The 56162-nt window shown below is 58.3% G+C and carries 44 protein-coding genes and 10 pseudogenes (1 of these 54 only partly in view); 18 read left to right on the top strand and 36 right to left on the bottom strand.

All coding sequences use genetic code 11. The features are described 5' to 3' along the window. From DPM33_RS30630 to DPM33_RS30575, 11 genes and pseudogenes are all read right to left on the bottom strand, one after another. Positions 1-539: pseudogene (locus DPM33_RS30630) on the bottom strand (IS66 family transposase); the annotation flags it as partial. Between the two features lie 607 nt (positions 540-1146). After that, a complete protein-coding gene (locus DPM33_RS30620; protein WP_112101091.1) occupies positions 1147-1878 on the bottom strand; it encodes an ABC transporter ATP-binding protein in 732 nt (243 codons plus the stop codon). Continuing rightward, positions 1875-2642, bottom strand: a complete 768-nt coding sequence (locus DPM33_RS30615) for an ABC transporter ATP-binding protein (RefSeq protein WP_112101090.1) — start codon at positions 2640-2642, stop codon at positions 1875-1877. Before DPM33_RS30615 ends, DPM33_RS30620 begins: the two co-directional genes overlap by 4 nt. Further along, positions 2639-3508, bottom strand: coding sequence for a branched-chain amino acid ABC transporter permease (locus DPM33_RS30610; protein WP_112101089.1), 870 nt, complete (start codon positions 3506-3508; stop codon positions 2639-2641). Before DPM33_RS30610 ends, DPM33_RS30615 begins: the two co-directional genes overlap by 4 nt. 3 nt (positions 3509-3511) lie before the next feature. Continuing rightward, positions 3512-4366, bottom strand: a complete 855-nt coding sequence (locus DPM33_RS30605) for a branched-chain amino acid ABC transporter permease (protein WP_112101088.1) — start codon at positions 4364-4366, stop codon at positions 3512-3514. Between the two features lie 58 nt (positions 4367-4424). Further along, a complete protein-coding gene (locus tag DPM33_RS30600) occupies positions 4425-5669 on the bottom strand; it encodes an ABC transporter substrate-binding protein (RefSeq protein WP_112101087.1) in 1245 nt (414 codons plus the stop codon). Between the two features lie 122 nt (positions 5670-5791). After that, positions 5792-6946 carry a M24 family metallopeptidase gene (locus DPM33_RS30595; RefSeq protein WP_112101086.1) on the bottom strand — a complete coding sequence of 385 codons (1155 nt, stop codon included), beginning with the start codon at positions 6944-6946 and terminating at the stop codon, positions 5792-5794. A gap of 47 nt (positions 6947-6993) precedes the next feature. Next, the gene (locus DPM33_RS30590; protein ID WP_146770348.1) at positions 6994-7806 is read right to left on the bottom strand and encodes a 2-keto-4-pentenoate hydratase; all 813 of its coding nucleotides are present in this window, start codon (positions 7804-7806) and stop codon (positions 6994-6996) included. Between the two features lie 91 nt (positions 7807-7897). Continuing rightward, positions 7898-9376, bottom strand: a complete 1479-nt coding sequence (locus DPM33_RS30585) for an NAD-dependent succinate-semialdehyde dehydrogenase (protein ID WP_112101084.1) — start codon at positions 9374-9376, stop codon at positions 7898-7900. Continuing rightward, entirely contained in the window at positions 9373-10629 is a 1257-nt protein-coding gene (locus tag DPM33_RS30580; protein ID WP_112101083.1) for an iron-containing alcohol dehydrogenase, read from the bottom strand. Before DPM33_RS30580 ends, DPM33_RS30585 begins: the two co-directional genes overlap by 4 nt. An 18-nt stretch (positions 10630-10647) precedes the next feature. Then, entirely contained in the window at positions 10648-11655 is a 1008-nt protein-coding gene (locus tag DPM33_RS30575; RefSeq protein ID WP_245442518.1) for an Ldh family oxidoreductase, read from the bottom strand. A gap of 84 nt (positions 11656-11739) precedes the next feature. Between DPM33_RS30575 and DPM33_RS30570 the strand changes: the two genes are divergently transcribed. Beyond that, on the top strand, positions 11740-12444 hold the full coding sequence (locus tag DPM33_RS30570; protein WP_208648473.1) for a GntR family transcriptional regulator: 705 nt from the start codon (positions 11740-11742) through the stop codon (positions 12442-12444). Between the two features lie 225 nt (positions 12445-12669). On the opposite strand, the gene DPM33_RS30565 is transcribed toward DPM33_RS30570, so the two are convergent. The 3 genes from DPM33_RS30565 to DPM33_RS30555 all read right to left on the bottom strand — a co-directional run bounded on the left by DPM33_RS30565 (position 12670) and on the right by DPM33_RS30555 (position 15484). Beyond that, on the bottom strand, positions 12670-13830 hold the full coding sequence (locus tag DPM33_RS30565; protein WP_112101082.1) for a M24 family metallopeptidase: 1161 nt from the start codon (positions 13828-13830) through the stop codon (positions 12670-12672). 1 nt (position 13831) lies between these two features. Continuing rightward, the gene (locus DPM33_RS30560; RefSeq protein ID WP_112101081.1) at positions 13832-14338 is read right to left on the bottom strand and encodes an Lrp/AsnC family transcriptional regulator; all 507 of its coding nucleotides are present in this window, start codon (positions 14336-14338) and stop codon (positions 13832-13834) included. Positions 14339-14860: 522 nt separating this feature from the next. Continuing rightward, complete coding sequence (locus tag DPM33_RS30555) at positions 14861-15484, bottom strand: helix-turn-helix domain-containing protein (protein WP_112101080.1); 624 nt, start codon at positions 15482-15484, stop codon at positions 14861-14863. A 44-nt stretch (positions 15485-15528) separates the two neighbouring features. Between DPM33_RS30555 and DPM33_RS30550 the strand changes: the two genes are divergently transcribed. Together DPM33_RS30550 and DPM33_RS30545 are read left to right on the top strand one after the other, a co-directional pair. Then, entirely contained in the window at positions 15529-16239 is a 711-nt protein-coding gene (locus tag DPM33_RS30550) for a B3/B4 domain-containing protein (protein WP_112101105.1), read from the top strand. Positions 16240-16505: 266 nt separating this feature from the next. Then, positions 16506-17135, top strand: a pseudogene (locus tag DPM33_RS30545) (adenosine kinase); the annotation flags it as partial. A gap of 54 nt (positions 17136-17189) precedes the next feature. Here the strand turns inward: DPM33_RS30545 and DPM33_RS30540 are convergent. The 13 genes and pseudogenes from DPM33_RS30540 to DPM33_RS30475 all read right to left on the bottom strand — a co-directional run. Next, positions 17190-17528: pseudogene (locus DPM33_RS30540) on the bottom strand (hypothetical protein); the annotation flags it as partial. 1 nt (position 17529) lies between these two features. After that, positions 17530-17997 (bottom strand): annotated as a pseudogene (locus DPM33_RS37665) (transposase); the annotation flags it as partial. Continuing rightward, on the bottom strand, positions 17964-18512 hold the full coding sequence (locus DPM33_RS37660; RefSeq protein WP_342634386.1) for an IS5 family transposase: 549 nt from the start codon (positions 18510-18512) through the stop codon (positions 17964-17966). The gene DPM33_RS37660 and the pseudogene DPM33_RS37665, both read right to left, overlap by 34 nt. A gap of 714 nt (positions 18513-19226) precedes the next feature. Then, entirely contained in the window at positions 19227-21050 is a 1824-nt protein-coding gene (glmS, locus tag DPM33_RS30525) for a glutamine--fructose-6-phosphate transaminase (isomerizing) (protein ID WP_112101078.1), read from the bottom strand. A gap of 616 nt (positions 21051-21666) precedes the next feature. After that, entirely contained in the window at positions 21667-22392 is a 726-nt protein-coding gene (locus tag DPM33_RS30515) for a LuxR family transcriptional regulator (RefSeq protein WP_112101077.1), read from the bottom strand. A gap of 633 nt (positions 22393-23025) precedes the next feature. Continuing rightward, a complete protein-coding gene (locus DPM33_RS30510) occupies positions 23026-24432 on the bottom strand; it encodes an aminotransferase (protein WP_112101076.1) in 1407 nt (468 codons plus the stop codon). Between the two features lie 157 nt (positions 24433-24589). Beyond that, positions 24590-25087: an Lrp/AsnC family transcriptional regulator gene (locus DPM33_RS30505; protein WP_112101075.1), complete on the bottom strand. Its 498-nt coding sequence runs from the start codon at positions 25085-25087 to the stop codon at positions 24590-24592. 66 nt (positions 25088-25153) lie between these two features. Beyond that, entirely contained in the window at positions 25154-26698 is a 1545-nt protein-coding gene (locus DPM33_RS30500; RefSeq protein WP_112101074.1) for a fumarate hydratase, read from the bottom strand. 6 nt (positions 26699-26704) lie between these two features. After that, entirely contained in the window at positions 26705-28138 is a 1434-nt protein-coding gene (locus DPM33_RS30495) for an NAD-dependent succinate-semialdehyde dehydrogenase (RefSeq protein WP_112101073.1), read from the bottom strand. Between the two features lie 189 nt (positions 28139-28327). Beyond that, complete coding sequence (locus DPM33_RS30490; RefSeq protein WP_112101104.1) at positions 28328-29254, bottom strand: LysR family transcriptional regulator; 927 nt, start codon at positions 29252-29254, stop codon at positions 28328-28330. Between the two features lie 120 nt (positions 29255-29374). Continuing rightward, on the bottom strand, positions 29375-30301 hold the full coding sequence (locus DPM33_RS30485) for an HpcH/HpaI aldolase/citrate lyase family protein (protein ID WP_245442514.1): 927 nt from the start codon (positions 30299-30301) through the stop codon (positions 29375-29377). Between the two features lie 124 nt (positions 30302-30425). After that, a complete protein-coding gene (locus DPM33_RS30480; protein WP_167449271.1) occupies positions 30426-31577 on the bottom strand; it encodes a CaiB/BaiF CoA transferase family protein in 1152 nt (383 codons plus the stop codon). Positions 31578-31591: 14 nt separating this feature from the next. Then, entirely contained in the window at positions 31592-32845 is a 1254-nt protein-coding gene (locus DPM33_RS30475) for a methylaspartate ammonia-lyase (RefSeq protein ID WP_112101071.1), read from the bottom strand. A 445-nt stretch (positions 32846-33290) separates the two neighbouring features. Here DPM33_RS30475 and DPM33_RS30470 point away from each other — a divergent pair, with 445 nt between their 5' ends. After that, entirely contained in the window at positions 33291-33554 is a 264-nt protein-coding gene (locus DPM33_RS30470) for a hypothetical protein (RefSeq protein ID WP_146770347.1), read from the top strand. 73 nt (positions 33555-33627) lie between these two features. On the opposite strand, the gene DPM33_RS30465 is transcribed toward DPM33_RS30470, so the two are convergent. Next, positions 33628-34800, bottom strand: a complete 1173-nt coding sequence (locus tag DPM33_RS30465; protein ID WP_112101069.1) for a M20 aminoacylase family protein — start codon at positions 34798-34800, stop codon at positions 33628-33630. Between the two features lie 193 nt (positions 34801-34993). On the opposite strand from DPM33_RS30465, the pseudogene DPM33_RS37655 reads away from it, so the two are divergent. The 3 genes and pseudogenes from DPM33_RS37655 to DPM33_RS30445 form a co-directional block, all read left to right on the top strand. Then, positions 34994-35164, top strand: a pseudogene (locus tag DPM33_RS37655) (IS66 family transposase); the annotation flags it as partial. Between the two features lie 76 nt (positions 35165-35240). Continuing rightward, on the top strand, positions 35241-36110 hold the full coding sequence (locus tag DPM33_RS30455; protein ID WP_208648472.1) for an IS66 family transposase: 870 nt from the start codon (positions 35241-35243) through the stop codon (positions 36108-36110). Between the two features lie 511 nt (positions 36111-36621). Continuing rightward, positions 36622-37501, top strand: a pseudogene (locus tag DPM33_RS30445) (IS1595 family transposase). Positions 37502-37545: 44 nt separating this feature from the next. Here DPM33_RS30445 and DPM33_RS30440 read toward each other — a convergent pair. Continuing rightward, positions 37546-38562 (bottom strand): LAPAL motif-containing putative phage structural protein, encoded by a 1017-nt coding sequence (locus DPM33_RS30440; protein WP_112101067.1) that lies wholly within the window; start codon positions 38560-38562, stop codon positions 37546-37548. 149 nt (positions 38563-38711) lie between these two features. Here DPM33_RS30440 and DPM33_RS30435 point away from each other — a divergent pair, with 149 nt between their 5' ends. Both DPM33_RS30435 and DPM33_RS30430 read left to right on the top strand, forming a co-directional pair. Beyond that, positions 38712-39860 (top strand): IS91 family transposase, encoded by a 1149-nt coding sequence (locus DPM33_RS30435; protein WP_245442524.1) that lies wholly within the window; start codon positions 38712-38714, stop codon positions 39858-39860. A 376-nt stretch (positions 39861-40236) separates the two neighbouring features. Continuing rightward, positions 40237-40950: pseudogene (locus DPM33_RS30430) on the top strand (IS630 family transposase); the annotation flags it as partial. Positions 40951-41195: 245 nt separating this feature from the next. Here DPM33_RS30430 and DPM33_RS30425 read toward each other — a convergent pair. Beyond that, a pseudogene (locus DPM33_RS30425) lies at positions 41196-41972 on the bottom strand (IS110 family RNA-guided transposase); the annotation flags it as partial. A 131-nt stretch (positions 41973-42103) separates the two neighbouring features. On the opposite strand from DPM33_RS30425, the gene DPM33_RS36455 reads away from it, so the two are divergent. Genes DPM33_RS36455 through DPM33_RS30410 form a run of 4 tightly spaced genes read left to right on the top strand, consistent with a single transcriptional unit; the run spans position 42104 to position 44926 of the window. Then, positions 42104-43033 (top strand): tyrosine-type recombinase/integrase, encoded by a 930-nt coding sequence (locus DPM33_RS36455; RefSeq protein ID WP_281004837.1) that lies wholly within the window; start codon positions 42104-42106, stop codon positions 43031-43033. Then, complete coding sequence (locus DPM33_RS37535) at positions 42979-43332, top strand: tyrosine-type recombinase/integrase (protein WP_342634385.1); 354 nt, start codon at positions 42979-42981, stop codon at positions 43330-43332. Before DPM33_RS36455 ends, DPM33_RS37535 begins: the two co-directional genes overlap by 55 nt. Next, on the top strand, positions 43329-43925 hold the full coding sequence (locus tag DPM33_RS30415) for a tyrosine-type recombinase/integrase (protein ID WP_167449270.1): 597 nt from the start codon (positions 43329-43331) through the stop codon (positions 43923-43925). The genes DPM33_RS37535 and DPM33_RS30415 overlap by 4 nt, the downstream gene beginning before the upstream one ends. Continuing rightward, the gene (locus DPM33_RS30410; protein WP_112101065.1) at positions 43922-44926 is read left to right on the top strand and encodes a site-specific integrase; all 1005 of its coding nucleotides are present in this window, start codon (positions 43922-43924) and stop codon (positions 44924-44926) included. The genes DPM33_RS30415 and DPM33_RS30410 overlap by 4 nt, the downstream gene beginning before the upstream one ends. A 110-nt stretch (positions 44927-45036) precedes the next feature. Here DPM33_RS30410 and DPM33_RS30405 read toward each other — a convergent pair. Further along, positions 45037-45291, bottom strand: a pseudogene (locus DPM33_RS30405) (IS110 family transposase); the annotation flags it as partial. A gap of 195 nt (positions 45292-45486) precedes the next feature. On the opposite strand from DPM33_RS30405, the gene DPM33_RS30400 reads away from it, so the two are divergent. Both DPM33_RS30400 and DPM33_RS30395 read left to right on the top strand, forming a co-directional pair. Beyond that, positions 45487-46509, top strand: coding sequence for an IS110 family RNA-guided transposase (locus DPM33_RS30400; RefSeq protein ID WP_112101064.1), 1023 nt, complete (start codon positions 45487-45489; stop codon positions 46507-46509). A gap of 238 nt (positions 46510-46747) precedes the next feature. Further along, positions 46748-46894: pseudogene (locus tag DPM33_RS30395) on the top strand (transposase); the annotation flags it as partial. 102 nt (positions 46895-46996) lie between these two features. On the opposite strand, the gene DPM33_RS30390 reads toward DPM33_RS30395, so the two are convergent. Next, positions 46997-47464 carry a GNAT family N-acetyltransferase gene (locus DPM33_RS30390; RefSeq protein WP_245442511.1) on the bottom strand — a complete coding sequence of 156 codons (468 nt, stop codon included), beginning with the start codon at positions 47462-47464 and terminating at the stop codon, positions 46997-46999. A 10-nt stretch (positions 47465-47474) separates the two neighbouring features. On the opposite strand from DPM33_RS30390, the gene DPM33_RS36450 reads away from it, so the two are divergent. Both DPM33_RS36450 and DPM33_RS30385 read left to right on the top strand, forming a co-directional pair. Continuing rightward, a complete protein-coding gene (locus tag DPM33_RS36450; RefSeq protein ID WP_167449265.1) occupies positions 47475-47732 on the top strand; it encodes a hypothetical protein in 258 nt (85 codons plus the stop codon). 681 nt (positions 47733-48413) lie between these two features. After that, on the top strand, positions 48414-49709 hold the full coding sequence (locus DPM33_RS30385) for an ATP-grasp domain-containing protein (protein ID WP_112101062.1): 1296 nt from the start codon (positions 48414-48416) through the stop codon (positions 49707-49709). 193 nt (positions 49710-49902) lie between these two features. Here the strand turns inward: DPM33_RS30385 and DPM33_RS30380 are convergent, their stop codons facing one another. Then, positions 49903-51666 (bottom strand): CocE/NonD family hydrolase, encoded by a 1764-nt coding sequence (locus DPM33_RS30380; RefSeq protein WP_245442508.1) that lies wholly within the window; start codon positions 51664-51666, stop codon positions 49903-49905. Positions 51667-52132: 466 nt separating this feature from the next. After that, positions 52133-53722: an ABC transporter substrate-binding protein gene (locus DPM33_RS30375; protein ID WP_112101061.1), complete on the bottom strand. Its 1590-nt coding sequence runs from the start codon at positions 53720-53722 to the stop codon at positions 52133-52135. A gap of 397 nt (positions 53723-54119) precedes the next feature. On the opposite strand from DPM33_RS30375, the gene DPM33_RS36445 reads away from it, so the two are divergent. Continuing rightward, positions 54120-54407 (top strand): hypothetical protein, encoded by a 288-nt coding sequence (locus DPM33_RS36445; RefSeq protein ID WP_167449269.1) that lies wholly within the window; start codon positions 54120-54122, stop codon positions 54405-54407. 68 nt (positions 54408-54475) lie between these two features. Here the strand turns inward: DPM33_RS36445 and DPM33_RS30365 are convergent, their stop codons facing one another. Together DPM33_RS30365 and DPM33_RS30360 are read right to left on the bottom strand one after the other, a co-directional pair. Next, complete coding sequence (locus DPM33_RS30365; protein ID WP_112101059.1) at positions 54476-56143, bottom strand: ABC transporter ATP-binding protein; 1668 nt, start codon at positions 56141-56143, stop codon at positions 54476-54478. Then, a protein-coding gene (locus DPM33_RS30360) for an ABC transporter permease (RefSeq protein ID WP_112101058.1) crosses the window boundary here: on the bottom strand, positions 56143-56162 show its 3' portion. It continues 805 nt past the right edge of the window; the window shows 20 of its 825 coding nt (coding positions 806-825); the start codon falls outside the window, past its right edge; the stop codon is at positions 56143-56145. The genes DPM33_RS30365 and DPM33_RS30360 overlap by 1 nt, the downstream gene beginning before the upstream one ends.

Below are 56162 nucleotides of genomic sequence, written 5' to 3'. Positions count from 1 at the left end.
AGGGCATCGATGCGCTTCACGGCTTCAACCGCGAGCGGATAGACCAGGTTGGGCTTCTCGCCGCGCGCCTTCTTGCGCGCCGCCGCTTCGATATCGGCCAGCTCGAACACTTTGCGCCGGCTGTGGGCCCAGCAGCTGGCTTCCAGAACAGGCGCCGGCTGACGATCCGTCGCATAGAGATCGCCATGACCGCCAAAGGCATCGGCCTGCAGAATGCCACTCCAGCCGGCGAGATGCGCCGCGGGATGTTCTCCTCGGCGATCGCGGGAATAGTAGAACACTGCCGCCGGCGGATCGGTGCCGCCGAACGGTCGGTCATCGCGCACATAGGTCCATAATCGGCCGATATCGGTCTTGCCCTTGGCCAGGACCGGCACCGTCGTATCGTCGCCATGCAGACGTGAAGCGGCCAAGACATGGGCTTCGAGCCGCTTGAACAGCGGCATCAGCGCCGCGGCGCCGGCGCCGACCTGGTCGGCGAGCGTCGACAGGCTGAGCGGCACGCCTTGGCGGAAACCGCGCGGATCAGCCTTCCGCAGACGGTTCCGGGCGCATGCGAGCAACTCGAAAAAACCTTTTTAGGTGTGGCGTCGACCTCGCAGCCGCCCAACGGACGATGTGAGTCATCATACCCTGTACTGGAACGAGAGGTGATGTTCTGGCTGGCCGACCGGTATCCTCATCTACTGCATACAGCATCCACAACGGTTCCAATGTTACTCCTCCAAAGTGTTCAAGCCTTCGCTGGTCGCCTCATTCGCTCAATCTTCAGCAAGAGCCGCGACTCTCACGAGACCGCCCTTCTTGACAGTGTGAAGGATCACCAAAGAGTTCGCACCCTTGATACCTTCGACCGCCGCTAGCTCGACCAAGAGAAAGTAATCCAGTTGGCCTAGCGTTTCACAGTGGGCCCCTATGACCGGGTCGTCTGCTTCTGCACTGTTGCACCTTGTGGCCATGTGGATAGCGTACCGCATCCACAGATGTCGGGGCCACCGCCCTGGGTCTAAAGCTCGCCGCAAAGCGGCACCGCACAGCGGTGCCAAAGCCGTTGTTCCAGTTCGCGCGGCTCGAAGCCGGTTCACTGGCTATCCCAGGCCCGCTCCAGAGCCCGCCCCATCATTGTCTAGCCAGATATTCTAGTGCTTATTCAACCTCTCCATAAGCCCCAAGATAGATCTTTCCGACCACAGGGTTGTTGAGAATGCTCCGAGCGGTTCCGTCTATTTGGTTGCGCCCTTCGGCAAGTATGTAGCAGCGATCAGAAATTTCGAGCGCCTTATGTGCATTCTGTTCAACCAACAGGACAGCAACGCCCTGGCGATTACTGATCTCCCGGATATGATGAAAGACCTCGCTCGTTGCCTTTGGAGAGAGTCCGGCGCTTGGCTCGTCCAAAAGCAAGACGGTCGGGGAGGCCATGAGTGCTCGCCCGAGTGCTACAACCTGCTGCTGCCCCCCACTTAATTTTCCAGCGGTTGCTGTCCAATATTCGGCTAAAGTAGGCAAAATCTCTCGCACCGAATTTTGCCGGTCTTTGATGGAACCCGGCACCGCGAATAAACCCATCCGAAGGTTTTCTTCTACACTCATCGTGCCAAACACATTGCGGACCTGCGGGACGTAGCCCAGACCAGCACGCAGCCGGTCACGTGTGGTGGCGTTCGTAATATCGAGCCCATTGAGCTCGATTCTCCCACCTTGCGGCCGGAGCAGGCCCGCAAGCGTCTTCAGCAGAGTAGACTTGCCACACCCGTTAGGACCGATGACGGTAACAATCTCACCCGCGGCCAACTCAAGGCTTACTCCGTGCAGGATTTGCATCTCGCCATATCCCGCCACAAGTGCGTCTGCAGTTAGGATCGCTGTACCGCTCATGCGCTCACACCTCCCAAGTAGGCTTCCAGCACCTGTTTGTTTGACTGAATTGCGGACGGCGAACCCGCGGCAATCACCTGGCCGCGGTCCATGACGATTACACGCTCACACAATTCCATGATCACGGTCATATTATGCTCAATGATCAGCAACGTTACACCGGACTCGTTGACGCGCCGCAGAACGGACATGAGGTGTCGAATTAGGGTCGGATTCACCCCTGCTGTTGGTTCATCGAGCAACAGCAACTTGGGCTTTGCCATCAAGCAGCGCGCGAGCTCGAGGAGCTTCTTCTGCCCCCCAGAGAGAAGGGCAGCCTGATGAGTTGCTTTTTCGCTGAGCCCGACCATCTCTAGAACGCCACGAGCGATCTGCAGATTTTTGCCCTCCTCCTCACGCACCCTCTTCCCCTGCGATAGTACAGAGACGATTCTATCCCCGAACTGATTCTCAGGTACGAGCAATAGGTTTTCCAGTACTGTCATTTGTTTCAGCTCACGGGGGATCTGAAACGTCCGGCGAAGGCCAAGACGCGCAACGCTATGGGCACTTAAGGTGTCGATGCGTTCACCCGCAAACCTGATCTCGCCGCTGTCTGGCCGTACAAATCCGCTGACCAAATTGAAGAGCGTGGACTTCCCGGCTCCGTTCGGCCCGACCAACCCAGTGATGCTGTGAGCACGCACGGAAAATTCGCACTTGTTTACCGCTTGCAGCCCACCAAAGCGTCGACTGAGGCACTTGATTTCGAGAATCTCTTTCATACGGCCCTCCGCGGTCCATACCGAACGGCTACGATGGCAATCAATGCGATACCAAGAAGCATCAGGCGCAAGGCTGCAAGCTCGACTCCGTCCACGAAGGTGACGTAGTCTTTCAGAATTCTCGTGCCTTCGAGGAGCAGAGCCACAAGCGCAGTGCTGGCCAAAGTAGCGACGCTGGATCCTTGCCTGCCGATAAGCACCGCCGCAAGGACATAAATGCTTACGTTGGGGCCAAACATGTCGGGCGAGATGTAGCTGAGGTAACTGGCAAAGAAGGCGCCCCCTAATCCAGCTAATGCGGCACCGAGCATGAAGGCGCGGGTTTTGTAGGCCAGGGTGACCTTTCCGACCGAGCTGACAACGGTCTCGTCTTCGCGGATCGCCCTCAGTGTACGCCCGATCGGAAACCCTTCGATACGCCGCGTGAACGCGAAGGCGATCGCCAACGTCACCACGACGATTATCAGGAACGACACCTCCGAGCCGAAACCGGCGATCGTCATGGGCCGTTGAATCCCGGCTATTCCATCTGGCCCACCGGCGAGCCACTTTTCGTTGAGCAGGATCAGCCTCACAAACTCGCTAAAGCCCAGCGTGACAATCGCCAAATAGTCCTCCCGGAGTCGAGGCGTGAACATCGCAACGGCCGCGCCAAAGCCACCACCAGTCAGTGTGGCCACCAGCACCCCGACGGGGAACGGCATTCCGATTTTCGAAAGCAGCGCGAAAGTATAGGCGCCAACAGCAAAGAAAGCGACTTGACCAAGGTTGATTAGTCCGGTGAGACCCCACTGGATGTTCAAGCCAAGAGCAACCAAACCGTATATACAGGCGAATATTAAGATTGAAACAGCATAATCAATCATGACTTAGCTCCCGGACTTGATCAGTCCGCTTGGGCGCACAAGCAGAACCAGGGTCAATACGAGAAAGGCCAACGCGGTCTTGTAGCTGGAGGGCAGGATCAGGAGACTGAACTCGGAAGCCAATCCCACCAGTAGCGCCGCCAGAGCCGCGCCAACCACACTACCGAGGCCTCCCAGGATTGCGACCGCAAAAAGTGGAATGAGTACTCGCCAGCCCAGAAGTGGATTGAGCGAGGTCTCTGTCGCTAACACGGTACCACCAACAGCTGAAAGAAAACCAGCTACAAACAGGACAGCGGCATACACGCGCTCCGGCTGAACGCCTGTAACAACTGCCAGTTCCGGATTGGTTGAAGTTGCCCTGATTGCACGCCCAAATTCTGTAAACCGCAAGCTCAGGAATATCGCCCCCAGAATTGCGATCCCAGTGGCGATGATAATGAGCTGAATGGGGCTGATGATGAACCCAGCAAGAATTACGGGGCGCATCGGAGTGATTGGAAATTGCAGGTTGCCGTTGCCCCAGACAAATCGGACGAAATTCTGAACCACCAGCATGACACCAAGGGACAGCAGAACGGGTGGTAGCATGCCTGCTCTGCGCACGAACCGGAACACTGTTTGATCCAACGCGAGAGCGACCAGGCCGGTCAAGAGCGCAGAAAAAATGCCTGCTACCCATAGGGGGACGCCAAATCCGCACAAGAGCAGAGTGAGGTAGGCACCGAGCGTCATTAGCTCCGGAATGGCAAAATTGGGATAGCGGAGCACACCGTAAATCAGAGAAATCGCTGCTGCAGGCAGACTCCAAATCGCAGCCGAGACGAGGGCCGAGACAAGATAGATTTTCAGTTCCATAGGAAACGATACCTTCGGCTAAGGGCGCCGCACCATGCGGCGCCCTGGTCGATACAGTTCAGAACTGCACTTCACTTATTTTGCCGACAGGAGCTGTCTTGCCGTCCTTGACCTGTGAGACGCGAAAGTTCGCTTTGGCTATGTTGCCGTTCGCGTCGAAATCGAGCGGGCCTGAAGCGCCATCATAGTTGATGCGCTCCCCCCTACGGAGCGCAGCAACGCCATCTGCAAAGGAGGTCACTCTGGTACCTTCCGGCCCGGAAACTTCCCTCACTGCCTTGGCAAGTGCATCGCCATCAGTCGATTTCGCAGCCTCTATTGCTAGCGCGAGGAGCACGAGCTCATCGTAGGCTTGCGCGCCGAATGAATAATAGTGGTCCTTGCCTAAGTGCCCTGCGAGGCGCTGATAGGCTGGCGACTCCTCCGAAACACCTTCTTCCAGAAGAAGCAGTCCATCAGCCGCCGGTCCCGCATTTTTGATGAGATCTGCGCTCACTGCAAAGCCAGGCACAAAGAAGCGAGTCGATAGGCCGGCCTGATAAGCCGCCTTGAGGATGGCTGTTATATCCGGCTCGTACCCGGAAATGTGGACGAAGTCAGGCTGGTCGGATAAAACGCGGGCCACCTCGGTCGAAAAAGTAGTCTGATCTTCGTTGTAGGTCACAAAGCTTGTGACCTCACCACCTCGCTCGTTGAAACGTTGCTTAAAGGCGTCCACCGTGGTCTGGGTGAAGGGAACGTTCAGCCCGAGGACAGCGGCGCGCTTCCAACCTTGCTGTGCGGCATATTCAGCATAGGCCTTCCCGAACAACAGGTCGTCGGGCTCGAGTCGGTAGACGTGGCCTTTTTTCTGAATTTCCGTGATGCGGCTGGCACCTGAATTCGAGAATAGGACTAAGCCCTTTTCTTGTACGATGGGCGCGACTGCCAAGGTGACGCTGCTGGCCCAAGTCCCGAAGATGGCTTTTACCTTATCGACGTCGACCAATTTACGCGCAGCACGCACGGCAGCTTCCGGGTTCGTCTCATCGTTCTCCTCGACGAGCTTGATCTTGCGCCCCAGAGGACCGCCGGCAGCGTTAATCTCCTCGAGCGCAACTTTGGCAGAGGCCAACATTTCTTGGCCAAATGGGCCTCCCGCCCCGGACAAGGGCATCAATGCTCCTACGACAATGTCGCCATCCTCAGCTGCAGCCACCCTCGGAGACAGGAAAGCAGCGGCGGAAACAGCGCTGAAACAGGCTGCCAGGACAAGGCGACGTGAGAATCCCTTTCCGGATGTTGGACGCTTACCATTCTTCATTTTAGTTCCCTTCTGTTGAGTTCTCGTTAGATCGAAGAAAGACACACGTTCTACGTTTTTCTAGATATCACTCCATTTCTAATGCAAAGACCTCTTTTACTGAAAAAACAGCATCCTCACGCTCATATATCGCGCGGAAAGTCGGTTGTATTTCTTGCGCCGTCATTCGTGATGACCATTACATCGGAATGGCGAAACCCACCGACCCCTGGAATGTAAACCGCAGGCTCCACCGAGTGGACCATGTTCGAAACGAGCTTCCTGGGGTTGTAAATTCGAAGCTCGCCTTTTTCTTCGCGTCCGCCTGCGCCAATCATGATCCCCAACGCGTGGCCGGTTCCATGACGGACGTACTGGTCCAGTTCGCACCTTCTGAAAATGTCGCGTTCCATTTGAGCCATATCGGACATTGCGCGCCCGGGCTTGAGCGCGAGCTTGATGGCATCGAATGCTTCGTTCACCGCGTCCAAGGGTTTCCTTTGAGCTGCGCTCGGTTCACCAAACACGAAAGTGCGCTCGAGCTCGGTGCAATAGCCCCACATTACGGGGAAGACATTGAGCGCGACCAGGTCACCCCGCTTCAGGCGCCGGCTCGTGGGATGCAAGTGCGGCGTCATCGTATGGTCGCCAAATTGGGCGTACGCGTATGTGCTAGTCAGGCCGTTTGTAGACAAGGCACCCATGGCCCTGTTGACCTCCGCGACGGCGTGAGCAGCTACGGCGAGTTCCGTGACGTTTTCGTGCAGGGCCTCCAAGAATGCATTGGCTCCAACCTTGGCCAATTGTCCGCCAAGGTCTAGGATGCGGAGCTCCTCGTCTGATTTGACGAGGCGCAACTCTTCAATTGCGGGGCCAATCTCTATCAAATCGGCGTTCGGGAATCGCCCTTGCAGCGCCCGGTGGATGCCCACCGGAAGCAATGCTTCCTCGATGCCCAGTCTGACCTTGCCTGTGCTATGCCGCGCAATAAAATTAGCGCACAGCTCGAGGCTGGCTTGGACCACATTTTCATCGTCACCGTAAGCGAGCACCTCATCAAAGGCGCTATGGAACTCCATGTTCTCCTTTTCGATGGCCGCACCACAAACTGCGCTCTGACCAGATGCGGGCAAAATGGCCCACATCGGCCGCCCCCACTCCGAGAGCAGCGGTATACCGCTCAAGTAGAAGACACTGTCAGCGGTGTGCAGAAAGGCAAAGTCGATCTTCTCCGTAACGAGTTTGTCACGAAGGCCAGCAATGCGACGCGCCATTTCGGCATTTGAAAAAACAGGCATTCCATTCCTCCTTTCGCATGAGATTATTAGCGACCCGCCTTAAGGGGCTAGACGAGGTCGAGGCTTATTTCTTCGAATGGGATGCCTGAGGCCGACGCACGCCAGCGCTGGCCAGACTGAGCAGGCAGAGCTACGGTCAGAGTTCCAGTAGTAACGATGTCGCCCGTCTTCAGCGGTTCGCCTCCGAACCGCTCCAGCTCCCGTACCAGGTAGGCAAAGGCTTTGATCGGGCTACCTAGGACCTGCGAGCCACCCCCGATGGCCGAAGCGCCATCATTGCTGGCTAACGTCGCTGAAAAGCTCTGTAACTGCCTGCCCCACCGCTCGCGATCATCCTCAATGGCGTGCCGTGGGCCAACAAGAAGCGCGACATGAACTCCCGTGGCCGCTCCGTCTGCAACTTTAAAACGCCAGTCTGGGAAGATCGACGTGCAGACCTCAAAATCCAGAGCTGCCCATTGCACGCATCCAAGGAGTTCGAGTTCATCCATTCTGGAGTCTGGAGCTGCGCACAAACCGAGAGCAACTTCTGCCTCCATTCTTACGTTGGGCCAGTTTGCTACGTCGAGGCTGGCTTTCTCGCTGAGATCAGAAGTTGTTGTGTCGTAAAGGTAGTTCCAAATCGGCCCCGTAATGCCGTAGCCGGCCCAGGCCGCAGAGTTCGTGAACCCGATTTTGCGACCGACAACCCTCTCTCCATTTGCCTCACGTCGCCGACGCATTTCCTCTACAACCCAATATGCGTCTTCGAGATCAATGTCGGGATAATGAGAGCTGAAGGGCGAAATTTCGGCATTAACTCCTCGGGTGCGTTGGACTTCGTCAGCAATATAGGAACGGATTGAAGTTGAGAGGGACATTTTTTCGGTATCTCCAGAAATAACCTTCTTTTAAAAGAAGGCTCTTTTGCAATTCTCGATGTCGCGACTAGCTTTCGAAAAATGCTATTCTTCACCAATTCACAGCAATGTATTTTACTTCCGAGAACTCTAAGATGCCGTGATGTGAGCCCTCTCGACCGAGGCCACTTTGTTTGACGCCGCCAAATGGTGCGGCGGGATCAGAGACCAACCCTCGGTTCAGACCGACCATGCCAGATTCCAACTTCTCTGAAACCCGCAAACCACGCGCGAGATCACGCGTGTAGACATATGAGATCAAGCCGTATTCGGTGTCGTTGGATGCCGCCAAAACTTCGTCCTCGGTCTCAAATGTAGTCAGAGCCGCAATCGGGCCGAAGATCTCCTCCTTGGCTATTGTCGAGTCTGGCGACACGTCTCGCAGGACCGTCGGCGGGAAATAGAAGCCATCCCGGTCAATCGCCTTGCCACCGGTCAGCACCACCGCGCCACGGTCGGTCGCATCGGTCACCAATTTGTCGATCCGCTCCAGAGCCTTTTTATTGATTACCGGCCCGCATTCCGTAGCCCGGTCGTATCCTGGGCCAACATTCATAGCTGCCATTCTCGACGCGAGGCGCTGCGAAAAGGCGTCAACAATTCCCTTATGCACGTAGAAACGGTTCGCGGCGGTACACGCCTCGCCCCCATTGCGCATCTTTGCGATCATGGCTCCATCGATCGCTGCATCGAGATCGGCGTCTTCGAATACTATGAACGGAGCATTGCCGCCGAGTTCCATCGAGCAGGAGATCACAGTATCGGCGGCTTCATGCAGTAGTTTACGTCCGACCTCCGTTGAACCTGTGAAGGACAATTTTCGCACGCGAGGGTCATGCAACATCTTGCTGACCACGGACCCCGAGCTCGCGGTGGTAATGACATTAACCACCCCGTCAGGCACACCGGCCTCAGCATAGAGGGCCGCGAGAGCATACGCTGTCAGTGGCGTTTCCGCTGCTGGTTTCAGAACGCACGTGCACCCCGCAGCAAGTGCTGGAGCGATCTTGCGTGTCGCCATGGCAGCGGGGAAGTTCCATGGCGTGACAAGTACCGCAACTCCGATTGGCTGATGCTGAACGATGATCTTGTTTGCACCAGACGGTGCCGTCGACATTTCGCCGTTGAGTCGGACAGCCTCCTCCGAAAACCACCTAAAGAACTCCGCTGCGTAGTTCACCTCGCCGTGGGAATCGCTGAGCGACTTGCCATTTTCCAAGCTGATGAGCTGAGCCAGCATGTCTTTTCGCTCAATCATCAGTTCGAAGCAGCGTCGTAGAACTTCCGACCGCCGACGCGGCGCCAGCGCCGCCCAAGTTGGGCCGGCTGCATAGGCAGCTGCGACGGCGTCTGACGCATCCTCAACCCCTGCATCGGCAACGGTTGCGATCGCCGCCCCAGTGGAGGGGTCTATAACGTCAATCCGCTTGTTTGATCGTGCACGCCGCCACTTGCCGTCGATAAAGAGATCGCTCGGAACAGATTGGAGATCAAAATCAAGGTGCGAGAAGATTTCTTGCATTATCGTCATGGTGAATTTGCCTTTCTTGCATCTTCGTCGCTTCTTAGCCGGCCACGATCTCCCGCGAATGCGGCGTCGACAAGAACACCCATGCTCGCCAGGTCGAGGGGACGTGGATTGTTCTTGATCAGTCGTGCACTGCCCATGGCCTGCTCGGCTATTTGGGGCAGTTGCGCTTTGACGACACCGAGGTCGGCAATAGTGCTTGGGATCCCGATCGAACGAAAGAGACTTGCGACAGCGTCAATCGTGGCAATAGCCGCATCCGCGGCGGACTTTCCAGCAAGGTCCAGTTCCATCGCGAGACCAATCTCAGCAAGCTCCGGCTCGCAATACTTTCGATTGAATTCCATCACATATGGCATCATCACTGCGACGCCAGCCCCATGAGCCGTGTGCGTAATTGCACCCACAGGATACTGGACCGCATGGGCTGCCGCAGTGCCTGCTGTTCCAAATGCGAGACCGGCGGCCATGGCCCCCAGCATCAGGCGTTCTCGCGCCTCAAGATCATTGCCGTTGTCATAGGCGCGCTTCAGACTTGATGAGATGTGAGAGATAGCCATTATGGCATACGCGTCACTCATCGCATTTTTGCCAACAAACACGTGCTCGTGAACGATATTCGTGGTCGGGACCCGGCGCATCGTAGTGTAAGCCTCGATCGCATGCGTGAGCGCATCCGCGCCCGATACGGCAGTCAGTCCGGGCGGGCAGGAATAGGTCAACTCAGGATCGCAAACTGCGGTGTGGCAAATGAGGTGGGGGCTGGCAATGCCTACCTTGACCGCTCGATCAGGATCCGTGATGACCGCCACCGGTGTGACCTCGGAGCCCGTTCCCGATGTGGTTGGCATTAGGATCAGGGGGGTTACAGGCCCAGGCACTTTGAACTCACCGTAATAATCGGAGGCTCTTCCGTCATGAGCAAGTAACAGCGCGCACACTTTTGCAGCATCGAGGCAGCTACCTCCGCCAATGCCAATGACGAGGTCCGCGCCGAAAGCTTTTCCTGCATCGACGCCCTCCGCTATACATTCCAATGGCAACTCGGCGACGGTGCCGTCAAATACGCGAGTGTGGACGCCAGCTGAATTGATGCCGTCCACGACTTTGCGGAAATCGGCATCGTCGCCTAAACGAGCGTCAGTCACTATGAGCGCCCGGCGGCCAAGCTGATCTGCGTACCCGGGAACGGTATTGCGCTGACCTGCGCCGAAGATCAGATTGCGCGGCGCGCGCTGGGCTCCAAACAAAGTCAAAACTCACCCTCCCCTTGATCAAGCAGCGTTTTTAAGGCCGGCCAGAATCTGCATCTCCGTCCACAGCTCTTCGGCCATGGGCACACCTTCCGCTATGCGCCTTTCGCGGCAGGCACGGCCGCGCTCTCCGGGAATAAGCACTTCGGAGAAGCCATCGGCGGGATCCATGCTGCGAATTTCCTGGAGATAAGCTTGCAGGTCGCGGTGAGGACCATCAATGACGATGAACACATCGCCTTTGTTGCAAACACTCGTGTCGTCGAGTGTGCCGCTGACTTCACGGCCGATCGCCGCACCCGCCAGGCTACTAACCAGGAGCTCGAAAGCGATGCCGAGCGCATAACCCTTGGCTTGGCCAAACGGCGCTATGGATCCCTTCCTCGCCTCTTTCGCGTCTGTCGTGGGGTTGCCCTGGGCATCGAGGGCCCAGTGTGGCGGTATGGGTTCATTACGATTTGCGTGATCGTGTATCTCGCCCATAGACACAACGCTTGTGGCGGCGTCCATCATAAAGGGCAGACCACCTGTGGGGATTCCAACGGCGATCGGGTTTGTGCCGAGCATCGCTTTGCGCGCACCCCACGGATGCACAAGCGCCTCGCTTGTCGACAGTGCAATGATCGTGAAGCCGCTGGTCGCGACGCGCTCGGCGTACCAGCCTAGCATCCCAAGGTGATTTGAGTTCCGGATCCCGGCAACCGCGATCCCCGTCTTTTTGGCTCGCTCCATCAACACCTTAAGTGCCGAGTTCGCGACAACCGGTCCCAGCCCGCGCTCACCGTCGACTTCCAGGAAAGCTTCTGCCCGCCAGGTGTGCGAGCCGCTCGTCTTTGCATCGGCGACTCCATTGCGCACTCGACGGATTATGCGACTTAGACGCAGCAATCCGTGCGAGGGGACCCCACGCAGCTCCGCCTCCATCAGAAGATCCAGCTGCTCGATCACGTGCTCCATAGGCACACTTGCCTTCTGGAGAGCCAGCGTCGCCACGTTCCGAACATCACCCACTGGGATAGTCATCATCATACATCAAATCCTATCGGATATCTGATTGCATATTAGAGACTATGCTGATAAAGAGTATGGCGTCAAGGGAAGAGATTCGGAAAAATGGTACGCGACAAAGGCGATCGAAACGGAAGCCCAACAGGCCTGTTGCGGCGTCCGGCAGGTCTCGGCGACGAGGTGTACAGCGCAATTTATGCCCAACTGATGTCGCTCAAAATCCCTCCCGGAGGCCGCATCACGGTTGAAAATCTTGTTCGCGAACTGGGTGTATCGCAAACGCCGATTCGCGAGGCGCTTTCCCGCCTGGAAGCGCAGGGACTTGTGGTGAAGACACACCTAATCGGCTACAGCGCGGCCCCACAAATGGATCGCTCCGGCTTGGAGCAGCTTTACGACCTGCGAATGCTCGTCGAACCGTTCGGTGCCGCGAGAGCTGCCGAGCAAATGACCGATGAGTCGATCGCCGCGCTCGAAACCATCGATCAGGACATGCGCCGAAGCCGTCCTGAGGACGCGCGCTCGGCCTACAGTCATTTCGCGCAGAGCGACGGTGCGTTCCATGACATGATTGCGGTTGGCAGCGGTAACAACCTAATCCAGGACACATTGGCGCGGCTTCACACTCACGTGCATTTGTTCCGCTTGTATTTTCACTCGCGCGCCACGACGGACGCGAACAATGAGCACGCTCGCATCATCAAGGCGATCAAGCGAAGAGATGCCAAGGGGGCCGAGGCAGCGATGCGCGATCACATTGAGCGATCGCGAAGGCGTTTCATGGTATTCTTCACGGGTGAGCAAAGCTGAAGCCCACGAACGAAACGAATGGCGTGCCTTCGCAAGCCTTGGCGTATGCGCAGGCGGCCCCAGTTGTCGAAACCAATCGCGGCGACTCCAGATGTTCCCATCAAAATCCTCTGCTGGCACTAGCAACGGCGTGAGGCTTTGCTGTTCCATCCCTTCTGCTCTCCAAACTCTGCACCGCCGTGAAGCTTCGGAGGAAAAAGCACCGCCGAGCGCAAGTCTCGGCTCTTAGAAGCCGATGTCTCGAGGGAAATCAGTGATGCAGCGCGAACCCGTCTCCGTGACGATCAGCACGTCGGAATGACGAAAGCCGCCAACCCCAGGAATGTAGACACCGGGTTCAACCGAGTTCGCCATATTGGGAAGTAACCGTGTCTTGTTGTAGAGGCGCAGTTCTCCATTTTCTTCGCGACTAGCCGCGCCGATCATAATGCCGTGCGCGTGGCCCGTGCCGTGGCGAATGAATTTTGCCAAGTCATATTTCTCAAGTATGCGACGGGTAAGCGCGTCGATCTCGGACATAGCTAAGCCCGGCTTTAACGCCTCCTTCCCCGCGTCGAATGCCTCATTTACAGCGTTTAGAGGCCGTATGATCTCGGCAGTCGGCTCGCCGTAGACAAAGGTGCGTTCAAGTTCCGCACAGTAACCCCAAATTACGGGAAAGATGTTTAGAGAGACAAGGTCTCCTCGCTTAAGTCGACGGCTTGTCGGATGAAGGTGTGGCACCATGGTGTGATCGCCAAACTGGGCGTAGGCGTAGGTGCTGGTTAGGCCGTTATCGGATAGCGCGCCTAGCGCCTTGTTCACGGCGGCGACTGCGTGCGCGGCCACAGAGAGCTCAGTGACGTTATCGTGCATCGCTTCAAGAAAAGCATCAGCGCCGATTTTTGCGAGATCGGCCCCCAATTCGAGCAGCCGGATTTCTTCGTTCGACTTAACCAGCCTCAGTTCTGCAATCCAGGGGCCGACTTCCACTAGTTCGGCGTCAGGAAAGCGAGCTTGGAAAGCGCGGAACAAACCAACGGGCAAGAGAGCTTCCTCGATGCCTAGCCTGATCTTGGCCGATCCGCGGCGCGCAATGAAGTCAGCGCAAAGCTTGAGGCTCGCACTTACAACATTTTCGTCGTCACCATAGGCTATTATCTCATCGAAGGAGCTGTGCTTCTCCATGTTCTCCTTCTCGATAGCGGCACCGCATACTGCACTTGCCCCCGATGAAGGGAGGATTGCCCACATAGGCCGACCCCATTCCGACAGCAGCGGAACGCCGCTCATGTAAAAAACATTGTCGGCAGTGTGCAGAAAAGCCACATCGACGCGCTCCGCCGCGAGCTTTTGGCGGAAGGCGTCGATACGACGGCTCATCTCCTGCTTCGAGAAAGCTGGCATTTCAAGACTCCCCTTGGGTTTGAGATTCGTGGACGCGCCCGTCTTCGAGCCCGGCGACTCCAATCAGACCATCGTTCTTGATGCTCTGCAGAATCATCAGAGAGTTGGAGTCCTTGATCCCCTCAACCGCGGCGAGTTCGACCAGGATGAAGTCGTATAGATCACGAAGGGTCTTGAAGCACGCTTTGACGATGAGGTCGTAAGGCCCCGTCGTGACGGCTACGCTATCCACGAACGAGTACTGCCGCAGCACGGTCGCGACCTTGATGATGGCATTGCGTTCGACATCAATTCCGATGAAGGCGGACGCTTCGTATCCAAGCTCCACCGGATCGGCAGCGGCTCGAATACGAAGTCGCCCATCCTGCACGAGTTGGCTCAGCTTCTTACGAATCGTGGGCTCGCTGGAGTTTAGCCGCCTCGCAATCTCAGCCGTGGCCATCCGCCCGTCGTCCTGCAGAAGTCGGATAATGAGCTTTTCAGTTTGATCGAGGGGTTTCCGCGTCATATTCTAATTCGGAAAATCCTTACGCATAAAAATTGCATAACACGAAACCATTATGGCTTCAACTTTCCTTTTCAAAGCGAATGGCTTCCCATCTCTGGCGATGCTGCGCCCCCGCTACGGCCCATCCGGTGCGGGGCAAGCGGGCGGGTTGGCGTCGCGGTCGTCTCGCCCCGCAGAAATATTGCAGCAGCTGAAGGCGGGAAGCTTGGCTGGCTGACCGCTCTTCGCCGAGCTAAACCGCTTCACCTTGGGTGCAGGCAAATGTGGACGTGACGAATTCATCGATCGAGCCTGTTGCCTTCGGATAGGCTAGAAGCCAACAGGTGAAGAGGGAGCCGCTCCGACCGGAAATGCGCCGCGTCTCAAGCCAATCCTCGCTGCTTAGTTGCTAGGCTACCCACTCTCAGAGCTGGGATTAGGGCAAGCGCATGCAACGGCCGCAGCTATCGTCTTACGACTTCGTAAAGCGATCTCCTCGGCCGCAAATCATTAGCCACGGGCCGCCGGCGATCTCAGCGGACGTTAGAGTTCAAATCTCATTCGAGTTCGCTGCAGTTCCGCAACCGCCATGATGAAGCGAAGCTCCTCGACCCCGCAATTGAGATAGGCGTGCCTGTCCTCCGTTCGCGCCAACACGGAGGAGCCCGGTTGAACGACAAGATCCGTGTCCGCCAGCTTAAGTGTGAGTTCCCCCGCTTCCACGTTAATGAGCTCCAGCGTGCCGGGAGAGTGTCCAGACGATTCAAACATTTCGCCAGGAAACATTGTCCATCTCCAAAGTTCGATCATGTCAGGCCCGTGCGTTCCCACAAGCAGAGTGGCGCTTCCTCCCTTCGGACCTCGCCACAAGGTGGAGGCATCATGCGCCTGTACGATCCGCGCCGGCACGCTCGGCGCCACATTCACGAAGTCAGCGACGGACACTCCGAGGGCAGCCGCGGTTTTGCAGAGAATGGCGATGCTCGGATTGGCGGTTCCCTTCTCGATCTCAACCAGCATGCCTTTGCTTACGCCTGATCGGCGTGAGAGCTCATCGAGCGTCAGGGAACTTTGCCGCCTGAAATTCCGGAGGTTTTGAGACACCGTTGCGCTGACGCGTTCAACATCGGCGCCCGGTTCGGTCGATATATTGACTTTACGGTCCATGGTCGATATTGTAGACTAAAATGGTCACTGAGAGCCAGAGGGACATGATCGATTTTCCGGTGGTTGACAAAGCGGTCGCGGCGATTGCCCCTGGATTCCGCGCAATCAGCATTCTGGTCGATGCCAACGGCGCAGCAAAAGGCAAGCTTGACCCCGAGATCCTGCAGAGCGCCTGCGACTTCGTAGTCTCCGGTGGGCCCCAATGGGCAAAGGCGCATATGGCGAGTTGGGCCGAGGCCTACAGCAGGTTCGGTGCGAAACCAAGCCGGACGCCATGTTCTGCTCAAGCCTTGAGGAAACGGGTCGAGAAAGACGGCCGTATCCCGTCGATCAATCCAGTCGTCGACCTTTACAATGCCGTGAGCCTACGCTTTGCCATTCCGGTCGGGGGCGAGAACTTCGATGCCTATGTTGGCAAGCCGAGATTGTCGGTCGCGGATGGGACCGAAGCGTTCGACACGGTCATGAACGGAGAGGCGATCGTCGAACATCCCGCCCAGGGAGAAGTGATCTGGCGCGATGACCTCGGCGTGACGTGCCGCCGGTGGAACTGGCGACAGGGCACGCGCACCCGGCTGGACCGCGTCGGCGGCCGGATGTGGTTCATTTTGGAAAGCCTGGAAACGATGCCGCAGGAGGAGCTCGACGAGGCAGGACACATGCTGGCTGGCGGCCTGAGGCAATTGGCGCCGGGATGTGACATCTACAGACACTGGGTTGCCGCCGGCCAACCAACCACCAGAAATACCAGCTGAGAAGCGCTGTAACGATGCACGCGTGATTGCTCGCGCGCGTCACTCCATTGAACACTCGAAATATTGCCTTCGCAAACGCGGCAAGGAGGAGCCGTGCCCTGCGAACAGGTCGCCCCTCAGCTCACGACAATTCTTCAATCTCGTGGCGCCGCCAGGGTGTCAGCAAGACTGCCGCCATTCATCCGCCGCTCACCCAGCGTTTGCAGCGCCTGGGTTTCGGCGACACAGCTCAGGAACGACTTCTTGCGGGATTGCACGCTATCCGAGACAGCAAGCGTTCGATGAACACCTATCTCGGCGCCTGCGTCGAGCTTGGCCCGGAGGATGTCGAGGCCGACAAGGCGGCCGGCGCCAAGGTGACCTATTTCGAGGGCTATCTTTGGGATCCGCCGCGCGCCAAGGAGGCTATCCGCCAGACTGCAAAGCTGGCCCATGCGGCGGGCCGCGAAGTGTCGATGACACTGTCGGATTCCTTTTGCGTCGACCGCTACCGCGACGAGTTCCTCGAGCTGATGCGCTCAGGCACCGTCGACATCGTCTTTGCCAACAGCCACGAGATAAAGTCGCTTTACCAGACCGCTTCCTTCGAGGAGGCGCTCGCCGCTATCCGCAAGGATTGCAGAATAGCCGCTATCACCCGTTCTGAAAAAGGCTCGGTCATCGTGCGCGGCGACGAGACCGTCACCATCCAGGCGACAAGGATCAAGGAGCTGGTCGATACGACCGGCGCCGGGGATCTTTATGCCGCCGGCTTCCTTTACGGCTACACGACCGGACGCAGCCTCAAGGACTGCGGCGACGTCGGCTCGCTGGCGGCCGGCTTGGTGATCCAGCAGATCGGCCCGCGCCCTCGCCAGAATCTGCGCCGCGAGGCGGAGCAAGCCGGACTGCTGTAGGGGCGCGCCAAGGACTAGCTTCCTTCCGCCTGGCAGGCTGTTGAAGAAGTCGGCGCGCTCGCAGACGAAGCCTGACTCGTCGGCATTGTGGATGTAGAAGTGGCCGACGAGGCGACCCGCGGTGCCGATCATCGCCCATCCGCGACCACAAGCGGGATCGCTTTCGTCGTGACCCTCCCATGAGAATTCCGCGCAGGCCGAGCCGTCTCGCGCGCCGTAGCGGACGTCAAGGAAGCCTTTGAGGGCACCGAAGCCGATCTCGCCGTCCGTCGCGCCTTTGAATGTCAGATGCGCCTCCTCGACGAGATCGAGGAAATCGTTGTCCCAGACATCCATTTCGACGATACGCCAGCGACCGGCAAAGGCCTTGGCGATGGCTGGAACCTTTGCCATGTCAGTTGGTCCCAGCGATGAGCTTCGGCAGCCGCACCAGATTGTAGGCGGCGGCAGCGAAGGAGAAGCCCCATCCGACGCGGTCCCGGCCGCGGAACTTGGTTTGGCGCTGACCGGCGACCGTCTTGATCCAGCCGAACGCCTCTTCAATGCGCTTGCGAATACGCTGACTGACAGCATAGCCGCTATGCCGGGTGGTGCGCCCGTCGATGGCCGAACTACGGCCGCTTGTATTCTGCGCTACATGCGGCGTCACCCCCATCGAGCGCAGCTCATTGACGAAGTCTTCCGCATCGTAGGCCTTGTCGGCGCCGAGCGTGATCGCCTGTGGCCACTCCGCTCGAGGTTCGATCATGTGCAGTGCGGCCACCCGCTCAGCATGTCCGTCGGCCAGTGTCAGGCAGGCGTCGACCAGCAGGCCGTGGCGGTTCTCCATCAGGCATGTCCCATAAAGCATAGCTTGGCCTCCTTGCCCTGTCCCTTGCGGTAGAGCTTGGCGTCGGGATCGGTGGTCGAGGCATGTGTGTCGTTCGAGCGCTTGTGGCCATGGAAGTCCGCTTCGGCGTTTCGCCCACCCCCTTCAACCGGCGGCTCGCCCGAGCCGTCCTTCGATTTGACGCTCTTCATCGACGCCCACGCCTCGATCAGCGTGCCGTCGACCGAGAAGTGATCCGTCGACAGAAGCTTCTTCACCTTGGGTTGCGCCAGCACCGCCGCCAGGAACTTTGCAGCGATGTCGCCCTCCAGCAACCGGTCGCGGTTCTTGGAGAACACCGAATGATCCCAGGCCGCATCGTCAACGCCAATCCCGACGAACCAGCGGAACAGAAGGTCGTATTCCAGCCGCTCCATCAACAGCCGCTCCGAGCGGATCGAATAGAACGCCTGCAACAGCATCGCCCGCAGCAGCTTCTCCGGCGGGATCGACGGCCGTCCGATCGGCGAATACAGCGCCGCGAAGTCCCGCTCCAGCGCCGACAGCACCTCGCTCACGATCAACCGGACCGCCCGCAACGGATGATTGCGCCGCACCGCGCCTCAAGGTCAACATAGCTGAACAGTTCGCCAGTTCGATCGTCGCCGCCGCGCACTCGTCACCTCCGAATCCCTTCGGAACCAGTGAATCACCGCTGCGGTCCGGTGGCGAGTGCCTTTTTCAACAGCCTGCCAGTGAAAGCTGTTTAGGAAAGCGCGACGCCCACGTTCGGGTATTCCAGCAAGAGACTAGTTCTGCTGGCGCGCCACCGGGCCCTTGCGCCCCAATTGGTCCGACCAAAGGCCCGACTCATAGTCCTTGCGCAGCCGGGCCGAACCGCGATTTGGCCCGGCTTAGGTCAAGGAAGAGAAGGATCGTGTCGACGCCCTGAACGCGACCCGCGCGGCCGTAGAAGAAGGCATTGTCGTGGGGAGCGTGGCTCTGCTGGGCGCTGCGCTGGCCATTGCCGTCACCGGGGCCAATGCCTGCCTCGCGGTTATCGCCATCGTTCGTGTTTTGGGCGCCAGGCTCCGGCGTTCCACACTACACGTCAGCAGGTCATGCAGGCTCGGTTCGACTAGACGCGTCGACCGGCGACCCGGCCTGCGCTGGGCTCTTTCATTTCGCACCGGAGCTCAATGGCGCCCGTCGTGAAGCCTGAAATGTGCCTTTTGGACCTGATCTGCATCTCGCTTGAAGACAGAGCTATGAGCGCGTCACAATCATTCGACGGTGACTGATTTTGCGAGGTTGCGCGGCTGGTCGACATCTGTGCCCATGAAGACCGCTGTGTGATAGGCAAGAAGCTGTAGGGGCAGCGAGAAGATCATCGGCGCGATAATCTCGTCGACAGCTGGCAGCACGATCGTGTGCATAGTGTCGAGCTTCGATCCGGTTGCTCCTTTTTCATCGGTGATGAGGATAATCCGCCCTCCACGGGCGGCCACTTCTTCCATATTGGAGACGGTCTTGTTGAAAAAGCGATCAAATGGCGCGATGACGATCACCGGCATGTTCTTGTCTATCAATGCGATCGGACCGTGCTTCAATTCGCCCGCCGCATAGCCCTCGGCGTGGATGTAGGAAATCTCCTTGAGCTTCAGCGCACCCTCCATCGCCAGCGGGAAACTGGTACCACGGCCGAGATACAGGACGTCGTGATAGTTGGATAAATCGCGCGCCAGGAGCTCGATCTTAGGTTGGATGCTGTTCAGGACCTGGCCCATAATGCGCGGCATTTCGGCAAGGCTTCGGACCAGCGCCAGCACCTCATTTTCGGTCACCGTTCCGCGGGTCCGGGCGGCGCTGATGGCAAGTGCGGCAAGAACGGCAAGCTGGCAGGTGAAGGCCTTGGTGGAGGCGACGCCGATCTCCGGGCCGGCAAGGATGGGGAAGACCGAGTCGGCCTCCCGAGCGATACTCGATTCGGCGGCATTGACGATCGCGCCAGTTTTCAGTCCAACCTTCTTGCAGTATCTGAGCGAAGCCAGCGTATCGGCCGTTTCGCCAGATTGCGAAATGAAAAGAGCAGCAGACTGGGGCGACAATGGGATCTCGCGGTAGCGAAATTCCGACGCAACGTCGATTTCGACTGGCAGGCGAGCATAGCGCTCGAACCAGTATTTTCCGATCAGTCCGGCGAGGTAGGCGGTGCCGCAGGCAGAGATCGCCAGGCTCGGAATGCTGGCAAAATCGAAGGTCGGAACTGGATCGGCGCGATTCTCTATCAAGCTGACATAATGGGCGAGCACACGGCCGATGGCCTCGGGCTGCTCGTAGATTTCCTTCCCCATGAAGTGGCGATGTTTGCCCTTGTTGGCCAGATAAGCCGCGGCCATGGAGGTCTGACGGGGACGCTCTACGGGGTAGCCGTCGAAATCGAAGATATCGGCACGCCCCTTGCCGATTACGGCCCAGTCACCGTCGATGAGATAGGTGACTTCATTCGTGAAGGGGGCAAGCGCGATCGCGTCGGATGCCAGAAACATCTCGCCGTCGCCGTGGCCGATTGCCAGCGGTGGTCCATTGCGCGCTGCGATGATGCTCGACGGATCATCCTCAAAAAGGATGGCGAGCGCGTAGGCGCCCTTGATGCGTTTCAGCATGGCATGCATCGCTTCGCCCCGCCCCATGCCCTCCTGGCGGTGTCTTGCCACGAGATGCGCGACTACCTCCGTGTCGGTGTCGGTCTGGAACTCGGCTCCCGCCGCCGTCAATTCCTCCTTCAGCTCGGCAAAATTCTCGATGATGCCGTTATGGACGACGGCCACACCGTCGGTAAAGTGCGGATGCGCATTGCCTTCCGTCGGCGCTCCGTGGGTTGCCCAGCGCGTGTGGCCGATGCCGATGGAGCCGTTTAGCGGCTCTGCCTTCAGTCTCGTCTCGAGATTGACGAGCTTGCCCTCGGCGCGCCTGCGCTGCAACGTGCCCCCGGTGATCGTCGCAACGCCGGCGGAATCATAGCCTCGATATTCCAGACGCTTCAACGCGCCGACCAACCGCTCCGACACGGGCTGTTGCCCAACGATACCAACAATCCCGCACATGCCGTCTCCGACTTCTTTCCCGCAGCCTCCGTCGACGCACCAATCACCACGACGGATACCCAACGCACTGCAATTCAGGATCCTCTAATAGGGTCTTGTAGGTCGGTAAAATTGAGTGTTTGAATAGTGATCATCCAGCCGACAAATGGACCAAAGATGCACAACGGCATGTCAAAACAACCTTCGCCTGCGCCAAGAGGCTCAGCTCTGATTGTGAACTGTCCCCCAATTCGACCGGACAATCGGCATAAGCAGAAAGGCTCAAGCGCGGGCTTAAAGAATACGCTTTTATCCAACGAGTATCGACGCATCGAAGTGATCACAGGCGATGTCCGCCGCCGGCGATCCGCCCCATCCCGGCGCCTCTCGACGCCGGAAACCTCCGCGCCCTCCACGAGAAGCTGGAGGTCCCGGTGAGCATTTCGCAGCTTTACGTGCTGGCGACTGTCGGCCATCATCACGCTTGCCGCCCGTGCAGCGAGATCAGACAAGGCGTTTCGGGCGATAATGCCTTTTCCCCAGCCGGGCGCAACACGCTCAATCGTGATGGTCTCCTCACAGGTATGATCCTGCCATTGGAGGCGAACCCTCACTAGACAAAGAGGAATTCTGTTCCTCAGAGGATTGATGATCGTGAGGAGGCCAGGAGCGTCACCGCCTGAGTTTTGGTGCGCACGCCGAGCTTCTTCTTGGCATTGTCCAGATGGAAAGCGGCCGTACGCTCCTTGATCCCCAAGATGCAGCCGATCTCCCAGGCGGACTTGCCCCTCGCCGTCCATTGCAGGCATTCGTACTCACGGGGCGTCAGCGAAACACCATCCACCGCCAGACCACCTGACAGCTTGCGGCGAACTGAGATGTGAAAGCACATCGCCATAATCTCGAGCGCCTGTTCATATTTCTCGGCGGTGCGCAGGAAGGTCGAATCGAGCCTGTCTGCCGCGAAGGTCATTGCAGCGGCACCGCCGCGACGATCGATAAGTGGAATCGTCAGTCCGCAGCAGATGCCGAATTCGGCAGCCTCATCGAAAAGCTTTTGCTGTCGCGCTGAAATGCCGGCATGGCCGAATCTCGGTCCCCACTGAAAGGGACATTCGCTGCATCTTGCCCACTCTATGACCGGGTCAATTTTTTGATATTGGCGGCGCAAGTAGTGCGACGTCCAGCCGGAATGATAGTTCGATATCAGCCTGGGTTTTGTGACGCGATCAGACACCAGAGACAGATAGGCGAATGCGGGAATGTCGAAGGCGCCGGCGGCGCTGGCCAGTGCGTTATGGAAGTCGACTTCATCAACACTCAAAGACAACTGATCCAGCAGAGTTTCGAAGACGATCTGCATTTTCACCTGCGGTCGTTTCAATTAAACCGTGAACTTACATTAGCAGCTACGGCGATAAGACTTTCCCCCGCGATTCGCGCTGAAGAAAATTCATCGAATTGACTACTCTCCGGACCTTCGATCATATGAAGGAGGCGCCTGCGACCTCGACGCCGGCTGCCGTAAGCTGCGGTTCCGAAGCTGCGATTGTGGGCTGTTGCCATGGTGAATGGAAATATGGAAGCTCGATATGCCATGCGGATATTGAGATGACCTCCTTCTCGAACTGTCGATTGCGGACGCGCGACAATCAGCAGATATAGGGTCAAACAAAGGCGCCCTGCCGGCGGGGAGGTACACACCGGCAGGGCGCGCCGCACAGACGCCCCGGTCGTTGGGCAACAGGACAGCGGCGGCAGAATTGATTTGGTTACCGCTTGCGATCGAAGTCTGACGGCTTCAAGTTTAGCAGTTTCGGTCGGCTCGGCGTGAGTGCGCAGTCAACCCGTCTTCACCGATGGGACATCAGTGGGCGACCAGTTCTACGTCAGGCTGACGTCAAATATCTGGTCCGTGGGAAAGTTCATCCAGGGACCACCAAATTGGTTACCCGGGACGGCGTCGAACCCGGGGCTCGCTTCGTCGGCGTTCTTTTCATATCGCATTCTCAGCCTTCAGCGCGCGATAGGTCGTCTCGACCGAGTTCGCGGTTGCGTCGACGATTAAGTCGATCTCCTTCCGGGTTATGATCAAAGGCGGGGCAAAGCCGAGGATATCGCCATGCGGCATGGCGCGGCCAATGACACCGTTCTCGAACAGAGCAGCGGCGGCGCGAACGCCTACCTGAAGATTGGATTCAAACGGTATCCTGTGCTTTGGATCTCGCATAAGCTCTACGGCGGAGAGGACACCGACACCACGAACCTCACCGACGATAGGATGCCCCGCCAGTTCGGCATTCATGCGTGCATGCCAATAGGGTCCGACATCGCGAACATGCTCCAGAATATTTCTTTCCTTTAGGAGTCGAATATTGGCGAGCGCGGCCGCCGCGCAAAGCGTGTGACCCGAATATGTCCAGCCATGGCCCAGCGCGCCATGCTTTTCTGTTCCTTGTTCCAAGACCGACCAGACGCGGCCGCCAATGATTGATCCGGAGATGGGCAGGTAGGCCGAACTCAACCCTTTGGCGATAGTCACGAAGTCCGGCCGCATGCCATAGAGGTGAGAACCGAATTTCTCACCGGTTCGCGCGAAGCCGCAAACCACTTCATCGGCGATCAGAAGGATATCGTACTTATCCAGCACCTCTTGAATAGCTGTCCAATATCCTGTTGGGGGCGGAACGATGCCGCCTGTCCCAAGCACCGGCTCTCCTATAAAAGCCGCAACGGTCTCCGGGCCTTCAGCGAGGATAAGGCCTTCAAGTTCATCCGCGCAGCGTTTCGAGAACGCCTCCTCACTTTCGCCGTCAAGCGCCTGGCGATAATAGTGCGGCGTCGTGGTATGGCGCACCAGATCCAACGGCAGGTCGAAGAAATTGTGGAAGAAGGCAAGGCCCGTCAGGCTCCCGGTGACCAGCCCAGACCCGTGATAACCGCGATGGCGCGAAATGATCTTCTTCTTTTCAGGGCGGCCTAGAATGTTGTTGTAGTACCAGACCAGCTTGATGTTGGTTTCGTTGGCGTCGGAACCCGAGAGGCCGAAAAAGACCCTTTGCATGTTCTGACCAAAATATTCGACGACGGCCTCTGCCAAGAGGGCGACTGGCTCTGTTCCTTGACTTGCATAGACATGGGCGAACGGCAATTCGTGCGCCTGCCTGGCAATGGCCTCGGCAATTTCCGTGCAGCCATATCCCATGTTGACGCAGTAGAGCCCACCGAAACCGTCAAGGCTCTTTCGGCCTTCGGTATCCCAGATGTAGACGCCTTCCGCGCCGGCCATGATCCGATTTGGGGTCTCGCCTCGGCTGTGCTTGGCCAGATGGGTAGACGGATGAAAGACGAAGCTTCGATCCTTCTCTCTGAGTTGCTCGGTTCCCAGATTGCTCAAGCGCATGGTCCCTCTCCTCGCCAAAGTTGGCGGGGCACTCGGCCAGCCGCCTCTCTAGAAATAGCATACCGCAAACGTCGCTTGGGTTTCGCGGGAATGCACGTCTTTAGCCGACGATTTCGCGGAATTGAGGTAAAACGCCGTGGAACCAAGGCTTCGGCGTTCACCGCTGCCATAGTGCGGACAAGGGGATCGGCGCATTGGATTTCACCGGTTTGGTCACGACAAGACTGTAATATTGATCGATCCCCAAGCCTGCCTGCAGCAGTCCCTCCATGAAACCCTGATACGCAGCCATGGAAAGAGATGCGACGCGCATTAGATAATCGACCCGCCCGCCGATAGCCCAGCAGTCCAGGATTTCCGGATATTCTTGGATCGCAGTCTCGAAGTGTCTTTGGTCCTCGAGGCGATGACGATCCAATACGACCTCCACCATGACAAAGACCATGCCGCCGATGAGCGCCGGACTCAGTCGCGCGTGAAAACCCTCAATAATCCCTGCGACCTCGAGTGCACGGAGCCGCTCCGAGCAGGCCGACGCCGACAGATGAACGCGTTTTGCAAGCTCGCTTTTTGAAATCCGGCCGTCCGACTGAATCTCTGAAAGAATGCGGAAGTCCCAAGCGTCTAGGCGCGCAGGATTGGGTTTCGACTTCATGACCTTCTGCTCTTAGCCGTTGTCGACAATGAATTGACGCCAAACAACCGAGCTTGGTCGGAAGGCTCAAACGCCAATGTTGCGTGCGATGCTGTCCGCCGCCATGCGCTTGCGCCACTCAAGAGGCCCGGAATTGTGAATGGAGTTTCCCTCAACATCGACAGCCATGATGACAGGCATATCCTGCACCTCGAATTCATAGACTGCTTCCATGCCCAGGTCTTCAAAGGCAACGAGCCGCGCTGACTTGATTGATTTTGAGATCAGGTAGGCAGCCCCCCCTACCGCGATGAGATACGGCGTTTTGTGTCTTACGATGGACTCGACGGCAGCCCGTCCTCTTTCCGCTTTGCCCACCATCGCGAAAAGCCCGGTTTCCGTGAGCACCTTGTCCGCAAAATCGTCCAAACGGCTGGAGGTTGTTGGGCCAGCCGGTCCGACGACCTCATCTCTCACCGCGCGAACGGGTCCAACGTAGTAGATAACGCGTCCCTGCAGATCGAACGGAAGCGGCTTGCCGGCGTCGATCAACTCGACCATTCGCTTGTGGGCGGCGTCACGGCCTGTCAGCATCTTTCCGGACAGAAGGAGCGCTTCACCACAGCGCCACGATGCCGTCTCTTTCTTCGTCAGAGCATCGAGATCAACACGGCGAACGCCGCCTGGACTCAATTCGTCGGTTCCAATGTCGGGCCATTCGCGCAAGTCGGGCGGCTCCAGCCTGACTGGTCCAGAGCCATCCAAGGTAAACTTCACGTGCCGGTTGGCGGCGCATTGCGGAATGAGCGCCACCGGCTTGGACGCCGCATGGGTAGGATAGGTCGCAACCTTGACATCGACGACTGTCGTCAGGCCACCAAGGCCCTGAGCGCCGATGCCCAGCGCGTTAATCCGTTCATAAAGTTCAATCCGCAGTGCCTCCTCCGCGCTCGACGCCCCCCTGGCGATCAGTTCCGCTATATCGACGGGCTCGTTCATGGCTTCCTTGGCAAGCAGCATCGCCTTTTCAGCGCTACCACCGATGCCAACGGAGATCAGGCCGGGCGGACACCACCCACTGCCAAGCGTCGAAACTGTGTCAACTACCCAATCGGCAACAGACCCGCTGGGGTTCAAGGTGGTAAAGCGGGCCTTATTCTCCGATCCGCCGCCTTTTGCGGCGATGGTGATCTCAATCTGGTTCCCTTGCACAAGGTCGACGTGGATGACCGCTGGAGTGTTGTCACGGGTGTTGACCCGTCCGGCGAGCGGATCAGCAACGATCGATGCCCGAAGGGGATTGTCACGGTCGAGATAGGCCTGACGGACGCCCTCATTCACGAGGTCTGCGAAACTGACCGTGGATTTGATGCGGGCGTCCATGCCGACCTTCGCGAAGACCACCACAAGGCCGGTGTCCTGGCAGATCGGCCGCCGCCCGAAGGCTGCCATGCGGGAGTTCACCAGAATCTGCCCGATGGCATTCTTCGCCGCAGGGCTCTGTTCGCGCGCGTACGCCTGCGAAAGAGACCGGATGTAATCTGGAGGATGGTAGTACGAGATGTACTGAAGAGCGTCGGCAACGCTCCTTGTGATATCCTTGCCGTCGATGGTCCGTGTTCTTCTATCCACGAAAACTCATCCAAATGATCCGAGGCCATTTACCATCTTGAGGATTTGAAAGCTTCGCACCCCCTGCTCGCCGCCCTCGTATCCATAGCCGCTTTGCTTGACGCCTCCATAAGGCGCGTCCGCGGAAACCCCTTTCAGGTAATTCACACTGACAGCGCCTGCCGAAAGGCACTTGATCATCATCTGTTGCGTGTCGGCAGCGCCACTGAACAAATACGCGGCCAGGCCATAATCGGTGGCGTTGGCTTCCTCGATGGCCTCTTCGAGCGTGTCGAACGGCGCGACTGTGAGGATCGGTCCGAAGGGCTCTTCATGAAGCACTCTCGCTTCCTTTGGCACGCCCGTCAGGATGGTTGGCGGCCAGTAAAAGCCCGGTCGGTCGAGGCGGGCGCCACCGGTCTCGATGCGGGCGCCACGATCGAGCGCATCCTTGGTCAGGCGCTGCATGGCCTCGATTCGCCTCGCGTTCGCCATCGGACCCATGTCCGTTGCAGCGTCGTCTGGTAGGCCGATTCTGATTTTGCGGACCGCCTCCGTCATCCGGGACAAAAATTCCTCGTAGAGTGGCCGCGCGACCAGGATTCTGCTGGGGGCATTGCAGCTCTGGCCAGCGCACTCGAATTTGTATTCCGAGATCGCCTGTATGGCCTTTGCGAGGTCCGCATCCTCGCACACTATAACCGGAGAGTGCCCACCCAGTTCAAGAATGCAACGCTGCAAGTTGTTCGCCGCTAGTGCGGCCAGCTGTTTTCCAACCGCCGAGGAGCCCGTGAAAGTCAACACCTTCACGATTGGCGAACCGAGCAGATGCCGCGATATGTGCACCGGAACACCGAAGGCAAGATTGACCACGCCGTCGGGGATGCCTGCTTGGCGCAATGATTCAACGATATGGACAGCCACGCTCGGTGTCTCTTCAGCCCCTTTGAGGATCACCGGGCAGCCTGCAGCCAGCGCCGGAGCGAGCTTGCGGGCGATGAGAACGGCCGGATAGTTCCAGGGCGTAAATGCAGCAACGACGCCGAGCGGCTCCGGGACGATCATCCGGTTCGACCCCATCGGAATAGGGGCCGACAGCTCTTCGGCATGCCTGCCGTTCCATTCCAGCGTTTCGACGGCACGCGTGTACTCACCTGTCGCTTCGGCAATCGTCTTTCCTTGTTCGGCGGTCAGGTCCCTGGCTGCTGATTCAATCTTCGTTGCCAAGATTCTTGCGGCTGCTACCAGGATCTCGCCACGTTCTTTTGCAGGCCGTGAAGACCAAGCCTTGCGGGCGCGTTCTGCCGAAGCCAGGGCCTCATCCAGATCCGACACCGTCGCCGAGGCCACCGAGGCAAATACCTTCTCCGTTGCCGGATTAATCACCGGCAATGTGGCTCTGCTACCACCGGCCCGCCATTTGCCGTTGATGAAGAGCTCGTGGCTCCTGACGTCGGACATCGCGTGCTCCACTTGTGGGAATTCCAGCCATGCGAGTGCCGTTCCACGTTGAAACCGGCAACACGCTTGAGCCAGTTTCATCGCGACGGTCGCGGCGGGTCAAATATCGATTAGTGCCGAAATCCATCTGGAATCCAGATCGATCTAATCCAATGGCAAAAAAGGTCGTGTTTTATAGATCGACGGCTGTCAGGCCGCGTCAGGAGCCGCGGCTGCCCAGCCCCGGCTCTCAATTAATTCTCTGGCGACCTTGGGGATGAGCTTGCGGACCGCGGAGACGGCCGCGGAGCGCTCATCTTTCGGATTTACAGCAAGCACGACGGAGCGGGTAATCACCGGATCGACGATCTTGACGGTCCGCACCAGCCCCTGAGAGGCTTCTTTCTGGACCGCGGACGGGGCCAGAATAGAATAGGCTTTTCCCTCTATAACCATGTTGATGATCGTTGAGAGCGAGTCCACTTCAAACTCGACGTCCAGCACGCAACCGTGTTGCGCCACGACGTCAGCCACAGAACGCCTGACGTTGTTATTGCGCATGGGAACCGCCAACGGGAACGCATGCAGGTCCGCCAGGCATATCGCATCTTCGAAAGGCGGCTCGCCGGATGGGACCACCAGACAAAGGTTTTCGCGCGCTAGCACCGTCATTCGCCCTACACTGTCCGCCGTGCGGTAGAGAACTGCCAGATTGAAGCGTCCAGCAGCCATCCACTCCTCTAGCGGTCCAGTCATACCCTCGACCATTTTGAGGGACACTTTGGGCAGTTCGTTTCTTACCGACTCAAGCAGCGGGCCGCTTAGGACTCGAGCAGCTCCAGACGGAATGCCAATAGTCACCTCCCCCGCCGGGGCAGTAGCTGTGTTGGTTAATTCCACCTCGGTCAGCCGAATTTCCCTGAGAATCGCCCGCGCCCGCTCCAGGAGTTTGGCTCCCGACGCCGTGACACTCACGCCGGTCCTATCGCGTATCAGCAACTGGGTGCCGAAACCTTCCTCCAGTTGGCGCACATGTAGGCTCAGCGCACTCTGGGCGACATTGAGGAAGCCGGCGGCCTTCGTAAAACTGCCTGCTTCAACCACGCCGACGAAATATCTTAACTGCCTGATGTCCACGATGAAGAAATCCAGCCGCGGCATGATCCCCAGCGCCTTCGTATCTATCTCGAAATGAGATGGCAGGGAAGTCACAAAGCTGTAATAATTTCACAAAACTGTAATAGTATTGCTGTGAAACTAGCGCCTGTCCGGCCGCTGATTGGTTGGTCGGTTATTGCTGGCGAGAGCCAGGATCTCATGGGCGCGCCGCACCACCGGCGGATCGATCATCTTGCCGTCCAACGAGAATGCAGCCCGTCCATGCGTGGCGTCATCGTTTTCCGCAGCGACGACGCGACGGGCCCACTCGAGTTCTCCTGCGCTTGGCGAGAATGCCTCATTGAATATGGCCACTTGTGTCGGATGGATCGCCAAGGCTCCGACAAAGCCAAGCCGCCGCGCACGCGTCGCGGCTTCACGAAGTTTATCACTATCGGAGAACTCGCCGATGCTCCCTACGAAGCCCAGTGGCAGCAAGCCAGCCGCACGGGCGGCAAACAAAACAGAAAGGTTCGGCGCCAGCAGAAGGTCGAACTCAGGGGCGCCGCCGACAGCGGCACTGAAGTCTTCGGGACCGAGCGCCATTGCGACCATCCTGGGATGCGCCAACGCAATGGCCGCGAGCCTTTGCAAGGCGCCCGGGGTCTCGATCTGGGCAAGGAACCGGATGCGTCCCCGCGGAAGACTTCTTTCCCGTTCAAGTTCTGAAACTGCATTGGCGATCTCTAGTACCCACTCTGCCGAGTCCGTCTTCGGAAGAACAAGCGCGTCAACACCCGCTATCACTGCTGCATCAAGGTCGGCCGCTAAAGCGCGCAAACCATGATTAACGCGGACCAAGACAGATGCGCCTTTCCGGCCCACCTTGGCCACGCATTCAGGAAGCTGCCGCCGTGCTTCTCCCTTCTGATCCTGGGGAACGGAATCCTCGAGGTCGAGTATGACGCCATCCGCACCCCGCTCATGGGCCGTCTCCACAAAGCGCGGTATGTGAGTGGGTACGAAGAGCAGGGATCTCCAACGTGGTACAGCGGTTTCAACTGACGGAAGGGTGTCCGCGATCATGGAGTGACCTCTGCAATCAATCTTAGCGAGCCTGACGGTAGCGGGCTTGCTGGATAGCCGACGCGCTGAGATGACCCGAGGTACACAGTTTTCGCAAAAGCACTCCCCATACTCAGACGCGCGCTCAAGCTGACGCGGCTCTGTCGCGCAGAAGCCCCAGAACCTCCTCGCGGACAGCCTCAGTATGAGCGCCAAGAGCCGGAACTGGGCGTAGCGAGGGCTGCTCATAATTGAAAATTGCCGCCGGCGCGATCGTCTCGACGCTTCCTTCAGGCGTGCCAATCTCGACTCTGCGGACATGTGGATGCTTTGAAACATCCGCCACTTCGCTTAGTCGACCATATGCCAGTCCGGCCGCCTCAAGCTCCTGCATTGCTTCCTGGCAGGATAGTTCAGAGAACCGCCGGTCGATGAACTTATCAAGTTGCGCACGGTGACTGAGCCGCTGCATATTATCGGCAAAACCAAGTGCGCGTGTAAGTTCCGGCTGCTTGAGGAACTTCTCGCAAAAACTCACCCATTCGCGGTCATTCTGAACCGAAAAGATGACGTCCTTACCATCGGCACAACGATAGGCGCCATATGGCGCCAGAGACGGGTGTTTCACGCCGGCGCGTACCGTGTGGTAGCCACTGTAGTCGCTTTGCAAAACCGGAACATTCATCCAGTCAGCGACGGCATCGAACAGCGACACCTGAATGCTGGTCCCTTCACCGGTGACCTCGCGGTGATACATCGCCTGAAGAATGGCGCTGTGCGCTGTCATGCCCGCTGAGATGTCACAGACCGAGACCCCTACACGTGCGGGCCCTTGTTGGTTGCCGGTGATCGCACATAGACCTGTTTCGGCCTGGACGATGAGATCATAGGCTTTCAAGTGTGAATAAGGCCCCTTGTCACCGAAACCCGAGATGTCACAGGTTATCAGGCGCGGAAATCGACGACGCAGGTCAGCAGACCCGAAACCTAGTTTTTCGATGCTGCCCGGCTTGAGATTCTGGATAAAGACGTCAGCAGCGGCAATGAGCGTGTCGAGTACCTCGCGGTCCGCCTCCAACCTCAGGTCCAGACACACCGATTCCTTACCCCGATTAAGCCAGACGAAATAAGCACTCTGCCCTCGGACCAACTTGTCGTAGCTTCGGGCAAAGTCCCCTTCGGGTCGTTCGATCTTGATCACCCGGGCACCGGCATCCGCGAGCCTAGACGACGCGTAAGGCGCGGCCACCGCCTGCTCCACGGCTACGACAGTGATCCCCTCAAGAGAGTTCTGCATGCGACACCGTGTTTTCATCCAACGTTTTCATTTTTGTTCCGACGACGGTTCAGCATCGCCAGTAACCGGTTCTGCTCGTTCCCGACGATGGAATATGCCTCGTCGACACCCATTCCGGGCTTCGCAAGCATCATGTCGGCCTGGGTTGCCACCGATACGTGGACAGAAGCCTGGGCGGAGAGATCCGTCTCTGTACAGCTTCCTCCGACATACGCTCCGATTTGGTTGGCCTTGCAAATGAGGACGGCACGAGCCGTGTCGGCTATTGAGCCGACATCTGGAGTCTTGATTTGTACGAAATGCGCGCCCTTCGCTTCGGCAAAGACCCGAATGTCCTCAAGCGTATTGCATCTCTCATCCACGACAACGCGTGCGCTCGAACCCCGGTTGTCCAGAATCGACACGATCTCGGCGTAATTCTCAACTTGAGCCTTTGTCGAACCAAAATCCGCCGGAGACTCGATATTGAGCAAGAAACCCGGAACGGCATCTGCAACCTTGCAGATAAAGTCGGCGATGCGTTGCGGACCCAAGCCGAATTCCTGGCCGATCCAGCCATAAACATCGAAGTGCAGCACCGGCTGATAGCCCGGGCGGCCGATCACGCGCGTGCGCGCTGCAACCGATTTCACAAACTCCACGAAGGTCTGGCCGTTGACGCCGAATTGCCGACGTGAGTTGACTAGACCGTGGGGAAGAACATCCACGGACCTCAGAATCATCTTATCGACATTGGTTTCCCGAGCATCGCCGCTCTGGCAGTAAATCGGAACCCTGCGGGTCGGCAGCGGTAAGTCAAATTCGGCGCAAATAACCTCTGCCATGGTGGTACGCTGGAGATAGGCCGCGGCTCGAAGCAATGCTTGGCTGACCCCGTACTCAAGCGCGAGGGGCAGCCGCCCGCGTTCGAATGGCTCGAAAACCTTCGTGCAGGCATCAAGGTAGCGAGACGTGTCGACATCGATAAGTCGTGGTACCATGACCCGCGCGGTAAGATCCGAGATTTGTTTGATGTCGAACACGGGATCGCGTCCACCGGCTCCAGAATATTGAACACTCATCATGTCGCCCCAAACGACCGTGTCGTCGACAAGGACAAGCCCGATGCTCAGCGAAGACGCCGGAACGCGGATAGAGGTAAAACCGGACGTTAGTGGTTCGCCAAGATAGATGAAGCCATCCTGCGAGGCGCCGGCCCTGATAGCAGCCTGGTCGTCATAGAAAAATGCACCGCTGCCCGGCGCGAGGAGGACGTCTTTGATCTGCACTTGCTTCGCTCGATTTCTGCTTGACTACGTTAAAGAAAGGTGCGGCAAAATCCTGATAGCAGTATGCGCAATATGGCATTGAGGTCGCCAATATAATGTCCCGGATGGTGCCATCGCATTTTCAGATGGCCGGCGGCTGTCCGAAAGGGATCGGTGGCTTGACCGCTGTTTGAGCGCCGACGGCCCGCGTGATGGACCTTTTTGCCGAATGTGCTCTGAACGAGATCCGTATGCTCCCTCAGGCGCGGTACCGCGATCGAGATGTCGACCGCGCAGCGGAGCAGTCAGTTCGGGACCCGCACCGAGGCCAACTCGCCACCAAGTGGAGCTGGGCGAGCGCTAACGATTTCCGATGTCTCAGGTCATTGGGCATCGCAGCCTGCCATGACCGCCGTTGGATAACTTTCATACGGCCACGTCAATGTTGCAGTCCCCGCAAGCCTGCTTGACCACGTTCAGCCTGCGCATCATGGTCAAGAATTGCTTCCTTGGCGTAATGACTCATAACGAATTCCCCGATTTGACTGCAATTATTCATAGAGTCGCTCTCGTTGGGCGCGAAACGGGTCTTGGTTCGCACAAACACGCTCCTAGGCGGCTGAAGGACCATATATTCGCGCCTACTTCCATCACGGCCCATGGCTTTGCGCTGGCCTTGAACGAATATGAGAAGGCTCCGCTTGATCAGTCAAATGCGGTGTTGATATAGGCCCATCTAGCATCGAGGTTGGAGATAGGCTGCCAATTTGAGCCGCGAAGCTTCGGCGCGTGGTGTGGTCGCTTCAAGGCGCGAGCTTCGTCTCGACAAGTTTGATCCAGTAAGAAGTCCCGTACGGGATGGCTTCGTCATTAAAGTCGTAAGCCGGATGGTGCAAACCGGCGCTATCCCCATTTCCGCAAAGGATGTAAGCTCCTGGACGAGCTTCCAGCATGAAACCGAAGTCTTCAGCCGCCATGATCGGTCGGTTGAGATGGACATTGGCTTCCCCGACTAGGTCCTTCGCGACTGCTAGTGCTGTCTCGGTCTGATCAGGATGGTTAAACGTTAACGGCGCACCGCCAATAAATGACAATCCGATTTGTGCGCCGGTCATCTTTGCCGTACCCGCAACAATCTCGCTCAATCGAACCTTGATTATTTCGTGCACTTCAACTGAAAGGGAGCGTATCGTGCCGCGTAGAACAGCTGATTGTGGAATCACGCCCGGTGTTGAGCCGGCGTGAAATTCGGAAATCGAAACTCCCGCTGCTTCCAAGGGATCCAAGTTTCGAGCCACAATTTGCTGGACAGCTGTTATAAGCTGAGCGCCGACTAGAACCGCATCAATACAGTCGTGCGGTGCAGATGCGTGACCGCCTAGCCCCTCAATGTTTATCTCTACGACATTGTAGGCGGCCATCATGGGTCCTGACCGAATGCTAAATGATCCCAACGCGAGGCCTGGCCAATTGTGCATCCCGAACACTTCCGATACATCGAAGCGTTCCATCAAGCCGTCCTTGATCATGGCAGCAGCGCCAGCTTCCTCTTCTTCAGCAGGCTGGAAAATCAAGACGGCGCTGCCACGGAAATTGCGTGTTTCTGCGAGGTAGCAGGCAGCACCCAGCAACATAGCTGTATGGCCGTCATGGCCACACGCATGCATTTTACCGGGAGTCTGTGACGCGTAGGGTAGGCCGGTCGCCTCTAGAATGGGCAGCGCATCCATATCCGCCCTCAACCCAATCGACATGCTTCGACTTGAGTCTGATTGTATCCGCCCTTTGATGACGCCCACAACGCCTGTACGCCCGATCCCTTCGACAACTTCATCGCAGCCAAACTCACGCAGGCGAGAAGCGACGAACGCAGATGTTCGATGGACATCATAAAGGAGTTCGGGATGCTGATGCAGGTCTCGCCGCCAACCTATGATATCCGGGTGCAAATCGGCTACGCGATTGATAACGGGCATACGAATAACCCCCTTGATTCAGCATTGAACGTGGCACGCGTGCGGTAGCAGGTCAAATATGAAATGTTGTCCGTATCCATACAGGATTCAGATGGATATATATGGTGGCCTGCTCCCGGTTTTTCGGACACGCGGTTACACTAGCAAAGCTTGTTCTCGAACCAGACGGAGGGCAGATATAGCCGGACGTTAAGTGCCTTCGCAAAGGGTCATAGAAGAGCTGCCGGGACTGCGAGGCCATCACCCAGCCGACGATGCCCAGCCTGCCGATCGAGCGCGGCAGACCCGGCCAGGGCTGATCGCCCACGTGCTGGCCTCCAAATATTGCGACCACCTGCCTTTGAACCGACAGTCCAGCATCTACGCCCGCGAGGGCGTCGACCGGGATCGATCGACCCTGGCCGACTGGGTCGGACGGGCCGCCGGGGCTGGTGGCGCCGGTGGCCGAACGCATCGGCGACTACGCTCGCGCCGGCCCGGCCATCCATGCCGACGACACACCGATCCCGGTTCAGGATCCCGGACGCGGGCGCACCAAGAGCGGCCGGCTATGGGTCGTTGTGCGCGACGAAGGCACCTGGGGCTCGCCCAATCCGCCGGCGGCTTTCTATCGCTACTTGCCTGACCGCAAGGGCGAGCACGCCCAAGCCCTGCTGGCGCCGGCATCCGGCTTCCTGCACGCCGACGCCTATGCCGGCTTGGACAAGCTCTACGAACCGGATCGGATCACCGGTCGTCCGCGCCTGGAGCCGGTCGCGTGTTGGGCCCATGCCAGGCGCGAACTATTCGACGAGCACGCAAAGACGACATCGCCGATCGCGCGTCAGGCACTGGACAAGATCGGCACGATCTTCGCCGTCGACCGCGAGATCAACGGCCGCAGCGCTGCGGTTCGTCTGGCTGCGCGCCAGGCTCAAAGTGTGCCACTGCTGGCCGACCTCAAGAATTACGTGGAGGCCAGCCTGGGCAGGATCAGCCGCAAGGCGGACCTCGCCAAGGCCATCCGCTACAGCCTCAATCGCTGGAAGGTCTCTGCCGCTTCAAGATGGCCGCCGGAGCCTAAGAGCGAGAAGCGCACCGAGATCATCGATGGCCGTGTCCGCAAGAGCTATGGTCATGGTAAGCCGGCCAGCCAGTGGGCGGTGGTGCTCAAGGACCATCACGAGCGCTATATCGGATGGAGCGAGTACGAACGGAACGAGCAGCTGCTCGCCGCAGGATATCCCGTCTATCGCTGCGATCGTGGCAACCAGATGATGGCGAAGGCGCCTTGCATGTCGTTCAACTGCTTTCGCACCGATGCGCGGTGATCCGCGAAGCCTTGGAGGCGGTCGCGCCGATGGCGATGGAGACGGCGTTGGAAGCTGAACAGATGCAGCTGGAGAGCGAGGCCAGGCGCCGGCAGACGATGGAGCTGAATCGGTAGCAGGTGCACTACGAGGCATCGCTCGCCGAGCGCCGTTATGCGGCCTGCGACCCCGAGAACCGCCTCATTGCGGCGCAGCTCGAGATGAGCTGGGAAGCGACGCTCGGCGCGTGGAGAGCTGCGAGGTTCGCCCGAGCGAGGTCCAGCGCGTGGAATCGGTCGATGCGGTTCCAGACTTCACGGGGCTCGCGAAAGATCTTGAAGCCGCCTGGAATGCACTAGAGCGGTTCGGCTTTTGACAGAATCGAAGAGGGATTGATCGGGATAGGGGGACGCCTCACGGCGCCGCCCCTCCCACACCACCGGGCATACGGGTCCGTACCACGGCGGTTCGATCGGATTAAGCCGGATGTATCCCCTTGAAACATGTAGCATGAAGTGCTATATGTTGTCGCATGAGCACGACCCCTAAACCCGAAACCCTCAAATCGTTCCTCGAACGGTTCCCGACCGATGATTCGTGCCTCGATCACCTCATGGCGACGCGGTACGGCAAGCGGCACGTTTGCGCCAAGTGCGGCGAGGAAGCGAACTTCCATCGCGTGAAGTCGCGCCGCTGCTACGAGTGCGATTTCTGCGGCTATCAGGTCTACCCGACTGCTGGCACGCCGTTTGAAGCTACGCGCACTTCCTTGCGCGATTGGTTCACGGTCATGTTCCTGTTCTGCACGTCCCGCAACGGCGTGTCAGCCAAGGAAGTCCAGCGCACTATCGGCGTGACTTACAAGACCGCTTGGCGCATGTGCAACCTGATCCGCCAGTACATGGGCTACGTTGACGGCGACACGCCGCTTGGCGGCAAGGACGGCGGCATCGTTGAAGCCGACAAGATGTTTTACGGCGGCAAGGACAAGATGGGCGAGGATGACAAGACGGTCGTTTTCGGCGCCATCGAACGCGGTGGCGAGGTCATCACCCGCGTTCTGCCGGGTGGCCGTAAGCATGTGATGCCGGCGATCTTCGCTTGGGTAAAGCCCCGGCTCGCGTATCGCGACGGATGAGGCTGGCGCGTTCCGCGAACTGTCAGAGCTTGGCTATCTGCATGGCACCGTGAACCATCGTTCCGGCGAGTACGTGAACGGCGCTGTCCACACCAACAACATCGAAGCTTTCTGGTCGCACGTTAAGCGTTCTATGCGCGGGACTTACGTGGCCGTTTCGGAGAAGTGGTTGCAGACCTACCTTTGGGAGTTCGAGTTCCGACAGAACCTGCGGAAGCATCCGCACTTGATGCTTGACCTTTTGCTGCAATCGTTCCCGCGCCCGGGACCGTGAGCGGTGGCTTGGTAGCCATCGCTTTCAGGAGGCGGTTGAAGCGGCTATTTGGGCTGCTCATCATTGGGGCCTTGAGTTGGCGGATTGAGAGGCAGTTCGGATTGCCTCAGTTGCGGTTCGGCCGGAACAAACTTGATGACCTCAAGAATCTTGTAGCTCGGCTTGCCCCTAACGCCCTTGTCATCGACATCTACCGTGATTTCAAGTTTCACCTGGTAGCTATCATGGGTCAGAGAGCCGCCGCGCTCAAGCGCGTCGTGGGCAATGGTCGTTTCAGAAATGTCGGCATAGATGACATCGGTTCCGAGCCAGAAGCGCCAGAGTTCGGCTTTCTCATCATAGACCGGGGAATATACACTCAGCCACGCTGTGGTGATGTCGACGTCCGGCTCTGTTTCCTTGGTCTCGGCAATGCCAGTCGTGCACGACGCAACGATGTCTTCTACTTCGTTTGGCTCAATGGTTACGACCAGCTTGTCGTTGTCGCGGACTTCCATGTGGTCAAATCCATCTTGCCCTATCGGCAAGAAGGCGTCGCGCGTGGCTCGTAGGGCCTTTGGGTTGACGGAGAGGTTATAGATCGTCTTGTTCACGGTGACGGTGTTGTGGTCACCCTCGACGCGGACGACAACATTACCCTCGCCGCTTTCGTCGCGTAGCTCGGTTACCTCTGCGGTTTTTCTGCCCTTCTTCCACTTTAGGAAGGCCAGATAGCTAGTAACAGGGACAGACCCGGCACCGCTTATGATGCCGAGCCATTCAAGGATGTCCTTTGCATCCTTTACACTGTCGAGGTGCAGAAGGGTTTTGACCTGTTCGTAAAACCCGATGACCAGCTCAAAATTGATATTGAAGCATTTGTGCTCGAAGTCGGAGACGACAAATACGTTAGCCTTAGCCTTCTTGCCGTTGAACTCGCCGTTCGCCTCTCGCATAAGTTTGCCGAAAGCAAGCAGGGCCGGTGCGAGCGCATCGACGCTAATTGAGTGGTCGTCTTTTCGTTCCGCGCCTGCGTAGGCAATGGAAAATTCGTGCCTACTCACTTCGGTAACCTCTGGCATTGCTCGTCTCCCCCCAATTGCCGAGAGACGATATATGAACATTTCGCCGGCCGGTTGTGGAGTCCGATTCGCCCCATCACCGCGCCGTCAGAGCATTGCCATGTTCTGACACGTTTGTGTTCATTTTTCGTTTCACATGTTCGAAGGGGATACATCCGTATCGACAGGCCCATGACGGCCATCTCGGGCGCGTCGAGCGCCGCACGATGAGTGCGATCGAGTTATGCCGGACCGCCGAACTGGGCGGTCATGTCGAGGGCTGCCGCTCCTGCGGGTCGATTCGCGTGGCCTACAATTCCTGCCGCAACCGGCATTGCCCCAAGTGCCAGGGCCAGGCCTGCCGGGACTGGCTCGCCGCGCGGCAGGACGAGCTTCTGCCGGTGCCCTACTTCCACGTGGTGTTCACGCTGCCGGTCGAGGTCGCCGCAATCGCCTTCCACAACAAGACGGCGCTCTATACGATCCTGTTCAAGGCGGCGGCCGAGACGCTGCGCACGATCGCCGCCGATCCCAGACCTCTGGGCGCTGAGATCGGCCTCATCGCAGTGCTGCACAGCTGGGGCCAGACGCTCACCTACCATCCCCACCTGCATTGCATCGTGCCGGGCGGTGGCGTCTCGCCGGACTGCACACGCTGGATCTCGTGCAGGCCGGGATTCTTTTTACCCGTGCGCGTGCTGTCGCGCCTGTTTCGCCGCCGCTTCCTGGAGGAACTGCGAGTGGCCCATGATGCGGGCCGGCTGGGCTTCTTCGGCGATCTCGCCCATCTGGCAAAGCCCGACGCCTTCGCCCGCTTGCTCGCTGAAGTCCGTCGCCTCGAATGGGTCGTCTACGCCAAGCCGCCCTTCGGCGGGCCGCAACAGGTGCTGGCCTATCTTGGCCGCTACACCCATCGCGTCGCCATCGCCAACTCCCGGCTGGTCGGCATGGCCGACGATCGCGTCGCGTTCCGCTGGCGGGATTATCGGCATGGCGCCAGGACGAAGGTCATGACGCTCGATGCCGATGAGTTCATCCGCCGCTTCCTCCTGCACACGCTGCCCGACGGCTTCCATCGCATCCGTCATTACGGCTTCCTCGCCAACGGTCATCGCGTCCCCAAGCTCGGCCTGTGCCGCCGACTGCTGGCCAGCCAGCAGCAGAACAATCTCGAACCGAGTGCCAAAAGCGCCGCTGTCGCCGCCGAGCGCCTGGCGTTGACGCATCGCTGCCCATGCTGCGGAGGGGCGATGGTCACGCTCGCCACCTGGCGATGCGGGCAGGCGCCGCCGACCCCCTTCTGGAATGACACCTCATGATCACGCTGAGTGCGTCCACATCGTCTGGTTCGGCACCCGTCGCCATGCGCGCCGGCACCCAGACCTTTGTACCACCGCACAAAGCCGCAAGCAGCCAGACCAGCGGTAGAGGTCCACAGCGATGGACAGCATGGCGGAAGGCAAAACCGTGATGGCGTGAACCGTCAGACAGGTACAGTGGCTCGGCCTGGCAAAGACAATACCCACCGCTCCGCAGGACTACAATCCCCATAGCGCCAGACCGACCCGCGGCTCCGTTCAATCCGGCTTGCAATGAGGTCCGACGGCGTGCCAAGCGGCTCCGTCGAGCCAACGGACCTCACAGAAGCCTCTAGATTCCGGAGAGGCTGATTTTGTGATTCAAGATGCTGGCTGGATCGGAGGCCAGCATCGGATGACGCGACCTCTTTCGAATGATCTACGTGAGCGTGTTGTTGTGGCGATCGCGGCTGGTGAGAGCTGCCGCACGGTTGCGGCTCGTTTTGGCATAGCGGTGTCGTCGGCGGTGAAGTGGTCGCAGCGCTATCGGGCGAGTGGGTCGGTCGCGCCCGGCAAGATGGGCGGCCATCGCAAGCGGGTTCTGGAGCCGCACCGGGCCTTCATCGTGGAGAGGATCAATCAGACGCCGCATCTGTCGCTGCATCGGATAAAGAACGAACTTGCGGCGCGCGGTGTGAAGGTATCGCACGATACGGTGTGGCAGTTCCTGTGGCGCGAGGGTTTGCGGTTCAAAAAAACTCTGTTGGCCCTTGAGCAAGCCCGCGCTGACATCGCGCGACGGCGACAACGCTGGCGTTCCTGGCAGTCCGGTCTCGACCCACGGCAGTTGGTCTTCATCAACGAAACCTGGATCAAGACCAACATGGCGCCGCTGCGCGGTTGGGGGCCGAAGGGCAAACGCCTGCGCGGCTTGGCTCCATACGGCCACTGGCGCACGCTGACCTTCCTCGGCGCGCTGCGCTGCGACCGGCTGACTGCACCTTGCGTCTTCGACGGGCCGATCAACGGCCAGTGCTTCCGCGCCTATGTCGAGCAGCAGCTCGTGCCAGTGCTTGAGCCGGGCGACATCGTCGTCATGGACATGTGTGGACGCCCCCGTTGGTGCAAGAGAATCTTTCGAAGAGCACGGAGCGTGGTCGGGTGCTGACATGTGTCCGGCCTCTGTTGCGGCTGTCATATGCCGCGGGCCTGTATGGGAGTTCGCGGAGCGGGTCCAAAACAATCTGGCGCGCTCAAGGCGCGTATCCATGATCTGGTTTTCCCGATCCCGTCTCGTTGACCGTGGCGCCATACTCTCCTTTGGACCTTCTCACACCTTCAAGCCCAGCAGCGATATTATCCCGCTACCGCCGGGGCCCGATAAGTTCCCCCTTTCGCCATCAATGCCCACACGATGCGCGCCGTCTTGTTGGCCTGGGCGACGATCACCAGCATGGGCGGCTTGCGCTCAAGCATCCGCGAGAGCCAAAGATCCCCCGTCGATCCCTTCCGCATGGCCCAGCGCACGGCGGCGCTCGCCCCGATGATCAGCAGCCGACGCAGGGTTCGTTCACCCATCCGGGACGTCTCGCCGAGCTTCTGCTTGCCGCCTGAGGAGCGTTGCAGCGGCGTGAGGCCGAGCCACGCCGCAAAGTCTCGCCCCCTCTTGAAGGTTGTCGCCGATGGAGCCAGAGCAGCAAGTGCCGTCGCGGCGATCGGCCCTATGCCGGGAATGGTCATCAATCGCCTGGCTTCTGCATCCTCCTTGGCACGCCGGGCGATCTCACGGTCGAGCACGGCCACTCTCTCATCCAGCGACCGCAACTGTGCAACGAGCAGAGACAGGATCGGACGGGCAGCTTCGGGGATGGCGGTACCTTTGTCCTCAATCGCCGCGACAAGCTTGGCGGCATGGAAGAGACCCTGTGCAGCCACGAGACCGAATTCGGCAAGATGGCCCCGTATCGCATTGATGGTCTGAGTCCGCTGACGAACCATAAGATCGCGAACGCGGAACACCATTGCCGCGGCCTGCTGCTCTTCGCTCTTTGCCGCTACGAACCGCATGGTAGGCCTCTGGGCTGCTTCGCAGATCGCCTCAGCGTCAGCGGCATCGTTCTTCTGCCGCTTCACTAATCACGAGGTCCTCATAATGCGGAGGAGCGCGGCCTGATCGGCGGATTCTCGCCGTTTTCGGATCGGCTTGCTTTGCATTATTCGGTGCCGAACCTCTGGGGGTCAATCGACCAACAGAGGAGCCGCCAATGCCCGATATTCGTCACGAACTAATTGCCGCACTCAATTCCTCCCTTATCAGTCAGCGATACAGCCCGGTCGTGGTGAGGAACTACTGCACCTACGCATCTGGATTTCTCGATTATCTGGGACAGCGGGGCATCTTGGCCGCGAACGTGATCGACGTGCATGTAGAGCAATACCTGCGGCACGCGATCGCAATGTTCCAAAAACAGCGTGGTCGACGTCCCAGCGCACGCTGGCACGAGGTTCCGCGCTCCGGAATTCATGCCCTGTTGCGGCTTGCTCACGGTCAATGGCCACCAGCCATCGAGCCGACCTGCGCGGCCGATGTGGCTCGATTTGTAATTTGCGACGAATACGAAATCTGGCTGCGTGAGGAACGCGGGTTGGCTCGCTCCAGCGTCGCAGCGTTAATGTGGGAAGCCCGGAACTTCCTTGCTTGGCAGATCGATCACGGAAGCGGCGGCTTGGTGGGGCTGAGCGTCGTTGACGTAGACCGTTATATGGATCTGCGCGCACCGAAACTGACGCGCTGCTCGCTGAAGTCTGTCGCACAGCGGCTTCGCTCGCTGCTGCGTTATCTCCACATCACAGGTCGCGTCACGACGGACCTGTCAGGGCATGTGATAGCTCCGACGCTTTATGCATATGAAGGAGTACCGTCAGTCCTGGATCGCGGCCAGATAGTCGCTGTGCTGGAGAGCGCGAAGAAGGACGGGACATCGGCGGGGCTGCGGGACCATGCGATCCTGCAACTCCTTGCAACATATGGGCTACGGTCTGGAGAAATCCGCAAACTGCGGATTGAGGACATCGACTGGCGGATGGAAGCCATCCATATTCGCCACCACAAGACGCGAGCCAGCACATCGCTGCCCCTATGGAGCCGGTCGGCGAAGCAGTGCTTGCTTATCTGCGTTCCGGGCGGCCCATGACGGACGCCAGGGAAATCTTCCTCCGCACACGCGCGCCATATCGCAAGCTCGACAAGCTTTACAGCGTGGTTCGCCGGCGGCTCCGTGACGCTGGCGTCCAACCGCCTGGCAAGTGTGGACCCCATATCTTCCGTCATGCGCGGGCGGTTGAGATGCTGCGGGTCGCGGTGCCTCGAAAGGTCATCGGCGACGTGCTGGGACACCGTTCGACAGGATCGACGGCTCCCTACCTCAAACTCGCCACCGAGGATCTCAGGGCCATCGCGCTTGACGTGCCGGGAATGGAGGTGCTGGCGTGACCGCCCGCTGGCCCGATCCCAACCGCGCAATCATTGGCCGTCATGTCGAGACCCTTGATCTGCGTAGCATGAAAAGCCGCCTCGATCTTGGTGACCTTGACCTGCAGGGGAGCACGATAACCATCCGGCAGACCAAGTTCTTCAAGACCCGGATCCTGCCGCTACCCGACAGCGTTGTAGCCGAGCTCTGTGCCTACATCGATGCGCGGCGGCGTGCCGGTGGATCACAGGACGCGCGCTCCGGCGTGTTCTGGCACGAGCGAGGTGATGGCCATTACACACCGGAAATGATCACCTGGTTGCTCTCTGACGTCATACGCCGAGCGGGGTTGAAGCCATTGCGAGGAAAAACAGGGCCTCGCGTTCATGACCTGCGCCACTCGATGGTCGTGAACAGGATCCTCGAATGGTACCGGACGGGCATCAACCCGCAGGATCGCCTGCCGTTCCTCGCGACCTATCTCGGTCATAGGGATATCAACTCTACCCTGGTCTACATCACCGTCACGCAGGACCTGCTGCATTGCGCAAATGAGCGGTTCCGGGCGGTTGGCGCACCATGCCTCAATCTGGGGCAGGAGGCGCGGCCATGAGCAAGGTTGATCGGTTCCCGGACCTGATGCGCGCGTTCTTCTACGAATGGCTGGTCGAGCAGCGCAACGCGTCCATCCATACGGTTCGATCATACCGCGACACCTGGCGGTTGTTGCTTTGCTTCGTTGCACAGCGTGCTGGGAAGAAAGTGGCTATGATCATGCTGGCCGATCTGACCGCCAGCGAAATCGCCGCGTTCCTCCGCCACGCCGAACATGAACGTGGCGGTACGATCGGCACGCGTAACTGCCGGCTTGCTGCGATCCGCAGCTTCTTCCACTTCGTGGCCACCAAGGATCCCGGATCGATCGCGCAATGTGTCGAAATCCTCAACATACCGATCAAGCGCGCTCCGGTGTCGGAACCGAGCTATCTGGATCCGGCGGAAGTGACGGCAATCCTCGGTCAGCCAGACCGTTCGACCGTTGAGGGCATGCGTGATCATGCGCTGCTCTCGTTCCTCTACAACAGCGGCGCACGAATACAGGAAGCGCTCGACCTGTGCCCCGAAGCAATCCGGTTCGAAAGCCCGAACTGCGTGCGCCTAACCGGCAAGGGCCGGAAGGAACGTATCTGCCCGCTCTGGCCGGAAACCGTGATGTTGCTGAAGAAACTGCTTGAACGGCAACCACGGGCGGCCGACCAGCGGCTGTTCGTCAACCGCTATGGTGAGCCGCTCAGCGCCTCGGGGGTCCGGTTCAAGCTCGCCGCCTACGTGAAGGCGGCAGCCGAAACCATGCCAACGCTGCGAGCCAAGCATGTAACGCCACACGCATTCCGGCACGCCACCGCCGTGCACCTCATCTCGGCGGGCGTCGACGTTACGGTCATCCGAAGCTGGCTCGGCCATGTGAGCCTCGACACTACCAACCACTATGCCAGGGCCAATCTGGAAACGAAGCGGAAAGCCCTGGAGCAGGTCACCGCTCCAACCACACCCGGCGGCCAGCCATCTTGGAAGCGCGATGCAAGCGTGCTCGCTTGGCTCGACACGCTCTGAAATAATGCGGAGGAACATCGACAAAAAAGGCGAAAATCCGCCGATCAGACCGTGCTCCTCCGCATTATGAGGACCTCGTGATTAGTCAAGTTATGACGAGGTGAGCATAACTTCACGAAAGGCTTCACATATCCCGGCGCGATTAGCCGGGCATCGTGCCCAAGCTTCGCAATCTCCCGCGCCCAGTAATGACCGCCGGCGCAGGCCTCCATGGCCACCGTGCAAGCAGGCTGCGCGGCAAGAAACTTGAGCACCAGGTCACGACGCAGTTTCTTGCGGAAGGCCACGGCTCCCGATCCATCCGCGCCGTGCATCTGGAACACGTTCTTCGCCAGATCCAACCCGATTATGCTAACTTCCAACATGGACGCCTCCGTTCAAGTGATGATCAACGACACCACTTTGGCACAGCGATGCCGTGAGGGGGCGTCCACATGGGGTAATCGCCGGAGCGGCGCCCTGAGAGCCAAAATCATGTTCCTGAAGGGTGGCTGTTCCCCGATAAGATGAAATACGGGCTCACGACTGGACGCCGGGCCCAGCATCAACGGAGAACAGCCATGACAGAATATATCGGTCTCGACGTGTCGATGAAAGAGACGGCAGTGTCGATCCGACGTGAAGGCGAACGGATCTGGCGCGGAAAGTGCGCATCTGATCCCACCATCATTGCCGAGCTTGTCCGCAAGCGGGCGCCTGGCGCAAAGCGCATTGTATTCGAAACCGGCCCTCTGTCGGTGTGGTTCTATCATTCTCTGCGCAGCGCGGGGTTGCCAGCAGTCTGCATCGATGCTCGCCATGCCAAAGCGGCGCTTGATATGGCGGCAAACAAGACGGATGCGAATGACGCCGATGGTTTGGCGCATCTTGCTGAAGCTGGGTTCTTTCGCGAGGTGCGCGTGAAAGGCTTCGACAGTATGTTGACCCGCACGCTCGTGGCAGCACGCACCCGACTGGACCGGATCACCGTCGATCTTTCCAACCAGATCCGCGGGATCATGAAAACGTTCGGCCTGCTCGTCCCAGCGGGTAAGGGAACCACGTTTGAGAAGAACGTTCGGGGCCTTCTTGTCGATCACAAGGAACTTGCTCCTATCGTATTACCGATGCTGGAGGCCTGGCGCGGCATTCGCATTCGCGCCGCCGAGCTCGGGCGACAACTGGTTGCGGATGCTCGTCAAAGCCAAGCCTGCCGCGCCCTCATGTCGATCCCCGGCATCGGCGTGATCACCGCAACCTCTTTCGTCAGCGCCATTGAGGATCCAAACAACTTCAAGAAGTCCCGCTCTGTCGCCGCTTGGATCGACCTGACAACCCGCCGATACCAATCGGGAGAAATCGATTATGACGGCCATATATCCCGGCGCGGGGATCGACATCTGCGGGGGCTTCTCTACGAAGCCGCGGCGGTCATCCTGACACGCTGTTCGACCGAAAGCAGCCTGCGTACATGGGGCCTCAAGCTCCGGGAGAGGATCGGCTTCAAACGAGCCGCCGTGGCCGTGGCGCGCAAATTGGCGATCATGCACACGATGCTCAAGACTGGCGAGCTCTTCAATCCGAGTGCAGGAGCCGCGGCGTAAATCCAGATAGCGTTCAGAATCTGAGCGCCTGAGGCGTCCCTGCCGGGACGTGAGCCGAGCCATTCCGTTGATGGGGTTGCACTGCTGTCTCAGCAAAGTGCGTCGTCCACATTGAAGGCTCGTCCCGCGAAGCTCCATCATGCGGCGGCCGATGTCGCGCGAAGACAACCATGCACCCGGCAGCGCCGTATCAGCGCGATAGATGCTTGACGCCCAAGCCGCGATTAGACAACCCATCAATCTCGGCTCCCACAAGTCGGCAGCCATCCGGCAGATGATCCGCGCCGCAGGCGCCAGGCTCTGGTACCTGCCGCCATACTCGCCAGATCTCAACCCGATCGAGCAGGCCTTCGCCAAGATCAAGCACTGGATGCGAACTGCGCGGTATCAATCGGGAGGCCTATCTCGCCAATGATCATCTCCACCAAAGGTCTGAATCCCAGCCGCACCTCAACGTCACATCACACGATTCCCGGCGCGCTCCAAATTAGCTGACACTAGGCGCTTTCAAGCGCCCGCGAGCCTGCGTATCCCACTCCGGCCTTAGTAGCGACAGCACCAGCATATCGCGATGCTGGCCGCGGAAGAAGGTGCTGCTGCGCGCCACCCCTTCGGCAACAAAGCCGACGGCCTCGTAGGTGCGCCGCGCCCTGATATTGTCAGGGAAACAGCTAATCCCAAGCCTATGGACGGCGGTCGCCGTGAACGCCCTATCTACTACGGTACGCATCATTGCCGTGCCCAATCCTCTGCCCGGCTCCGCGACAGCAACGCGCTGTACAAGTGTGGAGTGCTCGGGCGAAGCCCAGCCGCACAGGATGGCGAAACCAAGCGGCGTTGTGTCGCCTTCGGCGACAAAGTAAGCATAACGCGAATCCGCGAGAGTCGCCATATGGCGGGCCTCCTCCCAGCGACCGACCAGCGCTTCGTATCCCTCCAACCGCTCCGTGCGCATGATGAATGGGATGTCGGTGAAGGTCGCCCGCCTCACGCTCATTGGAACATTCCTTGATCGATACTTTGAAACCATCGCTCGCAAAATCGGTGGACAGATCGGACCAAGTACACGAGTCTTAATGTTTGTCAGCCACGTATTCGGCGAAACGTCAGAGTCGCTTGGACAGCTTGCTTGCGCTGAGATGGATGTGTGTGCCTCGGATGCGGCGTTCATGTCGCTCGGAATGATTGCAGCTATGCCGATCCCCGAAGAATTCAATATATGAGCTACCCGCCTCGTCCCAAATGGTCGTCCCAACTGCCCGTGTAAACACAGTGGGAAACGACCGCCCATAGCGATCGGACTCATGGGCTATAAACACGTGGTTGTTCATTTTAAGATTCCCTAGCCTCAGTTATACAGACGCCCTTCAAAACCTCCAGCGCCATCACGTCTGCATGCCGATATCGCTCGATCAATGCCTTAGAACGAACTCGGTTCTAGAGTTTTCGTGCAGGCGTGAATACTACGGCATTTAGTAGTTGACACATCGTCCATCTCTTCCAAGAGAATTTTTGCCATTGAATCAAACGCTAGATCGACAACGTTCGCGCCACCAGGCGGTGTAGTGGGTGCTAATTTAGTAAGACCGCTCGCGCGCGCACCCTGGATAGCGCTGTAGATGCTATGGGCGGCTGCGAGTGTGTTGGCGTCCCTCAGCTCCGAAAAAGGTGCTCACGATCCTCTGAAATCGTTGCTGATGATCCCGCGAAATCCTTGCTCACGATCGCTTGAAATACGCTCGACACGGCCGGTCATTAAGGCGTTGCAACAAATACCTTAAATGATTTTACCGAATCTTTGCGACCACAAATCGCTGACAATGGTACGTTCGCCAAGGCTGGGGTTAGGCACAGATGCCTTTTACGCTTATAGCTCGAACAGCGCGCAACGGAGATCGATGCCAATGCATAGAAGAGCGCTCATCCTGGTTGAAGGCCATAGTGGTAACGGTCTGCTGTATGTTCAAGCAGCCCAGCGCCTTGGCCTTCATCCGATTACCCTGTCAGCTCATCCAGCTCGGTACGACTATCTTGCAACTGAAAGCGCTGAGGTAATCCGTGTCGATACAGATAATCTCGATGCGCTCATCCACGAATGTTCCCGCCTGGGTGCAACCTATCAGATTGCTGGCATTACAGGCTTTTCGGGCGACGACGAGTTGGCTTATGCTATGGTTGGCAAGCTCTGTCAGCATTTCGATCTACCGGGCCCTGACCCCGCATCGGTTGAGCGATGCTGTGACAAATTCGTCCAGCGTCAGGTCCTTGCGGAGGCCGGCGTGCCAATGCCTGCCCATCGCGTGGCGGCAAATGCGAAGCACGTAGAAAGTGCTGCCGCGGAAATTGGCCTACCGGTTGTTCTCAAACCTGCCACGGGCAGCGGCAGTATAGGTGTCCGATTGTGCCGCAGCGTTGATGAGTTAGCCAAACATACGAGCTACCTATTGGACGGGACGCATATATGGCGGTCTTCGCCGAGGATACTTGTAGAAGAATTCGCAAAAGGCAAGTTTTATTACGCTGACATAATGGGAAATGAGGTATTCGAGATCGCCGCCGCTGACTTCGGTCCCCCACCCGACTTCGTCTTTCGTGAGTTTGCGTACCCGGCCCCGATAACTGCCGACGATTATAAGCGTATCTGCGGTATTTCGTTGAGCTGTTTGCAAGCTCTTGGTCTGGGCTGGGGCCCGACTAACATTGAATTCCGTTGGACGGAGCGCGGCCCAGTCGTCATTGAAGTCAATCCGCGGCTTGGGGGCGCGCCCGCATCTCAACTGCCTCAGCTGGCTTACGGTGTCGATCTCATCACCGAGCACATTACGCTTGTCACGGGCGACGCATCGAATTTGCACAGAAGGCGTTCGCATACAGCTGCCGCGCGGTACCTCCTTCCTGATCGCGATGGCAACCTCGATTGGATCGATGGAGGCGGTCAGGCGGCTGCGGTATCAGGTGTCGCCGAGGTCAAATTCTATGTTAAGCCAATGACGCCGATCGTGAGGAAAGGCGATTACAGAGACCGCATCGGGCATGTTGTTGCAGCTTCACCGACCCTTGCTCAGACTGAGGCGATACTTGAGCAAGCCGTCGACTTAATTAGTTGGTCGATCTCACCATTTCCGACCCGTGGCGAACAAGGACAATCAGGAGCCCTTCGCCTTCCCGCACGAACGGAGGTGGCGCTGCCCAAAAAGTGATCGCATACGGAAATCGTAACGATCAACACTGGCGGCCACAATAATTGCAGCCACTATTTCCTGTCGTGATAGTCCCATGCCGAACGATACAGGAAAAACTTTGCTGCCGCGCGCTCCGGCAACAACGGTTCGTCTACAGGATATGATTAATCGCGACGCGCTTTAGTGGTTGCCAGCAGCGCTGCGCTGAAGCTTAACGGGTCGGCAGTCCGCCGGGCTCAAATTCAGCTTCTTTTCGGCAAGGTTTCGCTCGCTGTATGCCACGTTCTGGCGCAGACGCGCGGGCCTTCGCCCCGGGTACAATGGGCAGGATGATGCTCGAGGGATACTTCTCCGAGTGATAGACCCTATTAATAGATGCGGCACCGATTGGAAGGCTACCGATGGATTGTTTGATGATAGGGTTAGGAGCGCCAATAGTTATCTCAAGTCTGTGCCCTTCTCGGACGACATGACCGATCGGGCAGACCGACATTTTTATTTCGTATATTGTGCCGGGCTGAAGTTTTTTGCATTCGCGGAATAGATGAACAATTTCGTCCGAAGTTGTCCGCTGTTCATCGATAGCGCGCAGCGACGCGCGCAGATGGCCTGACTGCAGGAAGAGTACGTCGCCATCAGGCCCGACGTCCTTCAATGTTAGTTCGATGTCTGTGTCATCCCCATCATCAATGCTGAGGTAGAGCAAAACTTGCGGACTTCCAAGCAGCGTCGTATCCGAAGCGGCCACATCCGTTCTGTAATTCAACACGCCCTGCTGATATGGCTTAGCTGCGAATTGCTCATTATTGCCGTAGAGTTCTGCTCCCGTCGGATACAGGTACGCGCGAGAGCCCTCAGACGGCGTGGCACCTGGTTTGTCAGGCGATATCCTGGCATCGGCCGTGAGGTAGTACGGGCGACGCTCGACCATTGGTTCTGGCCAAGCCTTGTGATGTGTAACCCAACCCGCAACCTGCTTCTTTGGATCTCCTTCGGGCTCCCAGGCTTCCCAATAAACAGTCACGGGAGGTTCGTTTTCAAGTCCATTCTCTACGCCCTTCACCCAACGTTCGAGGAATTTCATGCGCTCATTGTCGACAAGCAGAGGAGCTTGTGGCCCAAGTGCTCCGGTTCCTCCGTGGTCGCCGTCGATCATGACAAGCTTCTTATGCTGTACGTTCGGCATAAATTGAGTGATTACTCGAGCGCTTTCCCTAGCGGCATGGCGGTCCTGCCAAGCGGCAATAAGCATAGTGGGTACTCGGACCTTGCCAGCCACCTCTTCGCACGCCAAACAGATTGAATCCCACCATTCATCATTTAGTGGATGACTGCGAATTTCGTTGTAGAATAAACTTTTGACCTGCTGCCGGTCGCTTCCAAGAATCGCAGAGCACTCGATATCGCCCGCTTTTATCCGGTCACTCACTCCGCTAGCCTGACTGATAAACTGACTCGTAAAAGCCCATTTTAGATTATAAAGTTGCAGCATTCCGCCTTGGTAGATCCACTCATAGGCGTCGAACATGCCGGCCGCTATGATTGCCCTCAAATGAGGCGGCTGTTCTGCCGCAACCCACATTTGAACCGTGGCCGCTGATGAATTGCCAACCATCCCGACATTGCCGTTGCTCCAAGGCTGTTTAGCAATCCATTCGACAACTTCCGCACCATAGATTCCTTCTTTCCGGTCGAACCATGTTTCGATGACACCTTCCGAACAGCCAGTCGCGGGGAAGTTGGCACCGACGAAGGCGTAGCCGGCATCTAGAAACGGCTTCGCAACTTCGAAACGGGTCGCACTTGCGTCATACGGAGAATACAGGAAAACGGTCGGGTGGCGGCCTGACTTGGGGTGGTAAGAAATGTACGCGACGCGCATTCCATCCTGCATAGTCACGTAGCCAATGGCGTGCGCCACGTCGGCTTCAGTTTGAGCATCAGGTGTCATCTGGGTTTGCACTCGTATTTTCATTCTCATTGCTTCGTTTTGGGATTTAAGGAGTTGGAGAGATTTTTCATTATTCCGGCTGATCTATCTGGGTGCGAGGTCGGATCGACCTCAGCCGCGTTAAGGAAAAGGTCGGTGGCCATCACAAGCCACCAGCGGCTGAAGGGTTCCCGGATCGCCCCTCCTTCTCGAACCATCCCAGGTTTCATCGATGGACTAGAGGATCGGTTTCCGAACAATGGTCTAATGGTCTGGTCGCAATTTGGATCGACCCAACAACATGCATGGACGCCCTCCTGATCCGCAGGGTGAAGATACTGTTTGACACCTTCACATTAGCGATCAGCATCTGCAGCCGTTCATGCGCACACATATTTTGTGCCCGCTTGGTCCAGAAGTTAGCGTTCGGATGACCGCGAGAGAAGGTGAATGCCCAGCGCGATGGGCTGGGCAACTAGCCTCAGACGGGCGAGCCCCATAAGCACTCGGTTCAGGCTTCCAACCAGCATTTGACCAGTGCCGAGGCGTTACTCACGTCTCTCATAGGAGACTTCTCAAAGCCCTTCACGCCCGGCCCTGTGGCGTCGATGTACTGGTTAAATATCGGCGTGATTGCGCCACCCTCGTCCCGGACGATGATGGCCATCTCACGATAAAGGTTCTTGCGCTTGTCCTGGTCAAATTCAGCGCGTGCCTCTGTCAGAAGCTTGTCGAACTTCTCGTTAAAGAAGTGCGTATCGTTCCATTGCGCGGTCGACAGATAAGTGGTCGAGTATATCTGGTCTTGCGTCGAGCGACCGTTCCAGGCGCAGGTCGAGAAGGGTTGCTTTAGCCAAACATCCGACCAATAGCCGTCGCTCGGCTCGCGCTTCACCTGAATTGCGATGCCGGCTTTGGCGCAACTCTGCTGAAAGAGCTGGGCGGCCTCGACAGCACCGGGAAAGGCTTCCTCAGAAGTCCGAAGCAGGACCGGTCCGCTGTGGCCCGACTTCTGATAGTGAAATTTGGCCTTGTCTGGATCAAAGGCGCGCTGCTCAATGCCCTCAGGGAAAAGTTGATAGGAGGCACTAATCGGAAAATCGTTACCTATTGAGCCGTAGCCGCGCAAAATCTTGTCCAGCATTTCCTCACGATCCATGGCTAGCTTCAACGCCATTCTAAGATGATTGTTGTCGAACGGCGCGGTGTCGCACAACATGTTAAAACAATAGAAGCCTCGCCCGGTCACGTTCTGAATCGTTACGCCGGGATTGCGTTTGAGCAAGTCAACGACCTTGGGCTCCACGGAGTTGATAATGTGGACTTGGTTGCCTTGCAAAGCCGCAATGCGCGCCGTACCATCGTTAATAACGATGATTTCGACCTGATCGGCATGGCCGAGTTTGTCGCCTTGCCAGTAGTCTTTGAACTTTTCGGCCCCATGTCGCACGCCCGGCTGATTAACCGTGACCTTGTAGGGACCTGCGCTGATGCCAGCGGCCGGATCATCCTTGCCGCCGTTAGGTTGGATGATCAAGTGATAGTCGGTCATCAGATAGGGCAGATCAACGTTGGGCTCTCTGAGCGTGATCACGACGTCGCGGCCATCAGCCTTGATCGATTGGATACCCTTCATGATGCCGAGCGCGCCAGACTTTGCTTCCTTGTCGGAGTGCCGTTCGAGCGTGGCGACGACATCCGGGGACGTGACTTCTTTGCCGTTGTGGAACTGAATCCCTTTGCGGACCTTAATCGTCCAAGTCTTAGCGTCCTTTGACGAACCAATTTCCTCGGCGATGCGGTATTCGAATCCGCCCTCGGGGGTCATTTCCATCAGCAACTCGCCCCAGCATTTGCCGAAGGCGATGGGAACCCCACCGAGGAAGGACGCTGGGTCGAGGCTATCTGTTGCTGCACCGCCCCGGAGGCCGGCCTTCAGGATGCCTCCCTTCTGCGGCGCCTGCGCCTTTGCGACTCCGGCTAGAAGCGAGGTGGCAAAAGTGGCGCTGACGCCGAGCGCCGCTGCACGGCCGAGAAATTCACGTCGGCTAAGCCGGCCCGCAGCGACGCCGCGTGTGAGATAGTCGAGTTCCTGCGACATTGAGATCCTCCATCTTTTCAAGTGTTGCCCTAAGCGCCGACGCATGCGGCTTCTCGTCCTATTCGAAATGAATGGTATGTCAGCGGGACTGGCCAACTTGCCCAAATTCTGCTTATTCACGCAGTAAATCAGCGTCTTTTTGGTTGATACGCATCCACGCAACGCTAGTCTAGTTGTGAGAGTGCAAGATTCCAGGCCGGAGTGATGGAAGAGGACGGCTCGGGAACACTGGTTGCTTGTTGCAAATCGTGCAGAGTTTGCACGAGTAGCTGATATCGACGCCGTGCGCATGGGAGTAGGCAGCCCCGCGTGGGGGCTCGGATAGTTGATGATCTCCTACGCGATCGCCAAATGCGGGCTGACGGCCTGATTGGGGCTGCACAGGATAGCCACAATCATGAGACTGATCGATCAGCGTACGACACTGGGACCCTGCTTTTTGTTCCGCTCGGTTCTGAGGTTTGCGGGGGCACGATATCGAGCGCTCCACTGGCAGGTGGACGATCTGATACTTGCCTGCCGACAGTCCGCTCTTACCCGCTTGCAGATCCGGCCGATGGTGTTTCCAGGGTCGGGCTTCTTTTATATTGCGTTCGACACGCACCAGCGTACCCTCGTCGCCAAAGCGGCCGACGAGATGAATGCTAATTGGCAATCCGTCAGAGCTGTGCGCCAAGGGCAGTGACACGGAAGGTTGTCCCGTGACATCGAACACCCGGCGACCAGGATCATCATGCCCGAATCCGGTGAAGCTCAGTTCCCCGCACTCTCCATGCGGCGTCCCTTGATAGCGCTTTCCAACCAGCCAACCTCCATCTCGGGAACCGAGGAGAGCAGCAGGTCGGTATAAGCATCGAAGGGAGGCCTGAGCACTTGCGTCTTTGAGCCGTAGCGGACGACCTCGCCGCGATACATCACCGCGATGGAATCGGCGATCGCCTTAACGGTCGCAAGATCGTGGGTGATGAACAGATAGGCCACATCTTCGAACTTCTGCAGGCGGAGCAACAGCTTGAGGATGCCGTCGGCGACAAGCGGGTCGAGCGCGCTGGTCACCTCGTCGCAGATGATGAGCTTAGGCTTCGCGGCGAGCGCGCGGGCGATGCAGACCCTCTGCTTTTGCCCTCCTGAAAGCTCAGCCGGATACCGGTGGACGAAACCCTTGCCCATCTCGATCTCATCTAGTAACTCGCCGACGCGGGCATCGCGCTCCTTTCCTCGCATGCCAAAATAGAATTCAAGCGGCCGGCCAATGATAGTGCCCACCGTCTGGCGCGGATTCATCGCCACGTCGGCCATCTGATAGATCATTTGCAGTTCTCGAAGATCATCCCTGGATCGGTCTGCGAGCCTGGGCGCGAGCATGCGGTTGGCGAAGGTGATGCTGCCGGCAATCGGGGGCAGCAGCCCCGTGATGACGCGTGCTAGGGTGGATTTTCCGGAGCCCGACTCGCCCACGACAGCGAGCGTTTGGCCCGGATGGATGTCAACCGAGACGTGCTGCAGAACTTTCACGGCATCGCCCCCATAAGCGGCAGTGATGTTCCTCACCGACAACAGAGGCTCCTGCGCCGGATTCTTTTCCTCATGATCGATTGAGCGCACCGACACGAGCGCCTTGGTGTAGTCCATGCGCGGCGCCTCAATCACTTGTCGTGTTTCGCCGTGCTCTACCATTTTGCCATCTTGCAACACCATGATCTCGTCCGAGACCTGGGCCACCACCGCGAGATCATGAGTGATGTAGAGCGCCGCGACGCTCGTGTCGCGGATAGCATCCTTGATGGCTGCCAGCACGTCGATTTGGGTCGTCACGTCGAGCGCCGTGGTCGGCTCGTCGAATACGATCAGGTCGGGTTCGGAGCAAAGTGCCATTGCAGTCATCACGCGCTGCAACTGGCCGCCAGAGACCTGATGTGGATAGCGGGATCCAATTTTTTGAGCATCGGGCAAGCGGAGTTTCTTGAACAACGCTATAGCGCGCTTTTCCGCCTCGGCCCTGGTCCCGAGACCGTGCAGAAGCGCTGCTTCCACCACCTGGTCCATGAGCCGATGCGCCGGGTTGAAAGCGGCGGCAGCCGACTGCGCAACATAGCAGACCTCGCTGCCGCGAACTTTTCGCAATCCCTTGACGCCGCCTTGCAGAATGTCGCGGCCGTTGAGCAAGACCTCGCCGCCTGTGATGCGGACACCGCCGCGTCCATACCCCATTGCGGACAGGCCGATGGTCGACTTGCCGGCGCCCGATTCGCCGATCAGTCCCAGCACCTTGCCTCGCTTCAAAGCCAGCGACACGCCGTCGACGATGGTGACGTCGCGCGGCTTCTCGTTCGGCGAGTAGACAGTCGCCTCGACCTTAAGGTTGCGGATTTCGAGCAGAACGTCGCTTTCGTGCCGCGGTTTCGCGTGGCCATTTGCCATTAGTCGCGACCTCCCTTGA

It is taken from the genome of Mesorhizobium hawassense, assembly GCF_003289945.1.
Taxonomy (GTDB): Bacteria; Pseudomonadota; Alphaproteobacteria; order Rhizobiales; family Rhizobiaceae; genus Mesorhizobium; species Mesorhizobium hawassense.
Note: the sequence above shows the minus strand (reverse complement) of the source record. Positions and strands in the feature narration are given on the sequence as shown.

Excerpts from the sequence above, each read along its gene's own strand:
- DPM33_RS30550 (WP_112101105.1), top strand. The coding sequence starts at position 15,529 with ATGATCGATTTTCCGGTGGTTGACAAAGCGGTCGCGGCGATTGCCCCT.
- DPM33_RS30485 (WP_245442514.1), bottom strand. The coding sequence starts at position 30,301 with ATGATCGCGGACACCCTTCCGTCAGTTGAAACCGCTGTACCACGTTGG.
- DPM33_RS30600 (WP_112101087.1), bottom strand. The coding sequence starts at position 5,669 with ATGAAGAATGGTAAGCGTCCAACATCCGGAAAGGGATTCTCACGTCGC.
- DPM33_RS30605 (WP_112101088.1), bottom strand. The coding sequence starts at position 4,366 with ATGGAACTGAAAATCTATCTTGTCTCGGCCCTCGTCTCGGCTGCGATT.
- DPM33_RS30380 (WP_245442508.1), bottom strand. The coding sequence starts at position 51,666 with ATGAAAATACGAGTGCAAACCCAGATGACACCTGATGCTCAAACTGAA.
- DPM33_RS30480 (WP_167449271.1), bottom strand. The coding sequence starts at position 31,577 with ATGCAGAACTCTCTTGAGGGGATCACTGTCGTAGCCGTGGAGCAGGCG.
- DPM33_RS30565 (WP_112101082.1), bottom strand. The coding sequence starts at position 13,830 with ATGCCAGCTTTCTCGAAGCAGGAGATGAGCCGTCGTATCGACGCCTTC.
- DPM33_RS30515 (WP_112101077.1), bottom strand. The coding sequence starts at position 22,392 with ATGCAGATCGTCTTCGAAACTCTGCTGGATCAGTTGTCTTTGAGTGTT.
- DPM33_RS36450 (WP_167449265.1), top strand. The coding sequence starts at position 47,475 with ATGTCGGTGAAGGTCGCCCGCCTCACGCTCATTGGAACATTCCTTGAT.
- DPM33_RS30465 (WP_112101069.1), bottom strand. The coding sequence starts at position 34,800 with ATGCCCGTTATCAATCGCGTAGCCGATTTGCACCCGGATATCATAGGT.
- DPM33_RS30375 (WP_112101061.1), bottom strand. The coding sequence starts at position 53,722 with ATGTCGCAGGAACTCGACTATCTCACACGCGGCGTCGCTGCGGGCCGG.
- DPM33_RS30585 (WP_112101084.1), bottom strand. The coding sequence starts at position 9,376 with ATGACGATAATGCAAGAAATCTTCTCGCACCTTGATTTTGATCTCCAA.
- DPM33_RS30505 (WP_112101075.1), bottom strand. The coding sequence starts at position 25,087 with ATGAAGTCGAAACCCAATCCTGCGCGCCTAGACGCTTGGGACTTCCGC.
- DPM33_RS36455 (WP_281004837.1), top strand. The coding sequence starts at position 42,104 with ATGCCCGATATTCGTCACGAACTAATTGCCGCACTCAATTCCTCCCTT.
- DPM33_RS30365 (WP_112101059.1), bottom strand. The coding sequence starts at position 56,143 with ATGGCAAATGGCCACGCGAAACCGCGGCACGAAAGCGACGTTCTGCTC.
- DPM33_RS30410 (WP_112101065.1), top strand. The coding sequence starts at position 43,922 with ATGAGCAAGGTTGATCGGTTCCCGGACCTGATGCGCGCGTTCTTCTAC.
- DPM33_RS30400 (WP_112101064.1), top strand. The coding sequence starts at position 45,487 with ATGACAGAATATATCGGTCTCGACGTGTCGATGAAAGAGACGGCAGTG.
- DPM33_RS30620 (WP_112101091.1), bottom strand. The coding sequence starts at position 1,878 with ATGAGCGGTACAGCGATCCTAACTGCAGACGCACTTGTGGCGGGATAT.
- DPM33_RS30555 (WP_112101080.1), bottom strand. The coding sequence starts at position 15,484 with ATGGACCGTAAAGTCAATATATCGACCGAACCGGGCGCCGATGTTGAA.
- DPM33_RS37535 (WP_342634385.1), top strand. The coding sequence starts at position 42,979 with ATGGAGCCGGTCGGCGAAGCAGTGCTTGCTTATCTGCGTTCCGGGCGG.
- DPM33_RS30610 (WP_112101089.1), bottom strand. The coding sequence starts at position 3,508 with ATGATTGATTATGCTGTTTCAATCTTAATATTCGCCTGTATATACGGT.
- DPM33_RS30595 (WP_112101086.1), bottom strand. The coding sequence starts at position 6,946 with ATGCCTGTTTTTTCAAATGCCGAAATGGCGCGTCGCATTGCTGGCCTT.
- DPM33_RS30575 (WP_245442518.1), bottom strand. The coding sequence starts at position 11,655 with ATGATGATGACTATCCCAGTGGGTGATGTTCGGAACGTGGCGACGCTG.
- DPM33_RS30385 (WP_112101062.1), top strand. The coding sequence starts at position 48,414 with ATGCATAGAAGAGCGCTCATCCTGGTTGAAGGCCATAGTGGTAACGGT.
- DPM33_RS30570 (WP_208648473.1), top strand. The coding sequence starts at position 11,740 with ATGGTACGCGACAAAGGCGATCGAAACGGAAGCCCAACAGGCCTGTTG.
- DPM33_RS30615 (WP_112101090.1), bottom strand. The coding sequence starts at position 2,642 with ATGAAAGAGATTCTCGAAATCAAGTGCCTCAGTCGACGCTTTGGTGGG.
- DPM33_RS30510 (WP_112101076.1), bottom strand. The coding sequence starts at position 24,432 with ATGCGCTTGAGCAATCTGGGAACCGAGCAACTCAGAGAGAAGGATCGA.
- DPM33_RS30560 (WP_112101081.1), bottom strand. The coding sequence starts at position 14,338 with ATGACGCGGAAACCCCTCGATCAAACTGAAAAGCTCATTATCCGACTT.
- glmS (WP_112101078.1), bottom strand. The coding sequence starts at position 21,050 with ATGTGCGGGATTGTTGGTATCGTTGGGCAACAGCCCGTGTCGGAGCGG.
- DPM33_RS30590 (WP_146770348.1), bottom strand. The coding sequence starts at position 7,806 with ATGTCCCTCTCAACTTCAATCCGTTCCTATATTGCTGACGAAGTCCAA.
- DPM33_RS36445 (WP_167449269.1), top strand. The coding sequence starts at position 54,120 with ATGAGACTGATCGATCAGCGTACGACACTGGGACCCTGCTTTTTGTTC.
- DPM33_RS30440 (WP_112101067.1), bottom strand. The coding sequence starts at position 38,562 with ATGCCAGAGGTTACCGAAGTGAGTAGGCACGAATTTTCCATTGCCTAC.
- DPM33_RS30390 (WP_245442511.1), bottom strand. The coding sequence starts at position 47,464 with ATGCGCACGGAGCGGTTGGAGGGATACGAAGCGCTGGTCGGTCGCTGG.
- DPM33_RS30495 (WP_112101073.1), bottom strand. The coding sequence starts at position 28,138 with ATGTCCGACGTCAGGAGCCACGAGCTCTTCATCAACGGCAAATGGCGG.